General features: G+C 65.9%; 51 protein-coding genes (2 of these 51 cut by a window edge). 28 read left to right on the plus strand and 23 right to left on the minus strand.

Annotation, left to right across the window (positions count from 1 at the left end):
- Together SMA01S_RS05725 and SMA01S_RS05730 are read right to left on the minus strand one after the other, a co-directional pair.
- Window positions 1-64: the beginning of a M16 family metallopeptidase gene (locus SMA01S_RS05725; RefSeq protein ID WP_066819049.1), read on the minus strand. The gene continues 2,864 nt to the left of window position 1, outside the view; 64 of the gene's 2,928 nt are visible here — the first part of the coding sequence; its start codon is at window positions 62-64; its stop codon lies beyond the left edge, outside the window.
- Window positions 65-596: 532 nt separating this feature from the next.
- On the minus strand, window positions 597-911 hold the full coding sequence (locus tag SMA01S_RS05730) for a putative quinol monooxygenase (protein ID WP_066819052.1): 315 nt from the start codon (window positions 909-911) through the stop codon (window positions 597-599).
- Window positions 912-1,220: 309 nt separating this feature from the next.
- On the opposite strand from SMA01S_RS05730, the gene SMA01S_RS05735 reads away from it, so the two are divergent.
- The 3 genes from SMA01S_RS05735 (at window position 1,221) to SMA01S_RS05745 (ending at window position 3,246) form a co-directional block, all read left to right on the plus strand.
- Window positions 1,221-1,943, plus strand: a complete 723-nt coding sequence (locus tag SMA01S_RS05735; RefSeq protein WP_066819062.1) for a cytochrome c biogenesis CcdA family protein — start codon at window positions 1,221-1,223, stop codon at window positions 1,941-1,943.
- A 168-nt stretch (window positions 1,944-2,111) separates the two neighbouring features.
- Window positions 2,112-2,615: a sigma-70 family RNA polymerase sigma factor gene (locus SMA01S_RS05740; protein WP_066819278.1), complete on the plus strand. Its 504-nt coding sequence runs from the start codon at window positions 2,112-2,114 to the stop codon at window positions 2,613-2,615.
- On the plus strand, window positions 2,605-3,246 hold the full coding sequence (locus SMA01S_RS05745) for an NrsF family protein (protein ID WP_066819065.1): 642 nt from the start codon (window positions 2,605-2,607) through the stop codon (window positions 3,244-3,246). The genes SMA01S_RS05740 and SMA01S_RS05745 overlap by 11 nt, the downstream gene beginning before the upstream one ends.
- Window positions 3,247-3,455: 209 nt before the next feature.
- On the opposite strand, the gene bufA2 is transcribed toward SMA01S_RS05745, so the two are convergent.
- On the minus strand, window positions 3,456-3,731 hold the full coding sequence (gene bufA2, locus SMA01S_RS05750) for a BufA2 family periplasmic bufferin-type metallophore (protein WP_066819068.1): 276 nt from the start codon (window positions 3,729-3,731) through the stop codon (window positions 3,456-3,458).
- 237 nt (window positions 3,732-3,968) lie between these two features.
- On the opposite strand from bufA2, the gene SMA01S_RS05755 reads away from it, so the two are divergent.
- From SMA01S_RS05755 to SMA01S_RS05770, 4 genes are read left to right on the plus strand one after another with little or no spacing between them, the layout of a single operon-like run.
- Window positions 3,969-4,247, plus strand: a complete 279-nt coding sequence (locus SMA01S_RS05755) for a BufA1 family periplasmic bufferin-type metallophore (protein WP_066819071.1) — start codon at window positions 3,969-3,971, stop codon at window positions 4,245-4,247.
- Window positions 4,248-4,256: 9 nt separating this feature from the next.
- Window positions 4,257-5,093: an MNIO family bufferin maturase gene (gene bufB, locus SMA01S_RS05760; RefSeq protein ID WP_066819073.1), complete on the plus strand. Its 837-nt coding sequence runs from the start codon at window positions 4,257-4,259 to the stop codon at window positions 5,091-5,093.
- Window positions 5,086-5,820: an HvfC/BufC N-terminal domain-containing protein gene (locus SMA01S_RS05765; RefSeq protein WP_066819076.1), complete on the plus strand. Its 735-nt coding sequence runs from the start codon at window positions 5,086-5,088 to the stop codon at window positions 5,818-5,820. Before bufB (SMA01S_RS05760) ends, SMA01S_RS05765 begins: the two co-directional genes overlap by 8 nt.
- Window positions 5,817-6,281, plus strand: coding sequence for a DoxX family protein (locus SMA01S_RS05770; protein ID WP_066819078.1), 465 nt, complete (start codon window positions 5,817-5,819; stop codon window positions 6,279-6,281). Before SMA01S_RS05765 ends, SMA01S_RS05770 begins: the two co-directional genes overlap by 4 nt.
- A 103-nt stretch (window positions 6,282-6,384) precedes the next feature.
- Here the strand turns inward: SMA01S_RS05770 and SMA01S_RS05775 are convergent, their stop codons facing one another.
- The 5 genes from SMA01S_RS05775 to SMA01S_RS05790 form a co-directional block, all read right to left on the minus strand.
- Window positions 6,385-7,305, minus strand: coding sequence for a gluzincin family metallopeptidase (locus SMA01S_RS05775; protein ID WP_245649175.1), 921 nt, complete (start codon window positions 7,303-7,305; stop codon window positions 6,385-6,387).
- Between the two features lie 53 nt (window positions 7,306-7,358).
- A complete protein-coding gene (locus tag SMA01S_RS05780; RefSeq protein ID WP_084250111.1) occupies window positions 7,359-7,745 on the minus strand; it encodes a thioredoxin family protein in 387 nt (128 codons plus the stop codon).
- Between the two features lie 77 nt (window positions 7,746-7,822).
- Complete coding sequence (locus tag SMA01S_RS05785; RefSeq protein WP_066819084.1) at window positions 7,823-8,551, minus strand: DUF1223 domain-containing protein; 729 nt, start codon at window positions 8,549-8,551, stop codon at window positions 7,823-7,825.
- 14 nt (window positions 8,552-8,565) lie between these two features.
- A complete protein-coding gene (locus SMA01S_RS24485) occupies window positions 8,566-8,703 on the minus strand; it encodes a hypothetical protein (protein ID WP_157093823.1) in 138 nt (45 codons plus the stop codon).
- Window positions 8,704-8,803: 100 nt separating this feature from the next.
- Window positions 8,804-9,751, minus strand: a complete 948-nt coding sequence (locus tag SMA01S_RS05790) for a carbon-nitrogen hydrolase family protein (RefSeq protein ID WP_084250112.1) — start codon at window positions 9,749-9,751, stop codon at window positions 8,804-8,806.
- 155 nt (window positions 9,752-9,906) lie between these two features.
- Between SMA01S_RS05790 and SMA01S_RS05795 the strand changes: the two genes are divergently transcribed.
- From SMA01S_RS05795 to SMA01S_RS05830, 8 genes are all read left to right on the plus strand, one after another.
- Window positions 9,907-10,554, plus strand: coding sequence for an NrsF family protein (locus tag SMA01S_RS05795; RefSeq protein WP_066819087.1), 648 nt, complete (start codon window positions 9,907-9,909; stop codon window positions 10,552-10,554).
- 126 nt (window positions 10,555-10,680) lie between these two features.
- Complete coding sequence (gene bufB, locus SMA01S_RS05800; RefSeq protein WP_066819090.1) at window positions 10,681-11,523, plus strand: MNIO family bufferin maturase; 843 nt, start codon at window positions 10,681-10,683, stop codon at window positions 11,521-11,523.
- Window positions 11,520-12,266 carry an HvfC/BufC N-terminal domain-containing protein gene (locus SMA01S_RS05805; RefSeq protein ID WP_066819092.1) on the plus strand — a complete coding sequence of 249 codons (747 nt, stop codon included), beginning with the start codon at window positions 11,520-11,522 and terminating at the stop codon, window positions 12,264-12,266. The genes bufB (SMA01S_RS05800) and SMA01S_RS05805 overlap by 4 nt, the downstream gene beginning before the upstream one ends.
- 25 nt (window positions 12,267-12,291) lie before the next feature.
- Window positions 12,292-12,993, plus strand: coding sequence for a glutathione S-transferase family protein (locus SMA01S_RS05810; protein WP_066819103.1), 702 nt, complete (start codon window positions 12,292-12,294; stop codon window positions 12,991-12,993).
- Between the two features lie 10 nt (window positions 12,994-13,003).
- The gene (locus SMA01S_RS05815) at window positions 13,004-13,810 is read left to right on the plus strand and encodes an SDR family NAD(P)-dependent oxidoreductase (protein WP_066819105.1); all 807 of its coding nucleotides are present in this window, start codon (window positions 13,004-13,006) and stop codon (window positions 13,808-13,810) included.
- A 351-nt stretch (window positions 13,811-14,161) separates the two neighbouring features.
- Window positions 14,162-14,704: a sigma-70 family RNA polymerase sigma factor gene (locus tag SMA01S_RS05820; protein ID WP_066819107.1), complete on the plus strand. Its 543-nt coding sequence runs from the start codon at window positions 14,162-14,164 to the stop codon at window positions 14,702-14,704.
- Complete coding sequence (locus SMA01S_RS05825; RefSeq protein WP_066819110.1) at window positions 14,701-15,342, plus strand: DUF1109 domain-containing protein; 642 nt, start codon at window positions 14,701-14,703, stop codon at window positions 15,340-15,342. The genes SMA01S_RS05820 and SMA01S_RS05825 overlap by 4 nt, the downstream gene beginning before the upstream one ends.
- 240 nt (window positions 15,343-15,582) lie before the next feature.
- Window positions 15,583-16,062, plus strand: coding sequence for a DoxX family protein (locus tag SMA01S_RS05830; RefSeq protein WP_066819113.1), 480 nt, complete (start codon window positions 15,583-15,585; stop codon window positions 16,060-16,062).
- A gap of 255 nt (window positions 16,063-16,317) precedes the next feature.
- Here SMA01S_RS05830 and SMA01S_RS05835 read toward each other — a convergent pair whose 3' ends face one another.
- Window positions 16,318-17,973: a M28 family peptidase gene (locus SMA01S_RS05835; RefSeq protein ID WP_245649170.1), complete on the minus strand. Its 1,656-nt coding sequence runs from the start codon at window positions 17,971-17,973 to the stop codon at window positions 16,318-16,320.
- Between the two features lie 56 nt (window positions 17,974-18,029).
- A complete protein-coding gene (locus SMA01S_RS05840) occupies window positions 18,030-20,906 on the minus strand; it encodes a TonB-dependent receptor (RefSeq protein WP_169804195.1) in 2,877 nt (958 codons plus the stop codon).
- A 226-nt stretch (window positions 20,907-21,132) separates the two neighbouring features.
- On the opposite strand from SMA01S_RS05840, the gene SMA01S_RS05845 reads away from it, so the two are divergent.
- Window positions 21,133-22,602 (plus strand): peptide MFS transporter, encoded by a 1,470-nt coding sequence (locus tag SMA01S_RS05845; RefSeq protein ID WP_084250125.1) that lies wholly within the window; start codon window positions 21,133-21,135, stop codon window positions 22,600-22,602.
- Between the two features lies 1 nt (window position 22,603).
- On the opposite strand, the gene SMA01S_RS05850 is transcribed toward SMA01S_RS05845, so the two are convergent.
- From SMA01S_RS05850 to SMA01S_RS05910, 13 genes are all read right to left on the minus strand, one after another.
- Window positions 22,604-23,773 (minus strand): CaiB/BaiF CoA transferase family protein, encoded by a 1,170-nt coding sequence (locus SMA01S_RS05850; RefSeq protein WP_066819122.1) that lies wholly within the window; start codon window positions 23,771-23,773, stop codon window positions 22,604-22,606.
- Complete coding sequence (folD, locus tag SMA01S_RS05855) at window positions 23,770-24,651, minus strand: bifunctional methylenetetrahydrofolate dehydrogenase/methenyltetrahydrofolate cyclohydrolase FolD (RefSeq protein ID WP_066819131.1); 882 nt, start codon at window positions 24,649-24,651, stop codon at window positions 23,770-23,772. The genes SMA01S_RS05850 and folD overlap by 4 nt, the downstream gene beginning before the upstream one ends.
- A 6-nt stretch (window positions 24,652-24,657) precedes the next feature.
- A complete protein-coding gene (gene purU / locus SMA01S_RS05860; protein WP_066819133.1) occupies window positions 24,658-25,509 on the minus strand; it encodes a formyltetrahydrofolate deformylase in 852 nt (283 codons plus the stop codon).
- Between the two features lie 37 nt (window positions 25,510-25,546).
- A complete protein-coding gene (locus tag SMA01S_RS05865; protein WP_066819135.1) occupies window positions 25,547-26,257 on the minus strand; it encodes an SDR family oxidoreductase in 711 nt (236 codons plus the stop codon).
- Window positions 26,258-26,276: 19 nt separating this feature from the next.
- Window positions 26,277-26,780, minus strand: coding sequence for a sarcosine oxidase subunit gamma (locus SMA01S_RS05870; protein ID WP_066819137.1), 504 nt, complete (start codon window positions 26,778-26,780; stop codon window positions 26,277-26,279).
- Window positions 26,773-29,727: a sarcosine oxidase subunit alpha family protein gene (locus tag SMA01S_RS05875; RefSeq protein ID WP_066819148.1), complete on the minus strand. Its 2,955-nt coding sequence runs from the start codon at window positions 29,725-29,727 to the stop codon at window positions 26,773-26,775. The genes SMA01S_RS05870 and SMA01S_RS05875 overlap by 8 nt, the downstream gene beginning before the upstream one ends.
- On the minus strand, window positions 29,724-29,984 hold the full coding sequence (locus SMA01S_RS05880; RefSeq protein ID WP_066819151.1) for a sarcosine oxidase subunit delta: 261 nt from the start codon (window positions 29,982-29,984) through the stop codon (window positions 29,724-29,726). Before SMA01S_RS05880 ends, SMA01S_RS05875 begins: the two co-directional genes overlap by 4 nt.
- Before the next feature lie 12 nt (window positions 29,985-29,996).
- Window positions 29,997-31,253 carry a sarcosine oxidase subunit beta family protein gene (locus SMA01S_RS05885; RefSeq protein WP_066819154.1) on the minus strand — a complete coding sequence of 419 codons (1,257 nt, stop codon included), beginning with the start codon at window positions 31,251-31,253 and terminating at the stop codon, window positions 29,997-29,999.
- A gap of 116 nt (window positions 31,254-31,369) precedes the next feature.
- Window positions 31,370-32,401 (minus strand): dipeptidase, encoded by a 1,032-nt coding sequence (locus SMA01S_RS05890; protein WP_169804196.1) that lies wholly within the window; start codon window positions 32,399-32,401, stop codon window positions 31,370-31,372.
- A 37-nt stretch (window positions 32,402-32,438) separates the two neighbouring features.
- Window positions 32,439-36,275, minus strand: a complete 3,837-nt coding sequence (locus tag SMA01S_RS05895) for a hydantoinase B/oxoprolinase family protein (RefSeq protein WP_066819165.1) — start codon at window positions 36,273-36,275, stop codon at window positions 32,439-32,441.
- Window positions 36,272-37,537, minus strand: coding sequence for an MFS transporter (locus SMA01S_RS05900; protein ID WP_066819168.1), 1,266 nt, complete (start codon window positions 37,535-37,537; stop codon window positions 36,272-36,274). Before SMA01S_RS05900 ends, SMA01S_RS05895 begins: the two co-directional genes overlap by 4 nt.
- Window positions 37,538-37,673: 136 nt before the next feature.
- Complete coding sequence (locus SMA01S_RS05905) at window positions 37,674-39,908, minus strand: TonB-dependent receptor (RefSeq protein ID WP_066819171.1); 2,235 nt, start codon at window positions 39,906-39,908, stop codon at window positions 37,674-37,676.
- A gap of 142 nt (window positions 39,909-40,050) precedes the next feature.
- Window positions 40,051-41,079: a GlxA family transcriptional regulator gene (locus SMA01S_RS05910; protein WP_157093824.1), complete on the minus strand. Its 1,029-nt coding sequence runs from the start codon at window positions 41,077-41,079 to the stop codon at window positions 40,051-40,053.
- 205 nt (window positions 41,080-41,284) lie between these two features.
- Here SMA01S_RS05910 and SMA01S_RS05915 point away from each other — a divergent pair, with 205 nt between their 5' ends.
- From SMA01S_RS05915 to SMA01S_RS05970, 12 genes are all read left to right on the plus strand, one after another.
- Window positions 41,285-42,676, plus strand: a complete 1,392-nt coding sequence (locus SMA01S_RS05915) for an aspartate ammonia-lyase (RefSeq protein ID WP_066819176.1) — start codon at window positions 41,285-41,287, stop codon at window positions 42,674-42,676.
- Window positions 42,677-43,402: 726 nt separating this feature from the next.
- Window positions 43,403-44,743, plus strand: coding sequence for an ABC transporter substrate-binding protein (locus SMA01S_RS05920; protein WP_218016843.1), 1,341 nt, complete (start codon window positions 43,403-43,405; stop codon window positions 44,741-44,743).
- Complete coding sequence (locus tag SMA01S_RS05925) at window positions 44,740-45,660, plus strand: ABC transporter permease (RefSeq protein ID WP_084250117.1); 921 nt, start codon at window positions 44,740-44,742, stop codon at window positions 45,658-45,660. The genes SMA01S_RS05920 and SMA01S_RS05925 overlap by 4 nt, the downstream gene beginning before the upstream one ends.
- Window positions 45,657-46,556: an ABC transporter ATP-binding protein gene (locus tag SMA01S_RS05930; protein WP_218016844.1), complete on the plus strand. Its 900-nt coding sequence runs from the start codon at window positions 45,657-45,659 to the stop codon at window positions 46,554-46,556. Before SMA01S_RS05925 ends, SMA01S_RS05930 begins: the two co-directional genes overlap by 4 nt.
- A gap of 194 nt (window positions 46,557-46,750) precedes the next feature.
- Entirely contained in the window at window positions 46,751-48,352 is a 1,602-nt protein-coding gene (locus SMA01S_RS05935) for an ABC transporter C-terminal domain-containing protein (RefSeq protein ID WP_066819178.1), read from the plus strand.
- Window positions 48,353-48,620: 268 nt separating this feature from the next.
- Window positions 48,621-49,274: a Crp/Fnr family transcriptional regulator gene (locus SMA01S_RS05940; RefSeq protein WP_218016845.1), complete on the plus strand. Its 654-nt coding sequence runs from the start codon at window positions 48,621-48,623 to the stop codon at window positions 49,272-49,274.
- A gap of 59 nt (window positions 49,275-49,333) precedes the next feature.
- Window positions 49,334-50,080 (plus strand): GntR family transcriptional regulator, encoded by a 747-nt coding sequence (locus tag SMA01S_RS05945; protein ID WP_066819180.1) that lies wholly within the window; start codon window positions 49,334-49,336, stop codon window positions 50,078-50,080.
- Window positions 50,081-50,388: 308 nt separating this feature from the next.
- Window positions 50,389-51,756 (plus strand): arylsulfatase, encoded by a 1,368-nt coding sequence (locus SMA01S_RS05950; RefSeq protein ID WP_066819182.1) that lies wholly within the window; start codon window positions 50,389-50,391, stop codon window positions 51,754-51,756.
- Between the two features lie 12 nt (window positions 51,757-51,768).
- Complete coding sequence (locus SMA01S_RS05955) at window positions 51,769-52,728, plus strand: formylglycine-generating enzyme family protein (protein ID WP_066819185.1); 960 nt, start codon at window positions 51,769-51,771, stop codon at window positions 52,726-52,728.
- Between the two features lie 39 nt (window positions 52,729-52,767).
- Entirely contained in the window at window positions 52,768-54,273 is a 1,506-nt protein-coding gene (locus SMA01S_RS05960) for a SulP family inorganic anion transporter (RefSeq protein ID WP_066819188.1), read from the plus strand.
- Window positions 54,274-54,368: 95 nt separating this feature from the next.
- On the plus strand, window positions 54,369-56,138 hold the full coding sequence (locus SMA01S_RS05965; RefSeq protein WP_066819191.1) for a chloride channel protein: 1,770 nt from the start codon (window positions 54,369-54,371) through the stop codon (window positions 56,136-56,138).
- Between the two features lie 168 nt (window positions 56,139-56,306).
- Window positions 56,307-57,347 carry the 5' portion of an epoxide hydrolase family protein gene (locus tag SMA01S_RS05970; RefSeq protein ID WP_245649171.1) on the plus strand. Its footprint extends 267 nt past the window's final position, so the window shows 1,041 of its 1,308 coding nt (coding positions 1-1,041); the start codon lies at window positions 56,307-56,309; the stop codon falls past the right edge of the window.

The raw sequence follows: 57,347 nt of genomic DNA on the forward strand, positions 1-57,347 counted from the left end.
ACATGGCAAGGAAACCGGACGAGGAAACGGTAACCATCAACAGCAGTCGACGCGATAAAGTCATCAAAAAAGCCCTTCTGATCGGCTCGCCCTCTCAATTCGGATCGAGGTGCGCGCAGTCGGGGCAGTCCGCGACCACCCTCCCGTGACGAGAGACGTACGACCGGAATAAATCCTCCACCGCGCGATGAAGAGCGACGCGATGCGTCGTGATTTCGCCAATATCCAGGAAGCTGCCCTCACCTATGAAGACCTCCTTCACTGCCGCGTCACCCGATGGGGCATCGAGTCATGCCAGGGTGAATCCTCCTCATATGTCCGATCCCGAGATGCGAGATTGGAACCGTGGACCGACCTATCCGTGGAACCAGTCGGGAATGCGCCACGGCCCTTCGAGCAGCGCGACACTCCCCCCCCTTCAACAGGCACGGGCTAGCGTCCCGGCACCGTCCAAGGGCATGATTACTTTTGTCGCGCTCCATCCGATGATCGGATGTCCGCCTCTGTGTCCCGGCTGCGCAACATGCGCCTACGCCTTTGACCTTTCGGCGTGGAAGTGACGCCGAACGCCCGACCGAAAGCCGGCGGGCGCAGCCTCAATCCCGCGTCGCCGCCCTAATCAGGTCGGCCAGGACATCCACCTGCCGGATCGTCGGCGGCTCAGCGAGCAAAGCCTCGGCATGGTCCATAAGCGCGGCCGCGATCGGACCGTTCAGATGCGCCGCTCGACCGGTTTCGTCGGCAAAGCTATCGAAGATGCCGAACCGCTCCTCGTCGAAGCGCAACGCGAACCACACTAGGGTTTCGGGCTCGGCGGCGGCCGCCTCGCGTGCGCCTGCGAGGAAAGCAGCCACCTCCCCGCCCTTGCCCGGTCTGGCCTTCAACTCGACGAACAATCCGACACGATTCATACGCTATCTCCTCACCATCACGGTTCCCGCACCGCGGCCAACGCGATGACGACCAACGGGCGGCCATGACTGGCACCGGAACCGACCACGCAGAATACGCGGCACATGTAGTTCGTCCGCGATGTCGTGCCGGTTACATCGCGAGGGCTAGGAAAAGCCTCAGGCAGGAACGCGCTGTAACCACGCCGCCCGTTGCGGCGAAGACACCGTCACTACGGCCTTTTGCCGTCCCTGATAAAGATCGGTCCTCCTCGCCATGTCCCGTTCCTGTGCTTGCCCTTCTCCAGCCGCCGCCCGGCGTATCGGGCGATGAGCGCGCTCAATCCGGTACTCGCCTTCGCAGCCGGCGCCCTCACCATCCTGTCGCCGTGCGTGCTGCCCCTGGTTCCGATCGTCCTGGCGAGCGCGGCCCAGAAACACCGTCTGGCACCGCTCGCGCTGTCCGTCGGTCTCGTGGCATCGTTCACGCTCACCGGGGTCCTGATCGCGGCGCTTGGCGCGACACTTGGCATCGACAGCGACCTGGTACGGCTGGCCGGGGCGGTCCTGCTCATCGTGATCGGCCTCGTGCTCCTGGTGCCGCTTCTGCGTCGGCTCGGCGAGAGGGGGGCGGCACCGATCGCACGGTGGGCGGGCGAGCGTCAGGCGGCCCTCGAGCGGTTCGGTCTGGCAGGCCAGGCCGCGATCGGCGCGCTGCTCGGGCTCGTCTGGAGCCCCTGTGTCGGCCCGACCCTTGGCGCCGCGACCGTGCTCGCCGCCCAAGGGCGTGATCTTGGCGGCGTCCTCTTGGTCATGGCGTCCTTCGGACTCGGCATCGCCTCCGTCCTGCTCGCGCTGGCGCTCAGCGCGCGGACGCTCCTCAACCGCTGGCGCGGCCGTTTGATGGAGGCTGGCGACCGCGGCCGGAAGACACTCGGCGTCCTGGTCCTGCTCGTCGGGCTTATGATCGTCACCGGTGCCGACCATTGGGTCGAAGGCGTCGTCCTCGATACGGCACCGCCCTGGCTGACGAGCATCGCGACCTCCGTATGATCGCGCCAAGCCGAGATTTCCATGCGCATGTGTAACCAAGCGCGCCGACCGCACGAATGGATGGGCGTGTCGCCAACTCCCCGCCCCCATCCGCCACGCCCGGCCGCCGAGATCGTGAGGCTGCACACGACGCCCGCGGACGGGACCGAGGATGAATGGGGGGCGCTGATGGCGGCTGCGCACGCCGGCCATGCCGCCGCGTATCGACGCCTGCTCGACGACCTGCGCAAATGGCTCGGTCGCTTCTATGCCCGCCGCCTGCCCCCGAGCATGGTCGAAGACGCGGTCCAGGATACGCTTGTCGCGATCCATGAGAAGCGCCACACCTATGATCCGCAGCGCCCTTTCAAACCGTGGCTGATGGCGGTCGCGCGTTACAAATGGATCGATCGGCTGCGCGCGATGGGCCGGCATGGCACCGAGGCGTTGCCTGACGACATCGCGGTCGACGACCATGAGAGTAGCGTGACCAGCCAGGTCGTGCTGCAGCATCTCATGGCCGAGCTCAAGCCTGCCCAGGCCGAGGCGATCCGGCTCGTCAAGATCGAAGGCTATTCCGTCGCCGAGGCGTCCGCGCGGACTGGACAGTCGGACTCGCTGATCAAGGTCAACATCCATCGCGGCCTCGCCCGGCTCGCGGCCATCGTCCAGAGTCGGCCCGATGCCGAGTGATCTCCTGATTGACCGGCTGGTCGACGGCCTTCGCCCGACGCGCCGTCCCGCAACGCTGCGTCAGGGCGCGGTGCTTCTGGCGCTGGCGGGCGTCGAGCTGGCCGGCTTCCTGTCGCTCGGCACCCTTCGCCCCGATATCGCCACCGCGGCGGGGCTGTCCGTATTCTGGTGGAAGATGGGCGGCCTCGCGTCGCTGGCGCTCGCCGCCACGACCGTCGCACTACGCTCGTTCGACCCGCTGTCCTCGCCCAGGAGTGAGCTTCGGCGCTGGATGGCGGTGCTCGCCGGCGTGTTCGTGCTTGGCTGGGTCCTTGACGCCGGGAGCCAACCGGGACTGGGGCTCGGCGCGCGGCTGATGTGGCAGATGGGGATCGAGTGCCTGACGGTCATGACGATCCTGTCGACCCCGCTCGTGCTCGCGCTGCTGCTGATGATGCGGCGGGGCGCCCCGACCGACCTCGGCGCGAGCGCGACCGCGGCCGGCGCGGCGGCGGCAACCGCCGGCGCCTTCATCTTCGCCTTCCATTGCCCGAGTGACGACCCCTTCTACATCGTCTTCTGGTACACGCTTGGCTGCGGCGCGATCACGATGCTCTCGCGCGCGCTGCTCCCGCGTCTCGCGCGCTGGTAGCACGACCCTCGCCCCAACAGCCCGGCCAGGGGAACGGCCGCACGGGTCAGCGGCGCTGACCCGTCCTCCGCCGGTTATCTTGCCTTTTTCGCTCCCCTGTCCGCCGTGTAGCAGGCAGGGGATGGCGCATGAAAAACCGCCCGCCGGCACAAGGCCGACGGGCGGTTCGTATGCCTGGTCCGGCCGTCCCGGATCGAACGGCCCGACGCTCAGCCGGCCTTCGGGGTCAGGCTGCCGCCCTGCGCCTTGCAGGCCTTGGCGGAGAGGTCCTTGAAGCCCTGGCCCTTGCAGTCATTCTGGCCCTTGCAGTCGTGCGTGCCCGACTTGCAGTCCGACTCGCCCTTGCACGAATTCACGCCGTAGCAGGGCTGGACCTTGGCCGCCTTGGCGCCGGCCGCATGCGCCGGCGCGGTCGTAGCGAGGCCCGACAGGGCGAGCATGGCGGCGGCGGAGGCGATAGCGGCACCGGTCTTGAAGGTCTTCATGGAAATGCTCCTGAGAAAAGGATGGGTTTTGCCAAGTGGCACGGACCTTTTCGTCAGCCTCTCGCCCCCGGTTACAGCAGGCCGGGAAAACTCTTTTCGATGGTCACCCTGTAACCCGATCGGGCGCTCGAGCGGACCTGCTCTCGTGGTCCGATTTCATCTGCCTCCCGGATCACCGTGCGACGGCCGGCATGCCGGACCGTCGCACGTGAGGTGGAACGTGAAAGGAGATGTCCCATGAGCAACCGTGCAACCACCGCGCTCAGCACCCTGCTGCTCGCCTCGCTTGCCGCCGGCGCCGCCACTGCGGCCCATGCCCAGGCGAGCAAGCCGATGGAAAAATGCTACGGCATCGCCAAGGCCGGCAAGAACGACTGCAAGGCCGGGGCCGGCACGACCTGCGCCGGAACCTCGAAGGTCGATTATCAGAAGGACGCCTGGAAGCTCGTGCCGGCCGGCACCTGCGCCAAGATCAAAACACCCAAGGGCTATGGCTCCCTCACGCCCGGGGCGTGAGAGGCGGCCATGACCATGATGACCGCAGGCCTGGGCTTCAAGCTCGAGCATCTCGACGAGGCGCTGACGGCGCGGGACCCGGGCCTGTGGTTCGAGGTCCATGCCGAGAACTACATGGTGGACGGAGGTCCGCGGCTCAGGGCGCTCCAGGCGCTGGCCGAGCGCTTTCCGCTCTCTCTGCACGGCGTCGGCCTGTCGCTGGCGTCGGTCGAGCCGCCGCCGCACGAGCACCTGCAGCGGCTGCGGCAGCTCGCCGACCTGATCGGCCCGGCGGCGATGTCGGACCATCTGGCCTGGCAGCGATGGGAGGGCGCCCATCACGCAGACTTCCTCCCGTTTCCGCGGACGCGCGAGGCGCTGGACATCACCGCCGGCAATGTCGCACGCGTGCAGGACGCGCTGGGCCGCCCGTTGATGGTCGAGAACCCGTCGCTTTATGTCGACCTGCCGGGCCATGAGCTCGACGAGGCCGACTTCCTGGCGGAACTCACCAGGCGCACCGGCTGCGGCCTGCTCGTCGACGTCAACAACATCTTCGTCAGCGCGTCTAACCTCCGCTTTTCGGCGGAAGCGCGGATCGACGCGATCCCCGGGTCGCTGGTCGGCGAAATCCACCTCGCCGGCCACCGCCCCGACCCTGATCCGGCCAGCGGCCTCCTCATCGACAGTCACGATGCGCCGGTATCCGATCCGGTATGGAGCCTCTACCGCCGGCTGATCGCGCGGATCGGCGCGCGCCCGACCCTGATCGAGCGCGATGACGACATCCCGGCTTTTGCCGAGTTGATGCTCGAGCGCGACCGCGCGCATCGCCTCTTAGACGAGCCGGTCAGCGCCGATGCTTGACGCCCAGTCCTTCCAGCGGGCTTTCGCGGGCCTGCTCGCGGCGCCCGACAAGGCGCCTGACCCGGCGATCCGGCGAGCGCTGACGATCCACCGCAACACCGCGAGCAAGGCGGCGCGTGACGCGCTGCTCGCCAATTATCCGGTCACGGCGGCGCTGGTCGGCGAGGCGCCGTTCGCTGCCTGCGCCGCCTCCTATGTCGAGATGGCGCCCCCGCGCGAGGCGCGGCTGTGCTGCTATGGCGATCGCTTCGCGCCCTTCGTGGAGGCCTGGGTGCCGTTCGCCGAGGCGCCGTATCTCGGCGCCGTGGCGGCGCTCGAACGCCTGGTCACCGAAGCGCTGTTCGCGAAAGACATGGCGACGCTCGACCCGGCGGCGCTGACGGAAGGCATCGATACGGATGCGCGACTGCAGCGCCATCCGGCGACCCGCACCCTGCGAGCGGCAAGCCCGGCCGCGAGCCTGTGGCTCGCCCATCAGTCGGATGCTCATCCGGACGCGCTCGAGACCGTGCATTGGCGACCGGAGATCATCCTCGTCACCCGCCCGGCCGACGCGGTTGAGATCCGGGTGATCGACCAGCCGACATACGCATTCCTCGCCGGTGCGACCCTCGCACGCGCCGCGGGGCATGCCGCCGCGGCCGGCGGCGACGTCGCGACCATCTTCGCCTCCCTCCTCATCGCCGGCGCCTTCGCCGCGCGCGCCTCCCAAGGAGCACGTCCATGAATCCTTATGCTCGCCTGACCGCCCGGCTCGACCGCCTGCCCGGCTCGCTCCTCCTCCTGGTCGCCCGTCTCGGGGCGGCCGGGGTGTTCTTCATGTCGGGTCGGACCAAGGTCGATGGCATACTGCACATCACCGACAGCACCTATACGCTGTTCGAGACGGACTATCGGCTTCCGCTCATCCCGCCGCACCTCGCCGCCCATCTGGCGACCTATCAGGAGCACCTCTTCCCCATCCTCCTCGCGGTCGGTCTGTTCAACCGCGTGGCGGCCCTGGGCCTGCTGGGCATGACCGCGGTGATCGAGATCTTCGTCTATCCCGATGCCTGGCCCACGCATCTGAGCTGGGCCGGCCTGTTGCTGCCGATCATCCTGCGGGGTGGTGGGCGCTTCTCGCTCGACCATCTGCTCGGCCTCGACCCCGCCCATGGGGCAGGAGAGCGAGACTATGCAGCCGACTGAACACTCGAGCACATCGTTCGCAGCGCGGCTGGCGCCCTCTGCTCCTCACCCGACGGCTTCCCTGTCTTGTCCGGAAAGCAGGGGAGCGAGTGGGCATGCCCGACTATGGGGTGGTGATGCTGGCCCGCAGCCCGGCCAGCGGTGCCCTATCATCGAGCAGGACGCCGCCGCCTGCCCCCCGGACGCCGAGTTCCCCGACGAGCGCGGCCAGATCCGGGGCGACGCGCTCGGTGGCGAAACAGGCATAGAGACGGCCAACCGATCCGGTGCCGTTCGCGGCATCGGCCGTGGCTACGAGCCGCTCGGGGGACCAGGTCACCGCATTCCCGCCACTCGCGCGATTGACGTGCCGCAGCGCATTACGGAGCGATCCTTTGCCATTGGTCTCGCGGTAGATGGCGATCTCAACGAGCAGCCAGAAAAGGGCGCCGCCCCAATATAGCCGGCCCCACGCACGCGTTCCGTCCATGCCGACCTCACCGCCGTCGGGCAGGCCCTTGGGTATGCCGTCGACCGCTTCGCGCCACATCTCGGCCGGGGCGAGACGACCGACCAGCGCCCTGGCGATCGGCTCGACATAGGTCGCGTTGCCTTCCTGCAGCCAAAGCGCTCGTCGCGGGAGGTCGGGAAGCGCGATGTGGACCATCTCGTGGACGAGCACCCAGTCGAGGTCGAACGCGGCTCGGTCGGCCTCGGTGCCGACGCGGATCCGTGTCACGGCGCCGCCCTCGCCGAAGGTGGTCGCGTGGCCGACATGGCGGCCAGGCTCGGCGACCACGAGCAGGGCGTGATCGGGCACTGGATAGCGGCCGAAATAGGTGCTGACTGCGCGCGCCGACGCGTGAATCCAGGCCTGGACCAGCGCCCGGTCGAGGCCCGGCGCGCCATCGGCTATCACCAGCCTGATATACCCTCCATCGACCGCCAGCCTCTCCACTGGCTGGCGGTCGAATGCCGCGCGGATATCGTCCAGCGCCTCATAAAGGGGCGCGACCCCGGATGCGCCGAGCGACGCGCCGGCCACGGCCAATGCGCCGACCCCTGCGAGGACGGCGCGGCGATCCGGTCCCGCGCGGCTCACCGCAGCGGGGCGGCCGCAAAGGTCTTGAGCTGGGCAGGATCGGTCACGCCGACGCTGCGGCCGACCTCGCGGTTGCCCTTGAAGGCGATGAGGGTGCTCTGCTGGGTAATGCCCAGAGCCTTTTTCTCGGCTTTCTGATGGTCATAGTCGAGCCGCAGGATCACCAGCTTGCGATAGTCAGGATCGGTCGCGAGCCGGTCGATCGTCGGCGCCTGCGCGCGGCACGTCGGGCACCAGGGTGCAAAGGCGTCGACCAGCACGGGCTGGCCGGCGGCCTGGGCGGCCTTGAGCGCGGCGAGGCTGAATGGTCGCACAGGCTGGGCCTGGACCGGAGCTGCGAGGAACGCGAGCGCGGTGAGCGGCAGGAGGCGGAAAGGAGACATGATGAAGATCCTTGATGAGGCGGCGTTCACGAAGCGGGGGTGCGGCTATTCGGGCGGGTGCCGCGCCCGATTGCGACTCAGCTGAGGCGCGTGACGGCGAGCACCGGTCCGCCCCGCCCGGCCTGGAGAAAGGCGGCGCCGCGCAGGCCCGGGGGCAAAGGCGGCAGCGCGACACTCGTCGACGGCCCGTCCCAATGGCCGATCCGGACGAGCTGACGCACGATGTTCCGATGGGGCAACGTCCGACCGCCATTCTCGCCGGCGCGGATCGCCACCTGGATGGTGCGTGGATCATAGGCGGCGAGCCAGATGTCGGCGCCATGCGCAGGCGCCCTGCCGGCGCCGACGCCAAGCTTGCCGTCCCGGACCGCGAGCACGGGTCCCGCGCCCGGCGCCGCGGCGATCGCCGCTGTCAGTTCGGCACGATCATTGCCGACGATCGTCCGGCGGCCATTGATCCACACCTGCGGTGTCGCGACATTGGCCTGGCGATTATAATGGGCGTAATCCCATTGGCGCTCGGTGAACTGGGGCTTGGCGAAGCTGTCGCGCCACCCGAGATAATCCCAATAGGTGACACCGAACGACAGGGCGACGACGTCCGGCCGGTCGGCGAGCGCATTGAGGTTCGCCTCCGCCGGTGGACAGCTCGAGCACCCCTGGCTTTGATAGAGTTCGACCAGCACGGGCTTGGCTGCGCCGGTCGGGGCCGACGCCGACTGGGCCAATCCGCGGCCGCTCTCGGCCAGTGCCAAGGCACCGGCGATCAGGGCAAGCGACCCGAGAATGAGCGGGGGAGCACGCATCGATCGTCTCCCCGTCAAGCGCCGGTGACCGCGGCCGACACCGCGCCAGCCAGCGAGAACGTACCGATCGCCAGCATGACAAGGAGCGCGCCGCCGGCCCCCAGGAAGGGGAGCGCCGCGGTGAGACCGGAGCCTCTGGGTGAATGGGGCATGGTGGATACCTTCGCGTTAGAGGAAGCCATGCCCGTAGTTCGCCCCGCCCCCGCTCCGGGTTACAGCGCAAGCCGTTGCGCCGTTCACCGGACCCAACCGCTAGGTGCGGTGGCGCATATCGATCTGCAGATCGAAAATGTCCGGCCGTGCATAATGGCCTGCGGTGTCGAGATAGAGGCGGCCCTCCGGCAGCAGCGCAAGGTCGACCTCCGCGGTGAGGTTGGCGGCGTCGCCTGGCTCGGCGATCACGATCAGGCCGGTGTCCGGCCCGACGATCGCGCTCCCGCCAGCTTTGAGCTGGTGTGGGTCCACCGGAATGGCCTCGAGCATCTCGCGCGCAACCCGAGCCTCTATGCCGAGGCTGTCAAAGCCCTCGAGCACGTCCGTCCGCGACAGCACGGTGCCCGCCGCCGCGACGTAGCATTGGCCCTCAAAGGCATAATGCCGGCTGGCCAGGAGATGCAGATCGGTGACCGCCGGCCAGAGCGCGAAATGGATCACCTCCCCGAGTCTGTGCCGCGCCGCCCGGGCGAGCGGCATCCAATGCTCCCAGCAGATCAGCGCGCCCATCGGCCCGTGCGGTGTCTGCCAGGCGCCGAGCGTGCTGCCGTCGGCCGCCGCCCAGATCAGGCGCTCATTATGGGTCGGCATGAGCTTGCGATGCACGTCGCGCTGGCCGTCCGCGCCCAGCCGGACCACGCTGTTGAACAGGCTGGCGGATCGCCGCTCCTGTAGGCCCATGACCACATCGACCGACAGCTCCTGCGCGACCTGCCCGAGGCGGGCGATCTCCGGGCCGTCAAGCTCGGGGCAATTCTCGAACAGCACGCGAAACAGGCGTTCGGCGGGCTTGTGCCCCCAGAGTGCCGCGCCGGGCGCCGCGTCGAGCCATACCGGATAGCCGGGAAGCCATGTCTCCGGGAAGACGATGATCCGCGCACCGTCGCCCGCGGCCTCGCGGATCAGATCCTCCGCGCGCGCGACGCTCGCGGCCAGATTGAGGAAGACCGGCGGGCGCTGCACGATCGTGATCACCATCTTCGACATGCGCTCGTCTCCTGCAAACCCTGTTCGGCGCGGCCATGCCCGCAGTTACAGGCTCACCGCGTTTTTTGAGCGTAACCAAATGCCTTCCGGGCGCGAATAGCAGCCGAGACCCGCGGCGTGGAGGCCCGTCGAGCGAGTGGTCGACGGAGCGTTCGATGAAGACCGAGGTATTGATTTCGCAATTGTCGCAGGATGTGCAGCCGGTTCCCAGGGAAACGCTGCCCCGCTTGCTGCGTGCAGGGCTGGTCGCCGGTGGCGGCGCCGCCCTGTTTTTTGTCCTGGTCGCACCCGCGCTCGGCGTGCGCGCCGATCTCGGCGTGGCGGCGATGACGGCCTCCTTCTGGATCAAGCTTCTCTATACCGTGTCAATCGCCGGCCTGGCCTTCACGGCGCTCGAGCGGTTGAGCCGCCCCGGCGGGCCGGCCTTCTCCTGGATGGGCTTGTTATGGCCCCCGGTCACAGCCCTTGCGGCGATCGCGGCCATGACCTGGCGGCTGCTTCCCGGGGCCGAGGCCGAGACATTCTGGATGGGGTCGAGCTCCTGGCAATGCCTGGTTTTCGTGACGGCCCTGGCAGTACCCGTGTTCGCCGGCCTTGTCTGGGCGCTGTCGCAACTCGCGCCGACCCGGCTGCGTGCAGCGGGCGCCGCTGCCGGGCTCGTTGCCGGGGCGACGAGCGCCAGTGTTTATGCGCTACACTGCGCCGAAACATCGCCTGGGTTCGTCCTGCTCTGGTATTCGCTCGCGCTGGCCGTCGCCGCGCTGTTGGGGGCAGCGCTCGGACCCCGGCTTCTGCGCTGGTGAGCTGCGCCCGGCCAAGATGGATCGCGTCGGCCTTGTAACCGCACCGCCCTTTCCTGCGAACAGGGTTATGTGCCGGGCCTTTCCCCTCCCCCTTGTCCGGGCCCGGCACAACTGAAGGAGTTCCTCGTGCCGCCCAAGACGATCACGCCGTTCCAGGGCTTCGGGCTCGGCCTCCGGATCCCACACTTCCAGCAGTATCTGAGCGAGCCCGTGCCCGTCGATTTCGTTGAGATCATCTCGGAGAACTTCATGGTCGCCGGCGGCCGGCCGCTTCATGTCCTCGACCAGGTCCGCGAGCGCTGGCCCATCGCCATGCACGGCGTGTCCATGTCGATCGGATCCGCTGACGGCGTCCGGGCCGATTATCTCGTTCGCCTGAAGGCGCTCGCCGACCGGGTCCGTCCCTTGTGGATCTCTGATCATTTGAGCTGGTCGCGGCTGGAGCATGTGAACTCGCACGACCTGCTTCCCTTGCCGCTCACCGACGAGGCGCTCGACACGGTCTGCCGCAACATCCTTCACGTGCAGGATGTGCTCGAGCGGCCGCTGGTGCTCGAGAATCCCTCAACCTATCTCACCTTCGTCGATGACCAGATGACCGAATGGGCGTTCCTTGCCGAGATGACGCGGCGCACCGGCTGCTATCTGCTTCTCGACGTCAACAACATCTATGTGAGCGGCGCCAATAACGGCTTCGACCCCTATGACTATCTCGCCGGCGTGCCCGCCGACCGCGTGCGCCAAATCCATCTCGCCGGGCACAGCCAGGGGCGCGACCGATTGATCGACACCCATGACCAGCCCGTATCCGACCCCGTATGGGACCTGTTCGCCCGGATCTACCCTCGGCTCGGGCCGGTGGCGGCGATGATCGAGCGCGACGACAATATCCCGGCACTCGACGCGCTGCTCGAAGAACTCGCCATCGCCCGCCGCATCGCCGCCAACGTGACGGCCGCCGCCGCATGACGCTGGCCGAACTGCAGCGCGGCTTTCTCGACCTTCTGCTCGATCCGTCGCGCGACCCGGGGACCGCATTCGACGCCGATGGCGCGGCCGGGCTCGCCGTCTATCGCAACGCCTATGGCGCGCAGCTGGTCGCCTGCCTCAAGGACAGTTACGAGCGGCTATGGGCCTGGCTCGGCGACGAGCGTTTCGAGGCCGCCGCGTACCATCATGTCGCCGGGCATCCGCCGGCGAGCTGGACCCTGGGCGAGTACGGCATCGGTTTCGCCGAGACGATCGCCGGCCTTTACCCGGACGATCCGGAGGTTGCCGAGATCGCCGCGCTCGACTGGGCGCTGCGGCGGGCGTTCGACGGGCCGGACGCGTCGGTGCTGGATCCGGCCTCGCTTGTAGCGATCGACTGGGACGAGGCCGTGCTGCGCTTCGTGCCTACGCTCGACCTGCTCCCGGTCCATACGAATTGCGGCGCAATCTGGACCGCGATCGCCGGCGGCGAGACGGTGCCGGCCGCCGAGCATCTTCCTCAGCCCGGCTGGATCCGGGTCTGGCGCGTCGGCCTTCAGCCGCATTTCGCGACGATCGAGACCGAGGAGTTGGCCGCGCTGCAGCTCGCCACCTCCGGCATGAGTTTTGCCCGGCTCTGCGACCGCCTGGCCGGAGAGATCGGGGTCGAGGCGGCGGTCGAGAAAGCGGGCCAATATCTGGCCGTCTGGCTGCAGGACCAGATGATCGCCGAAATCGCATGACCATCACCTCGAGGAGAGCAGAACCATGATCCGCTTCTACTTCCACCCCACCCCCAATCCGCTCAAGGTTGCCTTGCTTCTGGAAGAGCTCGGTCTCGATTATGAGGTCGTGCCGGTCGATACGAGCAAGGGCGAGCAGCATCTGCCGTCCTTTCGTGCGGTGAACCCCAATGGCAAGGTGCCCGCGATCGTCGACACCGACGGCCCGGGCGGCGAAACGCGTGTGTTCGATTCCACCGCGATCCTCCTGTACCTCGCCGAGAAGCACGGCGCCTTTCTCGGCGCGGAGGCCGATCGCGGTGAGCTTGTGTCGTGGCTGTTCTTCATCGCGTCGGGGCTCGGCCCTTTCTCGGGGCAGGCGGTGCATTTCCAGCGGATGGCGCCGGCAGGGCTCGATTACGCGGTCAATCGCTATCGCCGCGAAGCGGAGCGGCACTATCAGGTCCTCGAAGATCATCTCGCCGGCCGCGCTTTCCTCGTCGGCGAAACCTACAGCATCGCCGACATGGCGGCCTGGGGATGGATCGAGCGGGCGCGATTCGTCCTGCCGGGCGCCGACGATCCACTCGCCGCCTACCCCAACATCAAGCGCTGGCACGCCGAGGTCAGCGCACGGCCGGCGGTCGAGCGGGCGCGACGCGTGGGTAGCGACCATGCATTCAAGCGCGAGATCGACGAGGAGACCAAGCGAGCCCTTTTCCCCTCCAACTATCCGGCGCAGGCCTGAGGAGGCGTTCATGGAGATCAAAGGCAAACGGATCCTGATCACCGGTGGCTCCAGCGGGATCGGACTGGCGATGGCACACGTCCTCGCCGCGCGCGGCGCACAGCTCTTCCTGACCGGGCGCAGGGCGGACGCAGTCAGGGCTGCGGTCGCCGAGCTCGGCCGGGTCACCACCCACGTCGCCGGCACGGCCGCCGATGTCGGCACCGAGGAGGGCCGTGCCACCACGCTGGCGAGCGCGATCGCTGCGATGGGAGGGCTCGACATCCTCGTCAACAACGCGGGCGCCGTCCGCGCGGGCCGGCTCGAGCACATCGCGGAGGATGAGATCCGGACCATGATCGAGGTCGATCTGGTCGCCCCGATCCTGCTGACGCGCGCGGCGCTGCCTGCGCTGCGCGCCGATGGTGGAGGGATGGTCGTCAATGTCACGTCGGCGATCGCACTCGTCGCCATGCCCTTCTACGCGACCTATGCGGCGGCCAAGGCGGGGCTCGCGAGTTTTGGCGAAGCGCTGCGCCGCGAACTCAAGGGCGAAGGCGTGCATGTGCTGACGGCGTATCCGAGCGGCACCGACACACCGATGATGGCCACGAGCCGGGCTGGTCCCGAGATCGGCTTCTCGCTGGAGCCGGCCGCAGCGGTCGCGGAGGCCATTGTCGACGGCATCGCCGCGGACGCGATCTCGGTGGTGCGAGGCGGTCCCGAGCGTCAAGCGATGATCGGGCTCAACCGTGACGACCCGGCGGCGCTGGACGACCGCTTCCTGGCGATCAAGCCCGCTTTCGAAAAGGGTGTATCCTCCCACCGCGCGCTATGATCCGGCGCCGGGATGCGCCCCGAAGGCCAGGAAGCAGCACTCGTGGGCAACGACATCGGACCGATCGACGGCCTCCTCGGAACACCGAGCGCACCATGACGCCCCTCCTCGGCAAGAACGCTCGTCTTCAGGGTGCCTGGATTGCCTTCGCCGCGCGCTCCTGACAGGGGTGCGCGGCCCGGATGAGGACGGCCGGGCCGCGCAGTGACCGGGAGAAGGAGGGCAAGTCCCGCATCACAGTCGTGATTTCGGTCGGCATCCGCTTCAGGTTACAGGGACGATCAGGAATATTTCGATCGTGGGTGTAACCGCGGCGGTGGCCATGCCGAACTCCGGATGCGAGGAGTGCAGATGCGGGCGGACGAGGATGAGTTGCGCAGCTTGATGATCGGTGGGCTGGACGGCGATGCCGCCGCCCACGCCGCTCTACTGCGCCTGCTCGTGCCGCTGCTGCGCGGCTTCTACCGTCGCAGGGCGCGCGGTGACGACGACGATATTGAGGATCTGGTGCAGGAAACGCTGATGGCGGTGCATGGACGCCGCGCCACCTATGACCGCGACCGCCCGTTCACCGGCTGGCTGTTCGCGATCGCCCGCTACAAGATGATCGATCATTTCCGCCGTAAACGCCGGCTCCAGCCGATCGATGGACTGGAGGACGAGCTCGTCGCGCGCGACTTCGAGGCGCCAATCAGCGCGGAGATGGACGTCGCCGCCTTGCTCGGCACCCTGCCGCCGAAACAGGCGCACGTGATCCGCGCGACGCGGATCGATGGCCTGAGTGTCGCCGAGGCAGCGGCGGCCGCAGGCGGGCTTGGCGAGTCCGATGTGAAGGTCTCGGTCCATCGCGGCCTCAAAGCGCTGATCGCGCGCGTGCAGGGGGAGGTTCGATGACCACGGACGACCTGATCGCGCAGCTCTCGGGCACCGTCGCTCCCGTATCGCGCCGGGCTGTCGGCGAACGTCTCGCCCGGGGCCTTCTCCTGGGCGCGATCGTCTCGGCCGCCGTGATGGCCGCAGGCCTCGGCCTGCGTCCCGATCTCGGCGCGGCTATCCACGGCTCCATCTTCTGGATGAAGGCCGCTTACACGATGTCGCTCGCGGCACTCGCCTTGACCGCGACCCGCCAGCTCGCGCGGCCGGACGCCGGGTCGATCCGCTGGCTATGGCTGGCGACCCTGCCCGTCCTCCTCCTCGCCGTGGTCGGCGTGGCCGACCTGAGCGGCGCGCCGTCGTCCGCCTGGCTCGCACTTTGGCTGGGCAAGAGCTGGCGGATCTGCCCCTGGCTGATCCTCGCCCTTTCCGTGCCGGTGTTTCTCGGCCTGCTCTGGTCGTTCCGCTCGCTGGCACCGACTCGGCTGAGGGCGACGGGCGCCACCGCCGGCCTGGCATCGGGCGCATTCGCTGCCACGATCTATTGCCTGCACTGCCCGGAGGCGTCCGCGATGTTCGTGCTCACCTGGTATTCGCTCGGCATCCTGCTGGCTACGGCGATCGGCGCCCTTCTCGGACCACGCCTGCTGCGCTGGTGATTTTTTTGCGGCGGAACGTAACGTCCGCCGCTCGATCCGCGAACTGGGGAAGCCAATAAGGCTCAACCCCGATCGGAAGACCACGCCGCCCGCCACAATGTCCGTCATGTCCGAGGGATCGGGGCGAGGTCGCCTCGCCCCGCTCTCGTGACGGGGCATGGGCAGCGGCAGTTGTCGCCTGAAGACGGATGACGCTGGCGACACCGGGCGGAGCTTCCCGATTTCCGAAAAAGAGGATCAATGATGACCAATCTCACCTTTCCCACCAGCCCAGCGATCGCTCGCTGGGCGGGAATCCCGCTGCGCCTGATCGTCGGCTATGGCTTCTTCGCGCACGGCCTCGCCAAGCTCGAGAAAGGACCGGACAATTTCGTGCGGATCGTCGAGGCGATCGGCACGCCGATGCCGCATCTGATGGCGTGGCTCACGATCCTCGTGGAGATCGTCGGCGGCCTGTCCGTCCTGGCCGGCGCCTTCGTCGCCTTGTGGAGCATTCCCATGATCGCGGTGCTGCTGGTGGCAATGCTCACCGTCCACATCCAGTTCGGGTTTACGTCGATCAAGCTGATAGCGGTGACGGCGGACGGACCCAAGTTCGGGCCGCCGGGCACGGAGACCGACCTTCTCTATATCGCCTGTATCGCGGCACTCATACTGCTCGGGCCCGGCCCGTTCTCGATCGACCGCTGGATCACCGCGCGCAAAGCAGTCAAGGCCTGAGGTCCCACAGCCGGCGGCGCCTCAGCCGCCGCCGGCCCTGCTACAGGCGGCGGCGCCAAGCCGGGTGTAAGAAGCATGCTGGAGGCATGCGCCGAAGCCTTTAGCCCCTAAGGGCCTGGACATCCGCCTCGGCCACCCGGCCGGCGCGCGAGCCGACACCGCTCAGGGCAGCGGCGTCGGGCATCGGATTCGAGAGCGCTGATTTGCGCCACGTCACGGCGTCGCGCGCCGGGACATTCAGGGGATAGGGCGCCATCAGCGTAACCCTCGAAATTCGGAGGTTGGCCGCCAGTGCGGCCAGCGCCGCGAATTGGCGATCGTGAGCCCCATCCGGTAGACCAGCGCGACATCGCTCGCCGCGCCGCGCAGGTCCCAGTCGGGCGACCAGGCGTCGCATGGCTGGTGGTAACAGCGCCCCGTATAGTCGGCGACCCAGGCATTGCCGGCAGCCCTTCCCCCCTTCACCAGGTCCTGGCCACCGGCCAGGCTCATCAGCAACAGGGTCGGCACGCCGCGCTTGGCGAAGGAAAAATGGTCGGCGCGGTAGAACAGGCCGCGCTGCGGTTCGCTGTCCGGCGTGACCACCCGGCCCTGGCTGGCCGCCGCACGCGTAAGATCGTCCTCGAGGTCGTTCTGCCCGGCGCCCACCAGTACCACGTCGCGCGCGAGCCCGGCGGTCTGCAGGACGTCGAGCGTGAAGTTCGCGACGACCGTGCCGAGCGGCTGGACCGGATGGAGCGCATAGGTCTCCGAGCCCAGCAATCCGCGCTCCTCGGCGGTCCAGGCCGCGAAGATCAGCGAGCGCTCGGGCCGCGGCCCCGCCGCAAAGGTGCGGGCGAGTTCCAGCACACCGGCGACGCCAAGCGCATCGTCGCTGGCACCCGGGCGGATCGTCCGCCCCTGCGCGTCGGGCGCTCCGATCCCGAAGGCGTCCCAATGCGCCGCGAACATCAGGGCTTCGCGCGGGTATTTGCGCCCGTCGAGCCTGGCCAGGACGTTGCGGCTCTCGATCCGCTCGCTGCGCTCAGGGGCATCGATCGTGAAGCGTGCATCGCCGATCGCGACCGGGCGGAAATCCGGGCTGCGCGCCTGCCGCTCGAGCGCGGCCAGATCGAGGCCGGCACGCGAAAACAGGGTCCTGGCGAGATCAGCGCTGATCCAGGATTGCAGCTCGAGCGCCTGCCGCGCCCCCGGCGCGCGCACCACGTCATAGGTGCCCCCGGCGAGATTGCTGGCGACGTTCCAGCCATAGCCGGCAGCGGCCGTATCGTGGATGATGAGCGCGCCGACCGCACCGCGGCGCTCGGCTTCCTCATATTTGTAGGACCAGCGCCCGTAATAGGTCATCGCCCGGCCGCCGAAGCGACCGGCTACAGGCTCGCCGGGTTCCGCTGCGAAATCAGGATCGTTGACCAGGAAGACCGCGATCTTCCCCCGGAGATCGACGCCCTTGTAATCGTCCCAGCCGCGTTCCTTGGCGGCGACGCCATAGCCGACGAACACCATAGGCGCTGCGTCGATCGCCACACGGGTGCCCGGGCGCGCGGTCTTGGGCGCGATTTCCCGGCCCACGGCGAGTGGGAGCACCTGGCCGCCCACAGTGATCGCCAATCTGGAGGGCGTCCCGATCTCGTTGCGGACCAGCGGGACCTTCTGCGTCCAGCCACCTTTCTCGCCGGCGGGTTTCAGCCCGAGCGCCTTGAAGCGCGCGATGATATAGTCGACGCTCCGTTCGCCCGCTGGCGTTCCCGGCGCGCGGCCCGCATAGGCGTCGGACGCCAGGACGCGCGTGATCGCGGAGAGCCGCGCCGGATCGATCGGCGCCCAGGCGTGGCGCGATCGCGCGGCGACCCCGACGGATGATCCCAGCCCCGCCACGGCCAGACCCAGCAATAGCATGTCCCGTCGCATGTGCCGCCCCCAAAAAGGAGCCGCCCCGCGTCTCGAAGGAGGCGGGGCGGCAATCATCAGAATTTGACGTTCACGCCGGCGTAGAAATACCGCCCGATCACATCGTAGACGGCGGATGCCGTGTTGGTGCCGGTCGAGGTCCCGACATAGGGCGTCGGGAACAAGGGCGGCTGTTTGTCGGTGAGGTTCCGCGCCCCGATATAGAAGGCGTACGCCTTGCCCACCGAATAGCGCATCTGAAGATCGGTGTACCAATAAGCGGGTACCGTATTGCCCGCGAAGCTTGCACCGACGACCCGGTAGACCTTGCCGATATAGCGTTCGGTCACCGAGAGATCGAAAGCGCCATTCTTGTAGGTCACATTGGCCGATGCCTTGTCGGAAGGATAATAAGGCTGGCCGCGTAGCAGGATCGGCGGTGCTCCGGCATAGGGGCTCTGCTCGTATCGGATCAGATGGGTGTAATTGACCGTCGCCCCGATCGTGTCGCCGAGCCGGCCACCCAGGACGTTGGCCAGAGAATGGTTGTAGTTCAGCTCGACGTCGATCCCCTCGAGCTTCTGGCTCGCCGCGTTGAGCGGCACCGTGTTGTTCTGGACGATGACGCCGGTCGAGGGGTCGCGGATGACGGTCGAGCAATAGAGCGGGTCATTGGTCGCCGCGCATTGGTTGATCACCGTCTGGGTATCGAGCGTCGTGATCGCCTGATCGATCTTGATCCGGAAATAGTCGGCGGTGAGCGTCAGCCCGGGAAGGAAGCCCGGCTGGATCACCGCACCCGCCGTCAGCGTCCGAGCGAGCTCGGGCTTCAGGTTGGGATTGCCGACGGTGATCTGCTGCACCGGCGTCGGCGATGGCGGCGCGAAGCCTGGGCCAACCCCAGGCTGGGTGGAGCAATAGGCATGGTTTGCGGTCGTTCCGCCGCCCGCGCAGGGATCGATCACATTCGCACGGTTGAGAAGTGCCCCGCTGAACAGATCGAGGATCTGCGGCGCGCGGACGTCCTTCGAATAGACACCCCGCAGTTTCAGCCCACGGAAAGGCTCGTAGGTGCCGCCGAACTTCCAGGCGGTGACGCTCCCGGTGCTCGAATAATCCGCGTAGCGCACCGCCCCTTCGATCTCCAGCTTCCGGATCAGCGGCAGGTCGGCGAGCAGCGGCGCGCTCAGTTCGGCATAGACCTCCTTCACATCGAAGGCGCCGATCGTAGGTTGGCTGAACTGGAGCGAGCTCGTGCCGCGCCGCAGATTGTCGTCGGGCTGATAGGCCGATTTTTCACGGCGATATTCGGCGCCGGCGGCAAAACCGAGCGGCCCGCCCGGGAGGCGAAGCAGATTGCCGGTGATCGATCCCGAGATGACCTGCTGCTCGTTATACGAGTGGATTCGGGCGTCCTGATAGAGGGAGGCACGCTCAGCCGGCGTCAGCGCTTGGCCGGTGAACAGATTGACCGGGATGCAGCCGGTCGCCCGCGCCGCGGCATCGGCGCACATATAGCCGCCAGCGCCGTTGGACACGACGTTGAGCGCGTTGACCATCCGGACGGTGTTATAGCCGTTGAGCATCGTCTCATCGAGCTGGGCACGGCCATATTCGTAATAGGCATTCGCCTTCCAGCTATCGCCGAGGAATGGCAGCTTGGCGTCGATCCCGCCGACGAAGCGATAGAGCTGGCGGCCGTAGGTGATCCGCCGCCCGCCGAATTCGGGCAGATCGCGCGCGACGGAAATCACCGTCTGGCCGGCCGGGATCAGCGCGCGCATGGCGGCCGGGATGAACGGATTGCTGACGGGTATGGTGATCGGCAGGCCGGTCGGACCGCCGATGTTCATCCGGCCCGTCGCGACATAGGTCTGGTCGAGCTGCTGGATCGAATCGTTCTTGGAATAGGTTCCTTCCGCGAACAGCGAGATCGTGTCGCTGACGTCGAAATGGCCGCGCAGATCGGCGAGATAGCGCTTCATCGGCAGCGACATGATGACGAACTTGTTCGGGTTGACGCCATCGCGCGCGGCGTTGACCGTGGCGACCGTCCCATCGGGAAGAACGGTGCGCCGGATGGTCGATCCTGCGATCGTCGTCCCATTGAGGCCGAACACGCCCTGCGCGGTCTGTGCCGACGTATAGGAAGCCGGCCCGAAGACAGCGAGATCGGGTCGCTGCGGATTGGAGACGAGGACACCATCCGCCGAGAAGGGGCGATCCACCGCATCGACCTCATTTGTCTGGTCGTAGCTCAGATCGAGAGTGACATTGCCGCGTCCCCCAGCGAAATTGGTGCCCGCGAGCAACCCCAATTTGGCTTGGCCGCCGTCGCCACGCTGGCTGATGCCCCCCTGGGCGCGGAATTCGACGCCCTGGAAATTACGCTTGAGCACGAAGTTGACGACGCCCGCGACCGCGTCGGACCCATAGACGGCCGACGCGCCGCCGGTGGTCACATCGACACGCTCGATCAGGTCGGTCGGGATGGTGCTGACATCGACCGCCGAGCCGCCTTGCAGGCTCGAGACATAGCGACGGCCATCGACGAGCACGAGGGTGCGATAATTGCCGAGGCCGCGCAGGTCGATCGTGTAGAGGCCGGCGAGGAATTGATCGCGCGGCGCCCCGGAGGCCGAGAAGCGGCTCGAGGCGACCGCCGGAACGGTGGACAGCGCCTCGGCGATGTTGACGGTACCCCGGCTGGCGATCGCATCGCTGGAAACGGTCGTGATCGGGGTCGCCTGGGTCTCGTTGGGACGCTGGATACGCGAACCGGTGACCACGATCTCCTGGGATGCGGGGTCGGCGGCGGCCGGTTCGGGAGCCGCCGGCGGCTCGGCGGGCGGCGGCGCCGTTTGCGCCTGCACCGCGGTCGCGGCGACCAGCGCGATCACCGATGCCGCGACGGCATATCGACGAGTCCGTCCGGCGTGAAATCCCTGTCTCATACTTCCTACCCCTTCGTGGCTTTTTGCACTTTCGTTACAGGCTAGGGATCGCCGCCCAGGTCGCTTGCTCCAGGCAGACACAATCTTTCCGCCCGGGATCGCCCGCGCCTGCTGGGGCGCGGTACGCCAAGCGCGTGTCCGGCCCGGGCAAGCTTCAGCCCCGCGCCGAGGCGACCATGGCTGTGACCGGCGAAGAGCAGCGGCCCGGCCACGCGAGGGAGACGCGATGAGAAGCGATACGACGTCAAACGCCGCCCGGACCCTGTTCGACCATCCCAAGGGCTTAGGCTCGCTGATCATCTCCGAACTCTGGGAACGGTTCGGCTTTTACGGGATGCGGTCGCTGCTCGTCCTCTATCTGATTGACCGCCTGCATATGCCGAGTGGCGACGCCACCACGCTTTATGGCGCCTTCGCGGCCATGGCATTCGGCATGTCGATCCCCGGCGGCATCCTTGCGGACCGGATATTCGGAACCCGCCGCCTAGCCTTTCTAGGCGGCGCGATCGTTCTGCTCGGCCATGGGTTGATGGTGGTTCAGGATGTGGCGGGCAGCGCGACGGCCGAAGACATCGGTTTGCCGCTCGCGCTCGCCTGCATCGCGACCGGCACCGGGCTGTTCAAGCCATCGATCTCGGCTCGGGTGGGCAATCTCTACGCCCGCGATGACCAGCGCCGCGAGGCGGGTTTCTATCTGTTCTATATCGGCATCAACGCCGGTGCCGCGCTGGCACCGCTGATTTGCGGATATCTCGGCCATGCTTATGGATGGCGTTATGGGTTCGCCGCCGCGGGCGCGGCGATGGCTCTTGGCCTCGTCACCATGGCGCTAGCCGGGCGGGCGTCGGACGCCGCGCCGCCTTGCTCGGGCGCAACCTTGCTCGCGGCGACGTTGGCCGTGCCGATTGCTTTGGCCGGGACCGCCTTCCTTCTGCTGCGCAATCCCGACTCGGTCGGCTGGTTGCTGGCGGCCATCCTCCTGGTCGGGCTTGCCGCGCTGTTGCGTCACGTCCGCCATGCCGCTGACGCCGATGAGCGGCGCCGCCTGCTCGTCGCCTTGCTCCTCATCTTCGCAGCCGCGACCTTTTGGAGCCTGCACGAACAAGGCGGCAGCACGCTCAATGTGCTCGCGGCGAAGGCAGTCGACCTTAGATTGGGCTGGGTAACCTTGCAGCCCGCGCAGACCCAATTCTTCAACGCGCTCTTCATCCTGATGGGCGCGCCCTTGTTCGCAATCCTGTGGCGACGCTTGCGGCTGGTCGGCGCCGACCCCGCGCCTCCCTATAAATTCGCGGCCGGCCTGATGCTCGCAGCAGCGGCCTTCGCATTGTTGGCGATGACCACCGCCAACGTCGCGCACGGTGGCAAGCTGTCGCTTCTCTGGCTCGCCCTCGCCTATCTGCTCGAGACCATGGGCGAACTCTGTCTCGCGACGCCTGGGTACGCGACCATGTCGCGGCTCGCACCGGTCAAGGCCTCCGGACTGATCATGGGGCTGTGGCTGTTCAGCCTGTCGGCCGGGAACTATATCGGCGGACGGATCGCCGCCGCCACGTTCACGGGCGGCGCGAATCCGTCACTCCCGGCGACCTATAGCGCGACCTTCCTACAGGTCGCCGGTTATGGCGCGCTGGTCGCGGTATTGTTGCTGATCCTGGCGCCGCGCCTCGGCCGGATCATTGCTACCGCCCGCTAGCTCAGGAGACGATCCCCGCCGCGCACAAGCGCTCGATCTCGGCGCTGTCGATCCCAAGCTCGCCCAGCACCGCCATGGTGTCGGCGCCAGCATCGCGGGTCGCCGAGCGAATGCAGCGCGGGAGGTCAGCAAAGCCGATCGGCGAGGCGACCAGCCATTCCACGCCGTGGCGCGGATGGTCGACGGGAGTCGCCATCGCTAGGTGGCGGACCTGCGGATCGGCAAAGGCTTCCGCGATCGAGTTGATCGGGCCGCAAGGAATGCCGGCGGCGGTCAGCCGTTCGATCCAGTGACGGGCAGGCTCCGCAATGGTGACCTTGGCGATCGCCGCGTTGATCGCCAGTCGCGCCGCGCTGCGTCCGGCGAGCGTCGCCCAGTCCGGCCGCTCGATCCAGTCGGCGCGGGCCATGGCCTCGCAGAAGCGCGGCCAGAGTCGTGGCGAGCTTGCCGCGATGGTGATGTGGCCGTCGCTCGCCGGATAGACGCCGGCGGGAATATGGATGGGGTGATCGTTACCTGCCTGGTCGGGAAGATCGCCCTGCATCAGCCAGCGCGCGGCCTGGAAGTCGAGCATGAAAAGCGCGCCTTCGAGCAGACTGGTCTGGACCCAACGCCCCTCCCCGGTCCGCGCGCGCTCGTGCAGCCCCATCATGATGCCGAGCGCCAGCAGATTGCCCGCCGTCAGATCGGCGATATCGATCCCGACCCGCATCGGCCCGCCGCCCGGCGTCCCCGTGATCGACATGAGCCCGCTCATGCCCTGAGCGATCTGGTCGAGGGCGGGACGGTCGGCATAGGGGCCGGTCTGCCCGAACCCGCTGATGCTGCCATAGACCAACCGCGGATTGATCGCCCGGACGTCCTCCCAGGCAATGCCAAGTCGATGCTTGACCGAGGAACGCATATTCTCGACCAGCACGTCGGCGGTCTCGATCAGCCTCCTGAACAGGGCGAGGCCATCGGGCGCCTTGAGGTCGAGCCTGATCGTCCGCTTGTTGCGATGGAGATTCTGGAAGTCCGGCATATCGCGGTGCTCGTCGCCGTCGCGCGTCACCGGCTCGATCCGGACCACTGCGGCGCCCCAATCGGCCAGATGGCGGACCGCCGTCGGACCGGCACGGGCAAGGGTCAGGTCGAGGACGACAAGGTCCGAGAGCGGGAGGCCGGTCAACGGACGTGTCCGGTGGCTGGGCCGATCGCGCGGCGCGCCGCCTCGAGTGTATTGCTGAGCAGACAGGCAATGGTCATCGGCCCCACTCCACCGGGAACAGGCGTGATCGCGGCGGCATGACCCAGCTCATCGAAGACGGTATCGCCGACCAGGCGGCTGCTTCCGTCCACGGCGGTGATGCGATTGATGCCGACATCGACCACCACTGCACCGGCCTTTACCCAATCGCCCCTGACCAGCGCCGGATGTCCCGCTGCGACCACGACGATGTCGGCGCCGCGCACGATCTCGGGCAGGTCACGAGTGAAGATGTGACAGACCGTGACCGTACATTCGCGCTCGAGCAGCAGCATCGCAACCGGCTTGCCGACGATGTTGGACTTGCCGATGACGACGGCCTTCAAGCCGCGATAGTCGGTGATCACGGTGTCGAGCAGGCGCATGCAGCCGAGGGGCGTGCAGGGAACGAGCCCTCCCGTCCCCGTCGACAGGCGTCCGACATTGACGGGATGAAAGCCATCGACGTCCTTCCGAGGGTCGATCGCGTCGAGCACGCGGGCACTGTCGATATGCGCTGGCAACGGGAGCTGGACGAGAATGCCATGGACCACGGGATCGCGGTTGAGCCGTCCGATCAATCCGAGAAGCTCGCGCTCGCTGGCGTCGGCCGCGAGCCGGTGCTCGATCGAGCGCATGCCGAGCGCCCGGGTCTTGCGCGACTTGCGACCGACATAGACCAGGCTCGCTGGGTCCTCTCCGACCAGCACCACGGCAAGGCCCGGCACATAGCCCTGCTCGCGTGCCAGCCTGCCGACGCCCTCGGCGACGTCGGTTTCGATCCGCGCGGCGATCGCCTTACCGTCGATGAGTTCGGCCATCGCCGCTCAACCCGCGAAGACGACCGTCTTGGTACCGTTTATCAGCACCCGGTCCTCGAGATGGTTGCGCACCGCGCGTGCCAACACCCGCCGCTCAATGTCGCGCCCCTTGCGGATCAGGGCCTGGGGGGAATCGGCATGGCTGATCTGTTCCACGTCCTGGGCGATGATCGGCCCTTCATCCAAGTCGGTGGTCACGTAATGCGCGGTCGCACCGATCATCTTCACGCCGCGTGCATGGGCCTGGTGATACGGTTTGGCGCCTTTGAAGCCGGGCAGGAAGCTGTGATGGATGTTGATGCAGCGCCCAGAGAGGAAAGCGGCGAGGTCGTCGGAGAGGATTTGCATGTAGCGGGCGAGCACGACCAGGTGCGCGCCACTCGCCTCGACGAGCGTTTTTATCCGCGCTTCCTGCTGCGCCTTGGTGTCGCGCGTCACCGGCAGATAGTGGAAGGGGATGTCGCCGAGTTCTCCATAGGTCTCGCGTGGATGGTTGGAGCAGATTCCGACCACGTCCATCGGTAGCTCGCCGATCCGCACCCGGTAGAGCAGGTCGACCAGGCAATGGTCGAATTTCGAGGCGAGCAGCAGCACCTTGCGGCGCTCATCGACGGGACGAAGGCTCCAGGTCATACCGTAATGATCGGCGACACCGACAAAGCTCTGGCTGACCGGCGCGGCATCAATGCCGCCCGGCAGCGTGAACATCACGCGCATGAAGAAGCGGCCGGTCTCGGTGTCCTCGAACTGTGCCGCCTCGACGATGTTCGCCAGATAGCCATAGAGATGAGCGGTCACGCTGGTCACGATACCCGGCCGGTCGGGACAGGACAGGGTCAGGATATAGGCGGGGTCCATATCGCTCTCGTTCAAAAAAGGGGGCGCTCTTCGCAGGTCAGCGGAACGTCCAGCCGCCATCGAGATAGATGGTCGAACCGGTGATGTTGCCGTTATCGAGCAGGAAGGCCGCGGCGCCCGCAGCTTCCGCCACTGTGCCGGGTCGGCCCGTCAGCGTCCGTTCGCGCCATAACGCGACCATCGGGTCACGTATCTCGTCAGGTCTGTTGCGCCATAGCTCGCTGTCGATCATGCCCGGTGAAAGGGTGTTGACGCGGAGCGGCGCCAACTCGCGCGCCAAGGCGCGGCCGAGCCCCTCGATCGCGGCGTTGCAGGCGGCATAAGCAGACGAACCGGTCGGCCGGATCGACGCGGTCCCCGCCATCAGCACGACGCCGGCGTCAGGTGCGAGCGCGGAGAGCGCGGCATGGACGGTCCAATATTGGCCCCAGAATTTCGCGTCGAACAGTGCCTTCACTGCCCCGGCCTCGCCATCGCGGAACATCGGCGTCGAATAACTCGCGCCCGGCGTGAACAGGCCCGCAAGATCGGACAGGCCGTCGAAAAAGGCCTCGCGCGAACTCTCCCGCCCGCTATCCACGACACGAGCCTCGGCGCGATCACCCAGCCGTGCGGCCGCCTCCGCGAGCCGGGCCTGGTCGCGCCCGCCGATCACCACCCTGTCCCCACGCTCGACGAGCAACCGCGCGAGCGCAAAGCCCATGCCCGACGTACCGCCGACAACCGCATAGCGCCGCACCTTGCCCATGAGCGTCTCCCGATTCCGATCAGCGTGCCGCAACCGCGCCCGTGAGCCAGTGCTCGAGGCTCGCGCGATAACTGCGGTAGAAAGCGAGGTCGAAACCCGATCCGTCGGCAGCCTGCCACAACAGGACACCGATATGGGCGATCTGGGTGGCGACCGAGGCAGCGGCACCAAAACGGTCCGGATGGAGGTCGATCGCGACGCCGGCTTGCAGCACCGTGCGCGCACCTGCGCCCGAGAGTCTCACCACGGCATAGCCCGACGACTGGTCGAACAGCGCGGCCCGGCCGTCAAGCGCGCTGGCGAGCGCCTCCGCCCAGCCGTCGCCTGCATCCTCGCTCACCAGGAACCAGCTCCCGGGGCCGGTGCCGATCGCGGCGAGGCGGTGGTCGCCATTGCATCCGGGACCATCGGGCAGATCCAGGCCCAGCGCGGCGCCGATCGCGGCGCGATCAACGCTCTTGCGGGCCTGGATGATCGCGAGGCCGAGTCCGGTCCGCTCGGTGATGGTGACGGTCTCAACCACGGACACGGCTCCCTTCCGGATCGACGAACACGGGGCTGCAGATCTCGACCAATCCTTCGGCGCCGCGCAGCGGGTCGTAGAGACGCAGGCGTTCTCCGATGCGCGTCGGACCGTTGCGGACGAAAGCGATTGCGATCCAGTGCCCGAGGCTCGGCGAGAATGTCGACGAGCTGATCCAGCCCTGGTCATCGGCAGCCCGCGGCGTGCCGAATTCCGGCATGAGATGGGCGCCCGCCGGGAGCCGGTCGGTCGAGCGGACCGGCTTGAGACCGACGAGCGTCGGGCGGTCGGGATCGGCCATGCCGGGCCGCTCGGAGAGCGCGCGTCCGATGAAGTCCTTCTTCTTCGACATCATACGCCCGAGGCCGAGGTCGGCGGCCGAGGTCTGGCCATTGAGCTCCGGGCCGGCCGCATGGCCCTTCTCGATGCGCATGAGCGTCTGCGCCTCGGTGCCATAAGGGACGATGCCATAGGGAAGACCAGCCTCGAACAGCGCTTCCATCAATGCCTTGCCGAGCAGCGCCGGCACGGCGACCTCATAGGCGCGCTCGCCCGAAAAGGAGACGCGGAAGATCCGCGCCGCCTTGCCCTGCCAGCGGAATTCGTGCGCGCCCATGAACGGCAGCGCGCTGTCGTCGAGCGACAGGTCGGAGAAGACCGTCCGAAGCACATCGCGCGAGCGCGGCCCCGCCACCGCGTAGGTCGACCATTGCTCGCTGACCGAGGCGGCCTGGACATCGAGTTCGGGCCAGATCACCTGCCGCGCGAAGTCGATATGCTGCATCACCTTGGCCGCATTGGCGGTGGTCGTCGTCAGATAGAAGCGTTCGGGGCCGAACCGCGTGACCGTGCCGTCGTCGAGCACGATACCGTCCTCGCGCAGCATCACGCCGTAACGGGCCTTGCCGAGCGGCAGCGTCGACATCGTGTTGATATAGAGACGGTCGAGCAGCAGGCCCGCGTCGGGTCCGTGCACCTCGATCTTGCCCAAGGTCGACACGTCGCAAACCCCGACCCCGCTGCGCACCGCGACCGCCTCGCGTCGCACGGTCTCGCTCCAATCGTGCTCGCCAGGCCGGGCGAACCAGCGTGGGCGTCGCCACAAACCCGCATCGACGAAGGTGGCCCCACGCGCGACTGCCCAATCATGTGCGGCAGTGAGACGGACCGGACGGTAATCGGCTTCGCGGTGGTGCCCGGCCAACGCACCGATGGCAACCGGCAGATAGGGCGGTCGCGCCATGATCGTACCGGCCTGCGCGATGCTCTTGCCAGTCGCGGCAGCGAGCAGGGCATGGCCGTTCACCTGGCTGGTCTTCCCCTGATCCGTCGCCATCCCGAGCGTCGTGTAGCGCTTGAGATGCTCGACCGAGACAAAACCCTCCCGCGCTGCCAGACCGATATCGGCGTCAGTGACATCGTGCTGGAAGTCGACGAACGCCTTCGCCTTGCCACCCGGCACATGCCACAGCGGCGCCGCCCCGGTATCCTCCTCGGTGCTTCGCCAGACAGGAGGCGTCGGCGTGGTGCGGCCAAGTGCGGTGACGGCGGCGATACCGGCGTCCGCGCCATCGCGCAGGGCATCGGCAAGGCCGAACCGACCGGCGGCAGCGCCCGCGGCACGCAATCCTGGAGGAGCTCGATCGATCAGGAAGGTCGCGAGCGCATCGGACCAGACCGGCCTTGCCCCGAGATTGCTGGCGATGCCGATCGACGGATTCCAGCCGCCGCTCACACCGAGCAGATCGACCTCGATGCGGCGGGTGCGGCCATCGGCGCGCACGACCGTGATCGCCTTTAGGTTACGACCATGCGTTTCGCGCACCATCGCACCGCCAAGGCAGTCGACCCCGGCCCGCATCAAGGTTTCGGCACCCGCCGGCAGATCCGGCCGCGGATCGATCACCGCGGCGAGATCGACGCCGGCCGCGACGAGGTCGGCAGCGGCCTGCCAGCCGCTATCGGTTGTGGTGAAAATCGCAGCGCGCCGGCCCGGAGCGGCAGCGAAACGGTTCACATAGGTGGAAATGGCCGACGCCATCATCACGCCGGGCCGATCGTTGCCGGCAAAGACCAGCGGCCGCTCGATGGCGCCTGCGGTGAGCACCGCCTGCCGTGCCTCGATCTTCCATAACCGCTGACGGGGCTTTGCGCCGCCAGCGACGGGCTGATCGGCGAGCCGCTCGACCGCGCCATATTCGCAGCCGTCATAGACACCGAAGACCAGCGTGCGCGCCAGCAGCGTCACATTGGGAAGTGCTCGCAACTCTTCTTCCACCGCCCCGGCCCATTCGGGACCGGACTGGCCATCGATCCGCTGCCGTTCGGAAAGAAGCCGCCCCCCGAACCGCGCGTCCTCATTCGCCAGGATGACGCGCAGCCCCGCCCGGCCTGCGACCAATGCTGCCGCGAGCCCCGCCGGACCACCGCCGATCACCAGCAGATCGCAAAAGCCATGCATCCGGTCATAGCTGTCCGGATCGGGGCGTCCGCTCAACGCGCCAAGCCCTGCCGCGCGGCGGATCGCTGGTTCGTAGAGCTTCTCCCAGAAGCTCTTCGGCCACATGAAGGTCTTGTAGTAGAAGCCCGCGACAAAGATCGGCGCAAACAGCTGGTTAACCGACAGGACGTCGAGCGCGAGGCTGGGCCAGCGGTTCTGGCTAACCGCTTCCATGCCCTCGTGGAGCCAAGCCGTCGTTGCACGCGTGTTCGGTTCGGCATAGGCGCCGGCGCCGATCGTCACGATCCCGTTGGGTTCCTCGCCACCGGCAGTGAGCAAGCCGCGTCTGCGGTGATATTTGAACGAGCGGCCAACCAGCCGAACATCGTTCGCCACCAAGGCCGATGCGAGCGTGTCACCCTCGAACCCTTGATAGGCACGGCCATCGAAAGTGAAGCCGAGTGGGCGGCCGCGGTCGATCAGGCCGCCTTTTGCCAACCGGCTCATCGCACGAACTCCTGCGCGATCGCGGCAGCGCTGATCTCATGGGTCCGGGTGTCGCGCGTCACCACCAGCCAGGCGCGACACCCCGCGGCGTGATACCAATGCTCGCTAATCGGCCCGGCGGGGTTGTCGCGCAGATAGACATAATCATGGAAGGCGGCCACCGGCGCGTCGGCTGCCGGCCGCACGGGCGCGGCATCGCTCCGATACGAGAATTCGCTCGAGTCGCGGTTGCCGCAATAGGGACAGGGAATACGCATCCTCAGGCGTCCTCAATGCAAATTGGGTTGAGGGCCCTGGCCCTTTTCGTCGATGATGCGGCCGGTGGCGAACCGGTCGAGGCGATAGGCTGTCGCCACCTCGTGCGGGCGGTCGGTGGCCAGCAGATGGGCGAAGCACCAGCCCGAGGCGGGGGTCGCCTTGAACCCGCCGTAACACCAGCCGGCATTGACATAGAGGCCGTCGACCGGTGCGCGGTCGATGATCGGCGAACCGTCCATCGACATATCCATGATGCCGCCCCAGCTACGTAGCAGGCGCGCGCGACCGATCATCGGCATGAGCGCCATCGCGCTCTCGCAGGTATCCTCCACGATCGGGAGATTCCCGCGCTGGGCATAGCTGTTATAGCCGTCGACATCGCCGCCGAAGACGAGCCCGCCCTTGTCCGACTGGCTGATGTAGAAATGCGCGGCGCCGAAGGTGATGACGCCAGGAATGACCGGCTTGAGTGCCTCGGAGACGAACGCCTGCAGGACGTGGCTCTCGATCGGGAGTCGGAGCCCGGCCATTCCGGCGACCCTGGACGAGTTGCCCGCGACCGCGATCCCGACCTTCCCCGCGCGAATGGCCCCTCGCGTCGTCTCGACGCCGGTGACAGCACCGCGCGCATCGCGCAGGAAGCCCAACACCTCGCAATTCTGGATGATGTCGACGCCACGCCCCGATGCCGCGCGGGCATAGCCCCAGGCGACCGCGTCGTGCCGCGCCGAACCACCTCGGCGCTGGAGGAGCCCTCCTTCGATCGGAAAGCGCGCGCTATCGAAATTGAGGAACGGTGCCAGTTTGCGCACGGCGTCCCGATCGAGCAGTTCGGCATCCGAACCATGGAGCAGCATGGCATTGCCGCGCCGCGCCGCAGCGTCGCGCTGCGCATCGGAATGGAAGAGGTTGAGCACCCCCCGCTGGCTCATCATGGCGTTGTAGTTGAGGTCCTGCTCAAGCCCCTCCCAGAGCCGGAGCGACCATTCGTAGAAGGGCTCGTTACCCTCGAGCAGATAGTTGGCCCGGACGATCGTCGTATTGCGGCCGACATTGCCGCCGCCGATCCAGCCCTTCTCGATCACGGCGACGTTGGTGATCCCATGGACGCTGGCGAGATAATGCGCCGTCGCAAGACCATGTCCGCCACCGCCGACGATGATGATGTCATACGCCTCGCGCGGCGCGGCATCACGCCAGGCCGGCTGCCATTTCTTGTGCCCTGACAAGGCATTACGCATCAAGCTCGCGATAGAATATCGGGTCATGCTGATTGATGGATCCCCCGCTCGGCAACTGCCTGCGGGTCATAGTGACGGTGAGAATGGTGGCCGTTTGGTCCTGGCGGACGTCGGCGTGGCGTGCGCCGACGTTCTTGCGCGATTCACGCGGCGCCGGATTGGGCGTCCCAGGTCTGCTCGGCGATACGCAGGAAGTTGGTCCCGTAGACCGCGCGGATATCGGCTTCCGAATAGCCCCTGCGCAGCAGCAACTCGGTGATCTCCGGCAACTGGTCGGGACTCATATAGGCGAAGGTGCCCGTATAATGTTGCGCCGGCCATGTCTCGGGCGAGCGCGAATAGGCCCCCGGCTTGAAGGTGTAGTCGATCCCCATGCCGACATGATCGATGCCGACCCGTTCGACGGCCATATCGATCGCGCGCACGAAGCTCTCCGACCTCGCGGCGGGGTCGCCCATGAAGCGACCGACCCCGGTCACGCCAACGAGGCCGCCCCTGGCCGCGACGGCGATCATTTGCCCGTCGGTGATGTTGCGGGGATGATCGGTGTGCGCCTTGGGGTTGGAATGCGAGAAGACCACGGGAAGCGATGAGGCCTCCATGATCTCCATCGTCGTGCGCTCGCCGGTATGAGAGAGGTCGAGCAGAACCCCGAGGCGATTGCATTCGCGGACCAGGTCCCGTCCGAAATCGGTCAGTCCCTGATCGTCATCCTGGCAACCGCCGCCCGCCTCGTTGTTGAGATTGTAGACGAAATGCATCTGCCGCACGCCCATGCGGCGGTAGAGCTGCAGCATCGACAATTGTCCGCCCAGCGCCACCGCTCCTTCAAGGTCGAACGCGATCGCCATCTTCCCGTCGTTTTTGGCGCGCAGGATGTCGGCAGTGTTCTCGACCAGCACGAAACGCTCCGGACGGGCCGCGAACCAGTGACGATAGGCCGCGACGGTCCGGATCGCGAATTCCCAGGGATGGATGTCGAAGCCGACATTGACCGACAGGAAGTCGACGTGATTGCGTTCCCAGATGCGCAATTCGTCGAGCGTCTGGTCGGGCTTGCTGGTGAAGCCGCCATGGGCGTCCCACACCAGGGCATCCTCGAGCAGGGCCCGCGCGCGCGCGGGAATATCGTCGCCATCGTCCCGCAGGCTGGGCGCCGTCTGTGTCTCGGCCATCATTTGCTCCTTCGCTTTGCGGTCAGATCGTTGAGGGTCACGCGGCCTGCCGCGACGGCGCATCCGTCGCCCCATAGTCGCGCATCGCCCCTTCCCGGGTGACGAGGCCCAGCCGGATGTCCTCTTCGATCGCGTCGCGCGACCGGGCGGCGGGGTCGCCATAGCCCGACCCGCCCGATAGCGTGACCTCGACCACGTGATCGGCCTCGGTCAGGATGAGGAGGTTGCCGGTGCCGCAGTCGCGCAATGTCGCGCCCTGTGCATCTAGCACGCGGCCGGCGCCCGGCGCGCCGGGCCGCCCGCCGAACAGGCCTTCCTGTTCGACCGTATCGGGGAAGAACGACACCTGCGTCTCGAGCCCGTCGCCGTGGAGCTTGCGAAAGCGCATGCGCTGGCCGAGGCCACCGCGATATTCGCCGGCACCGCCCGAATCCGCGACATAGTTCTTCTCGAGCACGAGCACCGGCACCCGGGCCTCGAACAGCTCGGTCGACGTGTTGGCCGCCGACGTCGGATAGAGGAGCCCCGATTTGCCGTCGCCATGCGCGGAAGCGCCCTGCCCGCCGCCGGCAAAGAAGATCTCGGCATAGATCTGACCCTGCGCGTCCAGACCATAGAGCCGCGGATTGACGGCCACCCCGGTAAAGGCCTGAACGCCATCGGGAACCGCGCCGGCCAGGGCACGAAACATCGCCGGCGCGATATACCAGCCGGTGCGCGTGCGCTGGCTCACCGGCGCCGGCCGGGTGCAGTTGAGGATCGATCCCTCCGGCGCCTTCACGCGGATCGGACGATAGTCGCCGGCGTTGCCGCGCACGTCCGGCGTGAGCAGGCATTTGAGCGGGTAGGTTGCCTGGGCAGCGGTGTAGTTCAGCGTCGAATTGAATGCGCCCTGCTTGAGCTGCGGTGGTGCGCCTTCGAAGTCCACCTCGATCGTGTCGCCCGATACTTCGAGGCGAACCGGGATGCGCAGCGGCCCGTCGACCGGGTTGGTGTAGGCGTCGGCCTCATAGACACCGTCCGGCAGTCGGCGGATCGCATCCCGCATCGCGCGCTCCGAGCGACCCTGAACGACTGCCGTCAGCGCGCGCAAGTCGGCCATGCCGTAATCCTGCATGAACGCGAGAAGGCGTTTCGCACCGATCTCGTTGGCCGCGAGCAGCGCATGGATATCGCCGATCACCTCGTCGGGATTGCGGACGTTCTCGCCCAGCAACCGGAACAGGGTTTCGTTAGGACGTCCTCCCTCGATGAGCTTCATCGGCGGGATCTGGAACCCCTCCTCGAAGATCTCGCGCGTCGCACGGACATTCTTGGTGCCGCCGATATCGGAGACATGCGCAACGGTCGCCGCGAGACCGACCACGACATCGTCGCGGAACACCGGGGTGACCACGGCAATATCGAACAGGTGCCCGGCGCACAGCCAGGGATCGTTGGTGATCAGGACGTCACCCGGCTTGAGGGTGTGCGACGGATAGACATCGAGCAGCGCCTTGACGCCACGCGGCAATGCCAAGTTGAACAAGGGCATGGCGCGGGGTGAATGGGCGATGGGCTCGCCCTCGGGATCAAGCAGCTCGCAGGCGAAATCCTGTGCGTCCGAGATGACCAGCGAGAAGGCGGTGCGACAGACCGTCGACCACATCTCCTCGGCCACCGTGACCAAGCGGCTCCACATGATTTCGAGCGCAATCGGATCGGCTTCGATCCGCTCCATCGCTTCGGCAAGCGGCATGTCGGCCGTGATCAATGCGCGAGCCGCGCTGCTCGCCGCCACCGTGATCCGAAGGTCGAGGCCCTCGTCGACGGTGAAGCGGTCGCCGGGCGCGATCACGGTGGTCGCCTCGCGCTCCTCGATGATCGCGGGGCCGGCAAAGCTGTCGCCGGCGGCAAGCGCGTAGCGATCGTACACCTCGGTCTCGACATAGCCATCGCCGAAATAGGCAGGCCGACGCCCCTTGGTCTTGTGGCGGATATCGCCCCCGCCCGCCGCGCCGCTCAGCGACAAGGCCGGCGTCGGGCCTATTACGCGAACGCGGAAATTGATCGCTTCGATACGGGCTTCCTCGAACACCGCTGTGTACCGCGCCGAATAGACCCGGGTGAAAGCTGCACGGATAGCCCCGAGGTCAGCCTCGGCGATGATCCCGCCCGGCAGCGGCACTGAGATGTCATGGGTCTGACCGATCAATCGCATGTCGGCTGATCGCTCGACAAGGAGCGCGGCATCCTCGACGCCCGCCTCGTGCAATCGCTGGCGCCCCTCCTTTTCCATCTCGGCCAGAACGGCATTGGCGGCCGCAGCATCGAAGCCCGGCGCGAATTCGATCGGGCGCGAGCGCACCATCTCATAGGAGAGCGGCGCGGTAAGAAAACCGAGCGCCGATGCGGCACCTGAGGCCGGCGGCACGATGACCTCGGTCACGCCGAGCACCCGCGCGACATCGCAGACATGGGCCGGTCCGGCGCCGCCGAACCCGACCATCGCATAATGGCGCGGATCGAGCCCCTTCTCGACAAGATGGACGCGGGCCGCGGCCGCCATGCTTTCGACCACCACCTTGTGGATGCCCCAGGCTGCCTCTGCAGGGGCGAGGCCGAGCGGGGCCGCAAGCGACGCCACCGCGGTCTCGGCGGCATCGCGGTCGAGGGCCATCCGGCCACCCAGGAAGAAGCCGGGATCGTAATAGCCGAGCACAAGGTTTGCGTCGGTGACGGTCGGTTGCGTGCCGCCCAGCCCGTAACAGGCCGGCCCCGGATCCGACGCCGCCGAATGCGGGCCGACCTTGAGCAGCCCGACCTCGTCGATCGCTGCGATCGAGCCGCCGCCCGCTCCAATCTCGATCAGGTCCACGGTCGGCGTCTTGATCGGCAGGCCCGATCCCTTGGCGAAACGATGGACGCGACCGGCCTCGAGCATCGGCGCGATATCGACCCGCCCCGCCCCGATCAGCGCGGCTTTGGCGGTGGTCCCGCCCATGTCGAAGGCGATCACTTCCTGCTTGCCGGCAAGCTGGCCGAACAGGGCGGTGGCGAGCGCGCCGCCGGCCGGCCCGGATTCGAGCAGGCGGATCGGGAAGGCCTTGGCGGTCTCGAGAGACACCAACCCGCCAGCCGAATGCATGAGGTAGAGCGATCCGGCGAACCCCCGGGCGGCGAGCGTGCCCTGCAGCTTGTCCAGATAGCGCGCCATCAACGGCTGGACATAGGCGTTGGCGCAGGTGGTGACCCCACGCTCATATTCGCCGATCTCGGACACGACCTCGCTCGATAGCGACACCGCAAGGTCCGGGAATTCAGCACGCGCGATCTCCCCGATGATCCGCTCGTGCTCGGCATTACGATAGGCATGCAGCAAGACGACCGCGACCGCTTCGGCACCCGCTGCGGCCAGTTCACCAAGGCAGGCCCGCACCGCGTCTCGATCGAGCGGCTGCACGATGGCGCCGTCGCGGTCGATCCGTTCGTCGACCTCGAGCCTGAGATCGCGCGACGCCATCGGCTCGGGAAACCGGAGGAACAGATCATAGATGTCGTACCGCTGCTCCCGCCCCATTTCGAGCGAATCGCGAAAGCCCCGCGTCGTGATCAGGCCGAGCTTGGCCCCCTTGCGCTCGATCACCGCATTGGTGACGAGCGTCGTGCCGTGGACGATCTCGCCGACGTCCTCGAGGCCGATCTCTGCCATCGCCACCAGCTCGCCGAGCCCCGCGAGCGCAGCCTCTGACGGGTCATGCGGGGTGGTCAGCCGCTTGTGCAGACGCACGCTACCCGCGTCGCCGTCGTAGAGCACGAAATCGGTAAAGGTGCCGCCGATGTCGAAACCGATGCGCCAGCGATTGTTCTCGCGGGCGGCGGGGCTGCTGGTCACGAAATCTCTCCTCTGAGAATGGTGCGCCCGTCAGGCGCTGTAGCGGGAGGTTGGGGAATGGTGCGGCCGATCAGGCCGCGCTGCCGATCGATCCTGAAGGCGAGCGAGACGATCATCGCCCCGCTCAAGATCAAGAGGGCGAAGCCGAGATATTGGAGCCAGTCGAGTCCTGTACCCTGGTCGGGGGCCGAGCGGAGCAAGAGCCCGACACCGGCCGGCCCGATCGCATAGGCGATGTTGCCCATGACATAGGACAGGGCATTGAGCCGACCGGTCGGGTCGAGACGCGAGAGCAGGCCGAGCTGATTGGGGAAGCCACCGAGCCAGGCGAAGACGTAGAGCCATGCCGCGACCATGAAGGCGATCGGGTTGCCGGTCCACGTCATCAGGATGGCCACGGCGACCACCTGGAGCGACACGAAGCAGGCGAGCGGGCGGAATGAGCCGAAACGATTGCCGATCACGAGAGAGATGCTGGCACCCGCAAGCCCGAAGAGGTTGGCGCTCCCCAGCACCCGCGTGCGGTCATCGAACGCGAGACCTGCGTGCTCGCCGAACTGCCCCATGAAGGGCCAGAACCCGCCGATGCCGAGATACCAGAGCAGGAAGGCCAGCATCACGAAGGCAGTGAGCGCGACGCCGACGGCCGCAGTTCCTTTCTCCACGCGATGTGCGCCTCGCGGATCCACATCCGGAAACCAGCGCAAGCCAAGCAGCGCGAGCGGTCCGGTGACGGCGAGCGTCAGGAACAGGGCATGCGGACCGAGCAGCGCTTTGGTGTCGGGCAGAAAATAGGCGTTGAGCGATGACAGCAGCAGGTAGCTGACCGTGTAGAAGCCTGTCGCGCGCTGCGGATTGGTCATTGCCGCAACGCCCTGCCCCATCCGGCCAAGGGTGAAGCCATGGCCCAGCCCGGCGACGATCTGCCAGGCGAACAGCGCAGGCGCCGTGTTCGACATCGCCGTCCCGACATCGCCGATAAAGATCGCAGCCAACGCCGCGGCGAGCGGTAGGCGCCCACCCACCAGCGTCGATAGGATGACACCGAGGGTGGCGGCGATCATCTCGACGCTCAGCAGATAGCCAGCGACCGGCGCCGACATGCCGAAATCGTGGACGTAGGTGCCGATGATGATCGCCTTGACCGACGAGATCGCGATCCCGGCGATTCCAACCAGGACGATCGCGAGATAGGCAAGCGCCTGTCGCCGGCCGCCAGGCGCGCTCGTTGCCGTGCCGTGCATCATGATGACCGTCTCCATCGCCAGGGCGACGCTCGACGGCGACGATAGCCCTGGGCATCGAGGTAAGCGAGCCGGCGGGCGTTACCCCGCCCGCCGGTCGCGGGTGCCAGCGGCCGCCCGGGTCGAATCTCGACGACCGCCGCCACCTTGGACATCAGAAGTTGAACCGTACTTCGACGCCGTAGCTGCGCGGATCGGTGGGATAGATCACGCGGTACGGGGTCGTTGCCGATGCCTGGAGCTGCGGCTCCTGGGTGTTGGTCAGGTTCGAGCCCACGAAATAGACGCCGAACTGGGGTTTCTCCACGCCGATGCGCAGGTTGAGATATTGCTTGGCCGGCACGCGCTGCGTGTTGAAGGTGAAGAGATATTGGGCCGAGTGAAAGGAGAAATCTCCGCGGGCATTGAGCGACCAATCGCCCACGAGCGACTGATTGAACTGTGCGCCGATCGCACCGCTCCAGCGCGGCGACTTCGGAGACTCCGTCCCTCCGGCAACTTTGGCATCAAGATATGCGAGATTGCCGTTGAGCGTGAAGCCCGGCAGCACACGGACGGTCGTCTCGAGCTCGGCGCCGTTGATCGTCGTCTTGGGGATGGTGACCGGCACGCGGAACGGCGGCGTATTGGTGGTCGCGGACAATTGCTGGTCCGAATAGTCGATATGGAAGCCGGCCAGATTGACCAGCAGGTGCCGATCGAACCATTCGGTCTTGAGGCCGCCTTCATAATTGGTCGTGTGCTCGGGGATCGCATATTGTCCGGCGTTGAAATAGCCGGCGCGGAAGCCCCGCGAGACGGTCGCATAAACCATCTTGGTGTCGTCGATCCGATAGCTGATCTGCGCCTTTGGCTGGAACGCGCGCGTGTCCTCGCGCTGGGTGTTCTCGAGCGTCCCGGTCGGGCTCGTCACCTGAAGGATTTGCGTGAACGCCGCATCCTTATAGGACGTGTTGCGATAGATCTGGCGGTCGTAGCGCGCGTTCACCGTCAGCTCGAACCGGCCGAACTTGCCGGACAATTGGCCATAGACTCCCCACCAATCGTCCTTCTTACGATTGACGGTGAGATTGGTCGGCACCTGGCCGACCGTACCGGCGACCTGATTGTAGCCGCCCGAGATGCTGTCGACGCTGCGCCAGAAGCCCGACCCGCCAACCATCCAGCTGATCGGTCCGCTGCCGCGCGAGGACAGGCGGAGGTCCTGATAATAGGAGTCGATGTTGTCCGAGCCATATTGGAAGCGCTCGATTACCTGCCCGGTCTTGGCGGCATCGCCAAAGGCTCGGGTATTGCCCAGGCAGATCTCGCCACCAAGGCCATCGGGCGCTGGGAAGCCGGGATTGTTGACGTCGTCATAGCAGGCGCTGCCGAAGCCCGTTTGCCGGGTCTGGCTGTAGGCGGAAATCGACGTCAGCGAGACGCCGCCGATGTCCCAGTTGAGCCGTCCGGAGAACCGGGCGAAGTTGCGTGTCTGCACGCCGGGAACACGGCGGGCGATGACCGGATCGTCGGTGTTGATGACGCTGCTGATGTTGCCGGTGACCGAACCGCGCCCCTGGAAAGCGTATCCACCCTTCTGGTCGTCATAGCTCGCCTTCAGGTCGGCCTCGAAATTAGAAGTCGGGTCGAGGATCAACCGACCCTCGATCTGCTTGCGATTGTGGAAGTCCAGGTGGAGGCCGTTGGTCTGGCTGTCGATGCGGCCGTTATCGTCGCGGAAATTGCCCGAGACGCGGAGCAGGACTTTATCGGGCACCAGCGCGCCGGCGACCGCGGCCTGGGCCTGAAGATCGCTGCCATTGCCGAAATACAGCCTGCCCGAGGTCGTCCAATCGTCGGTCGGGCGCTTGGTGATGACATTGATCGCGCCTGCGATCGCGCCCGAGCCGTAGAGCGCGCTCTGCGGTCCGCGCAGCACTTCGATACGCTCGACGTCGCCGAGCGAGCCCGAGGTGAGCGCGTCGCCGGAATCGTTGGGAACACCATCGACAATGATCGACACCGAGGGGAAACCTCCCTGAGCCGAGCCGATGCCGCGGGTGCGGATGTCGAAATAATTGCCCGAGAAAGCGCCGCCGTTGCGGAAATTCAACCCCGGGGTGAGCCGGGCGACATCGGCGATGGTGCGAACGTTGGCATTGGCGATCATCTGCGCGGGCAATGCGCTGATCGAATCCGGGACCACCTGAAGGCTCTCGCTGCGGCGGCGCGCCGTCACGGTAATATCGGGAATGGCATCCTGCGGCGTCGCCTCCTGGGACGATGCTGCCTGCGGATCGCTGGCCGGCACCGGAGCGGGCGCGCTTTGCGCAAGGACGGGCGTCGCACCGCAGCAGAGCGCCGCGCCTAGCGCAATCTGTGACGCTCGCATCAATGTGGGATTCATGGCTTTCCCCCTGAACGATGTTGTTATGGCATCGTCAGGCTAGGTCGCTCGGAGAGAATGATTTGTCCCCAGCCGACACAAATTTGCAAGATTCGCTCAAGCTCACCGGTCCTGGGCCATGGCTGGAACCGGCCCCCCACGGTCAGGCGCTTCCCCGCTTGCGCCGCAGCCAGGCGAGCCGATGAGCGCTGGGCGGGCTCCCGAACTGTCCGCGATAGGATTTGGAGAAGGTGCTGGCGCTGTTGAAGCCGGTGGCGATCGCGACCTCGGTTAAGGTGAGCGAGGTCTGGAGGACCAATTGGCGTGCACGCTCGAGTCGGAGCTTGAGATAATAAGCGCTGAGCGGCAACCCGACCTGGGCGAGGAAGAGCCGGTCGAGCTGGCGTTCCGACACACCGGCCACCTGTGCCAGTTCGGCGCGTGACAGTGGGTCCTCGAGTGCCGCCTCCATCCGTTCAAGCGCACGAATGAGGCCGGGATGGTTGACCCCCATCCGGATCTGGAACGACAGACGCTGGGGTTTCTGCCCCTCACGGATATCGGTGTGAAGGAACCATTCGCTGACGCCGACGGCGAGCTGTTCGCCATGCACATCCCGAATGATCGCGTGCATCATGTCGAGCGGTGACATGCCTCCCGCCGACGTCATGATCGGGCCATCGATCTCGTAGAGCGAGCGATGCACGTCGACCTCGGGAAATTCCTCGCGGAACGCCGAAGCATAGGCCCAGTGCAGGGTCACCCGCCGCCGCTGTAGCAACCCGGCACGCGCCAGGAGGAAGGCGCCGCCGCCCATCGCGCCCATCCGCGCGCCCCGCGCGGCCTGGCTGCGGAGCCAGGCCAGGACATGGCTGTCGCGGAACTCACCGCCCTCGTCGCTCGCGCAGACGAAGACATAGTCATGGCCGGCCGGGCCAAGTTCGCCATCGCAGCGAATCTCGACAAGATTGGAGGCCGCCGCAGAACCGGCCGCCGGGCTCATATGCTCCCAGCGGTAGAGCTGGCGGCCCGCGATCTGATTGGCGGCACGAAGCGATTCGATGGCAGTCACATACGCCAGCATCGAGAAACCCGGGATCAGCAGGAATGCGACACTCGCAGCCTGAACGTCTTCCTCTACCCGCTGTTCGGATGGCGCGCTGCGATCGTGCCCCTCGTCCATCTCAGTCATCGTCCACGCCTGCACACGATAAATAATGTGTCACGAATCCCCCCGAATTCAATCATCCGTCCCACGCGCTTCCTGGTCGCATCGTCACGCGATGGGACGGCCCCCATCCTCGCGTGCGACGCGCATGGTCCGCTGGATGTCTGCCTGCTGCAAGCGGCAACGCCGACGCTTGGGCAAAGCGGCGTCATTGCAGACGAGGAAAATCATGAACGACGTTCGTACCGATATCGACAGCATGGGGCCCGTGGCCCTCCCCGCAACCGCGCTCTACGGCCCCGGTGCCGCCAGAGCGCGCCAGAATTTCGCCATCTCCGGACGCACCATCGGGGACTTCCCGGCATTCGTTCTCGGCCTTGCGACGGTCAAGGCGGCCTCCGCGCTCGCCAATCGTGACATCGGTCAGATCGCTCCAGATGTCGCCGACGCAATCGTTCGGGCGACCGACGAACTGGCCGCGCAGCGGCTCAACAGCGATCTCGTGGTGGACATGTTCGAAGGGTCTGGCGGGACCTCGATCAACATGAACATCAACGAAGTGCTGGCCAACCGTGCCGCGCAACTCCTCGGCGGAGAGATCGGAATCTATGACCGCGTCCATCCCAATGATCATGTCAATCGCTGCCAGTCGACCAACGATGTGATCCCGAGCGCGATCAAGGTGGGCTGCCGGCAATCGCTCAGCGAGTTGGTTACTGAGCTCGTCGCGCTCGAAGCCGCCTTTGTCGAACGCGCGCAGACCTTCCGGTCGGTGCTGCGGGTCGGCCGCACCTGCCTGCAGGACGCGCAGCCGATGACGCTTGGCCAGTCGTTCGGCGCGCATGCCGTGCTGACGCGACGGTTGGTGGAGGCGTTGCGCGCGCGCGCCGACGAGCTTTTGACATTGCCTATCGGCGCGACCGCGATCGGAACCGGGTTTGGATCCGCGCCGGGCTACAAACGCGCTTTCTTTCATCACTTGTCTCAGCGCACGGGAGACAATTTCGCAAAAGCCGACAACCTGTTCGACGCGCTCGCGAACGCCGATGTCTTCACGCGGCTGTCGGGCGAACTGCGCACAGCAGCGACCTCGATCGCCAAGATCGCGAACGACTTGATCCTGTTGTCCTCCGGACCGGCGGCGGGTTTCGCCGAACTGGCGCTGCCGATGCTCCAGCCGGGATCCTCGATCATGCCCGGGAAGGTGAATCCCGTCGTACCGATGGCTATCTGCCAGTTGGGCTTCACGCTTGCCGGCTATGACGTGGTGATCGCCGCCGCAGCGCAACAGGGCCAACTCGAAATCAATCCCTATGAACCGATCATCGCCTTTCACCTGTTTGAAGGCATGCGGATCCTGACCAACGGGTTGAGGCTGTTCAGAGAGCGTTGCATCACCGGGATCGAGCCGAACATAAGCCGTATGGAGCAGCTCCTCCACCAATCGAGCGCGATCGCGACGGCCTTGTTGCCCAGCATCGGTTATGACGAGACGTCCCACCTCGTACAGCGGGCGGCTGCCGAAGGCCGGACGTTCACCGAGTTGGCCATTGCCGAGGGCCATTTGCGCAAGGAGCAGGTTGACGTATTGATCGGGATGGCGATCAACCCGCACGATTGATCGGCGCGGGCGGCGGACTTCTCGCGGTGCGACCTCGGGCAGGGCATGTCTTTTCCGACGAGCCATCCCCGCAGGTTGCGCGCCCGAGATGGGATTGTCCCATGCGCTTTGCGCATGCTCGATCGGCGATTTTATCATGGCGCCGCTTTTTTTGGCACGGCGCGCGTCGAACCGCCGCGCCGGCACCGTTCGCGCCGCGCATACCCACCACCACGCGGCGGAGACTGGCTCCGGCCATATCTCAACCGACTTGTCCCGACCTGCGTGGCCCGACCTTGAGGACATGACTCGAATATTGCGATATTTCAGGGGGATGCCAGTGCGCCCTGATGCCGCCTCCGCTCGTGTCGCGATCGTATGCCACGAAGCACGACCATCTCAATCCCCTTTCATGCTGCATCGCAGCACTCCCATTCGGGCAAATATGCAATCACAAATCAAACTGCCAATAAAGTAGGCAATTCCGTCGGAACTGCCTACAAAAATGGCAAATGCCGAGGCATGATTTCTACTTAGCAGGTGCACAATCTGAAATCGACCAAAACGGCAACTAATTGCTTTCCGGGCTATGGCTGGCTGGTTACGTTTCCATGACATCGAAGGATGCGCATGATTTGGGGAAACGCCGTGCCCAACAGATCGCCGTACCGATTTATTCGAAACACTATTGCGCTGACCGCGCTTGCCGCATCTTTAGCCAGTTGTGGTCAACAGTCCGATTCCGCGATGATCTCCATCGGTATCGGAACCCAGGACGCGACGACGAACACCGCAATCGCCGGGATCGTGATCCGAAAACTGGGCCTCCTCGAAAAATATCTGCCTCATGACGGCAAATATGCCGGCAAGAAAATTACCGTTTCATGGGAGAACTTCACGTCGGGGCCGCCGATCACCAACGGTATGATCGCCGGCAAGCTCCAACTCGGTGTGATGGGCGACTATCCGCTGATCGTGAACGGTTACACATTTGCCCAGTCGCGCGAAGGACAGTCGCGGCTGATAGCCGTCGCCGCGTATAATCTGGCCGGGTCTGGCAACGGCGTAGTCGTGAACAGCCGCTCGGCTTATTACGCACTGGCCGATCTAAAAGGTCAGGTCGTCAGCGTGCCGTTCGGCTCGGCCGCCCACGGCATGCTGTTGCGCGCGCTCAAACGCAACGGCTTGCCCGCCGACTATCTGCAGGTCGTCAACCAGGCACCCGAGGTTGGTTCCACCAACCTGGAACAACAGAAGATCGGCGGCCATGCAGATTTCGTCCCCTACCCCGAACTGCTGCCGCATCGCGGATTTGCCCGTAAGATCTTCGATGGCGCGCAAATCGGCGTCCCGACATTCCACGGCGTCGTCGTCCGCGACGATTTCGCTAAAGCCTATCCCGAAATCGTCGATGCCTATCTGAAGGCGATGATGGACGCCGCGGACTGGGTACGCGCCGATCCGAAGCGCGCCGCCGAAAAGATCTCGGAATGGACCGGGGTCGATAAGGAAGTGGTCTATATCTATCTCGGGCCCGGCGGCATCATGACGATGGACCCGACGATCAAGCCGCAGTTGGTCGCGGCCGCCCGCGAGGACGTGAAGACCTTGCAGGAGATCGGGAAGGTGACGACCTTCGATGTCGGCGCCTGGCTCGACGACAGCTATTTGCGGAAGGTCTTCGCCGCCCGCGGCCGCTCCTATGAGCAACAGACAGGGACGACGGCCAATTACGAGGTCGGCGGCTACGATCGCTTCTGCAACAAGCCGGTGACCGTGCCGCGCGAGGCCGGCGAGATCTGGCTGACCGGCGGCGCGATCACACCCCATGCGGATACGCGATGCACGATCGATGCCTATAACGCGCTTCGCAAGCGCGGACAGGCGATCGACGTGGCATATGTCTTCGACAAGGTGCGCGGTATCAAGCTCTTCGCCGATCAGGCCTTTTATGCCCAGGCAGCCAATGGTGATCTGGCCGCATTCATGCTGAAGCCCGATGCCGATGCCTTCGCGCGGCGCGTTGGAGGCCAAAGCCTCACCTTCGCCGCCTTGACCACGCAGGGTCAGCCCGGAGCGGGACGATGAAGCCGGCAGGATTGCCTCGCGACTGGCAGGCGGACGTCGTTGTCCTCGCCAATCGCACGCCAGCGGAGCCGCTGACCATCGAGACGCCACCACCCCCTCCACCGGGACCGACCCTCGCTGTGCGCGCGCGCCGCTGGCTCGACCTCAACCGCCAGCGTCTGATCGATACTGTCATCGGTGCGGGCGCGGTGCTCGTGGCTCTCATCGGCTGGCATTTGCTCAGCGCCAACCATGTCGATCTCTATGTGCGTTTCGAGAATGTCCCCTCGCCGGGCCAGGTGCTCGACGCGACGAGCCGTCAGTTCTCGAGCGGCGCGTTCCTGGTCCACGTCCTGGCGAGTTGCCGCCGTATCTTCATCGGGTTCGCGCTCGCCGCGCTCGTTGCGATCCCGACCGGTCTGGTCATGGGCCGGTATCGGCTCGCACGCGCGATCGTCTTTCCGCTAGCCGAGATATTCCGGCCGATACCCGCCATCGCCTGGGTGCCGATCTCCATCATGCTATGGCCGACAAGCGAGGAATCGATCCTGTTCATCACCTTCATCGGGTCTTTCTTCCCGATCCTCGTCAACACGTTGCATGGCGTCGATGCGATCGATCCGGTCCTGGTTCGCGCGGCGCGTTGTCTCGGGGCGGGCGAGATCACCATCTTCAGGGAAGTGTATCTGCAAAGCGCATTGCCACAGATCTTCACCGGCCTGACGGTCGGCATGGGGGTTGCCTGGATTTCGCTGATCGCCGCCGAGATGATCTCGGGCCAATATGGCATCGGCTATTTCACCTGGCAGGCTTATTCGCTGGTCGACTATCCCAATATCGTTCTCGGAATGATCAGCATCGGCGCGCTGGGGCTGTTTTCAAGCGGCCTCATCCGCTTCCTCGGCAAACTCCTCATGCCCTGGAGGGCCGGGCGATGATCGATGATCCGGTATCGATGAGCGTGGATCAGACCCCCACCGAACAGCCGCGAGGCCATATCCGGGTGGAAGGTTTCGGCCTGCGTTATCCGACCCTCGAGGGGGAGGTCGAAGCTGTCCACAATGTCTCGCTCCACGTCCGGCCTGGGGAATTCGTCTCGATCCTCGGTCCCTCGGGATGCGGCAAATCGACCCTCCTCAATGCCCTTGCCGGCTTCCTCACACCGAGCAGCGGATCGGTCACCGTCGATGACGAACCGATCCGCGGGCCCGGTGCCGACCGGGGCATGATCTTCCAGCATTATTCGCTTTTCCCCTGGATGACGGTCCGCCAGAATGTGGAATTCGGCCTCAAGATGAAGGGCAAGGACCGGAGCACGCGCGCGCTCGCTGCGCGCACCCTGCTCGGATTGACGGGCCTTTCGGACTTCGAGGATCAATATCCCGACCGCCTGTCGGGCGGCATGAAGCAGCGTGTCGGCATCGTCCGCGCTCTGGCCACGGGGCCCCGCATCCTCCTCCTCGACGAACCGTTCGGGGCCCTCGATGCGCAGACCCGGTTGATCATGCAGCAGATCCTCACGAACATCTGGCAGCAGCTCAAGATCTCCGTGCTGTTCGTCACCCATGATATCGACGAGGCGATTTTCCTTTCCGACCGGGTCTATGTCATGTCGGCCAAGCCGGGCGGCATCAAGGCGGAGGTCAGGATCGAACTCGATCGTCCGCGCGAACCATCGATAAGCAACACAGCAGAGTTCGTCGCCCTGAGGGCGAGACTCATGCAATTGATACGGGAAGAGAGTCTGAAGGCCTTGGGCGGCGAGCTGAACGCAGACGCGCTCAAGGGAGTATCCATCAATCTAGCTGGACGGGACTTTTCTCAGATCGTCTGACCCCATCGCGGGCGGCCGGTCGCCCGCGAACGTCGGATCGAGGCCCAGGACATGTGCACCGCGCCGGTTCGCGCGCGGCGGACGGCATCTCATGCCGACCGCCGTCCGACCCACCATGCCTGCCCGAAAACGGAAGTTCCGTCCCCTAGGCGACCGACGCCGGACGGCGTCATCACGTCGAGAAAGGGATCGAGATGAGACACTGCATCTTCCTGTTCCTCGCGAGCACCGCCCTGGTGCCGCTCGCCTGCCAGCCCGCTGTTGCGCAAAGCAGTACCAGCGCGCAGGAAAATGCGCTCGAGGCCAAGATCGAGGCCCTCAACGCCCGCATCGCCGCGCTCGAAGCGCAATTGGCCCCGCAGCAGGGCGAACCCTCTCGAGCGCAGCCCCTATCCATTGCCACGAGCTCGGCCGCACCGACCATACCCACCGCCGCCTCCGCACCAGCCGCGAACCGACGGAAGCTCACCGTGAGCTTCAGCGGCTTCTTCGAAGCCGCGACCATCTACCGTTCGCACAATGTGGCCGCCGACATCGCGTCCAACTACGCACGCATCCCGTTTGCCAATGATCGCGCGGCGCACACCGGCGAAATGCGCTTTTCAGGACGGCAGAGCAGGCTTGGCATTCTGGTATCGGGCGATGTCGACACCAAGACGCACGGCTTCATCTTCGGCGACTTCGATCTGCAAGGGGCCGCGGTCAACGCCAATTCGGTGCAGGCGAACGGCTATAACCCAAGGCTGCGGCAACTCTACATCCAGCTCCATCTCGATCGGCCTGGGCTGGATATCATGGCCGGCCAGGCCTGGTCGCTGATCACGCCCAATGCGACCGGCATCGCGTTACGCAGCGAAGTCGTGCCGCCGAGCATCGATGCCCAATTCATCCCAGGCTATGCTTGGGCGCGCCAGCCCCAGATCCGCGTCACCAAACGGATCACGCCGGAACTATGGGGCGCGATCTCTCTTGAAAATCCACAGACCGTGAGCGCGGTGCCGTTCCTGCCGGGTGGTGTGACGCTCAGCAACAGCCAGGCTCCGACCAGCGGCTTCGGCACGAACAGCTATTCCCTGAACAAATATCCCGATGTTATCGGCAAGCTCGCTTGGGATGGCCGACCCCACGGCCGCTCGTTCCATATCGAAGCGATCGCCGTTCTTCGAGCGGCCAACGCGCGCGCTACCGTGACTTCTGCGCCCGGATCACAGGCGCAACTGCTCGGACTGGTTCCCGGCAGCTCGAACACCGTCTCCTGGATGGCCGGTGGCGGCGGCAACCTTTCCGTCCAGCTGATCCCGAAGCGGCTCGACCTCTATGGTTCGCTTCTGTTTGGGAACGGCATTGGCCGGTACGGGACCACGGGAATGCCCGACGTCACCGTGCGGCCGGACGGCCGCCTCGTCGGTCTGCCCGCGACCATGTGGCTCGCCGGAGCGACGCTTCACCTTACGACGCGGTTCGACCTGTATGGGTTCATGGGCAAGGAAACAGTGCGCGGCAGGGTGTTCCGCTCCGCAGCATTGCCATCCGCCGACTTCGGTTATGGCGTCCTCGGCCAGATCGACAATAGTGGCTGCACCATCGAAGGCGGGGCGTGTGCCGCCTTGACCCGCTCGATCGAGCAGGTCGCCTTGGGTGGCTGGTTCAAGGCGTTCAAAGGCGACTTCGGCCGCGTCCAGTTCGGTGTCGAATATTCGACCACATTGCGCAGGACATTTGCCGACGGCGCCGGTGTCGCGCCGCGCGGCGCCCAACAGACCGTCCTCACCAGTATTCGTTACCTGCCGTTCTGATCGTGGCATACCGGCTCCTCCGCCCGGCTCCGATCCCATGCGGCGCACGCCCGTGCGAGCGCTCGCACGGGCATTGCCGTACGGGAAAGAATATGACAGTCTCGCTGCAATGCAGCATAGCGCGCCTGTGATCGCCGGGTCGCGATCCGCCGCCGGGGCTTCGAGCGTGCCTCCCCCGCCCTATGTGCGCGCAGGCATTTCCGACCGCGTGGGCGCGCTCTTGTCGACCCACGACAGCCCGCCGTCAGGTGGCCCACCGCCTCTCCTGATGGGATTGAGCAAGGCCGAGATTGCTCAAGTCGTCGCAAAGGGTATCGAACGCGAGTTCGGCCCGGGATCGATCCTCTTCACGCAAGACAGCGCGAACGATGGCGTCTACCTGATCGCCAGCGGACGCGTCCGGGTCTATTATACCGCCCCATCGGGCCGCGAAATCACCTTGGCGCTCTGGCACGCCGGCAATTTCGTCGGAGGGCCCGAAATCTTCGGCGGCGGTCTCAACGTATGGTCTGGCATGGCGTCGACGCGGGTCAGCGCCCTTCATCTGCCCGGCGCTGCGCTGCGCGAACTCGCGCTTGGGATACCCCATCTTGCCATCGGCATCATCGAGGGACTGACGTTCAAGGGCAAATGCTATTCGGCCATGGCGCAGATGCTCGGCACGCGTTCGGTAACCGAACGGCTGGCGCATATGCTCCTGCATCTGTCCGATCTCTATGGTCTACGGCAGCCCGGCGGGACGCTGATCAGCACGAAATTCACGCATGAGGAAATCGCGCATATGGTCGGAGCAACCCGGCAATGGGTGACGGCCAGCCTCAAGCGCTTCCATGCCCAAGGAATCCTGTCCGTGAAGCGTGGCAATATCACCGTCGTCCGCGCGGACATTCTGGATCGGATTCGCACGGGCGCAGGAAGCTAATCGTCAGCGCGGCCGAGGACATGATGACATCATGATGTTGCTCTGATAGCGTCATCTCCATGACGATAGAACATTCCTCCGCCGTTCCTCTCTATGCCCAGCTCGAAAGCGAGATCACGACCCGCATTCAGAACGGTGACTTTCCGCCAAACAGCAGGCTTCCTTCTGAAGACGAGCTCGTCGAGGAATATAGCGTCAGCCGGACCACTGTGCGCAACGCGGTGCAGAATCTGCTGAAGAAGGGTCTGGTCGAAATCCGCCGTGGCAAGGGCACCTTCGTCACCAGCCCGCGGATCGTACAAGAACTCACCGGGCTTACGGGCTTCGTCGAGGATATGGCGGCACTCGGCCGCAAAGCCTCCGCGAAATGGCTCGATCACGAACTCCTCGCTGCCGATGAGACGGTTGCCGAACAACTCGCCTGTCCGATTGGCACCGAGGTGATGTGCATCCGCCGGATTCGGCTCTCGGACGGCGTGCCGCTGTCGTTTGACATCACCTACCTGCCCTACGAGCTCGGGCGGCAGATCGTCTCGCACGACCTTGAGGTCGAGCCGATCTTCACCCTGCTGGAGACCCGGTACGATACACCGCTCATCGAGGCGGAATATCGACTCCAGGCGATATCAGCGGACCAGGCCATCGCAGACGCGCTGTCGGTGAGCGCCGGCAGTCCGGTCTTCCTCATCGAGCGGACATCCTATTCGCGCGATCACCAGCCGGTCGATTTCGAGCGGCTCTATTACCGTGGTGATCATATCCGCTTCACGACACGCCTCGCGCGTCGCGTTCCCGGCGCGGCCTGACACGGGCCAACCACCGCCCAAAAAGCTGTGGCGCCGACCCGCATCCCGTTCTGACCGGCGCCGGCTCAAAAGGGCCTCACGCATACACATCATTGTCTTTTTCCAGCGCGGGCGCATCCCGCGATCAGCCCGTTTTGGCTTGACGTAACGACATAATGATGTCACTACATCGTTATGGGTTGAGAGCCGTCTAACCCCACTCAATCCAAGAGCAAAACCCGGTTTTGCGACACTGCCCAAGGCATCCCCTTGGGCGGTGGCGGGGAAGCTCAGCCCAAGGATCACGCAACAGAAAGGGATCTCATCGAATGTCAAAGAAACCCAATATCCTGTTCTTCCATGTCGATAATCTCGGCATGGGTGAATTGGGCTGCTACGGCGGCGGCATCCTTCGCGGCGCCGACACGCGGCGGATGGACCAGTTCGCGACGGAAGGGGTGAAGCTCACCCATTATGTCGTCGAACCCCAGTGCACCCCAACGCGCTCCGCGCTCATGACCGGGCGCTTTCCGATCCGTTCGGGCAACCACACGATCGCCTTGGGCGGCAATGGCGGCGGCATCGTCGCCTGGGAGCGCACCATCGCATCAATCCTCGGCGACGCCGGCTATACCAGCGCCATCTACGGCAAATGGCATATCGGTGCCGAAGACGGCCGGTTCCCGACGGATCACGGCTTCGACGAATGGTATGGCCCCTTGCGCACCTATGACGAGTGCATGTGGCTCGAGGATCCCCACTATGTGCCTGAGCGCGACGGCTTTTCGCACATGCATGAAGGGGTCAAGGGCAAAGGCGCCTGGCCGCTGCTCGACGAACAGCTCTGCATGGAGACCAAGAAGACCTGCGACCTGGAATATCAGAAGCGTGCGCTCAAGTTCATGGAAAAAGCGGTCGCCGACGACAAGCCGTTCTACTGCTATTTCAACCATTCACTGATGCATTTCCCGATGCTGCCGCGCGACGAGTTCGTCGGGAAGAGCACCAATGGCGACTGGGGCGACTGCCTCCTCATGCTCGATCACGACTTCGGCGTCCTGCTCGACAAGCTCGACGAGCTCGGCGTCCGCGACAACACGATCGTCGTCATATGCGGCGACAATGGCGCCGAGGATCATCTCGCCGGGCGTGGTACCGGCGGTTTCTTCGACGGCTCCTATTTTAGCTCGGCCGAGGGCGGCATCCGTACGCCGTTAATGATCCGCTGGCCCGACCATATTCCGGCGGGAATCGAGAGCAACGAGATGGTCCATGTCACCGACATGTTCACCACGTTGCTGAGCTTCGCCGGCTGCGAAGCCCCGTCCGACCGCTTGATCGATGGCGTCGACCAGACGGCCTTCTTCCGCGGCGAGCAGGATGTGTCCAATCGCGAATCCTGCATCGTGTGGCTCAAGGACGAACTCCACGCGGTGAAATGGAAGGACTTCAAGATCAACTTCAAGCGCCAGCAACATTTCCACGATCCGGAACTGCCGCTGGGGTTCGCGCGCATCACCCATCTCAAGGAAGACCCCAAGGAACGAGAAGCAGTGAACCAGCGCTATGTCCGCTGGTGGGTGATGCAGCATGCGCATCGCGTCGTGCGGGACTTCGAGGAGAGCGTGAAGCGGGAAGAGCTCATCCCGCCAGGCTCGCCGCTGGATTTCGTGCCGGCATCGCATCCGGCGCAGTGAAGGCGACGGCGCATGTCTTGCCTTGGCAATCATGACGGCGGAGGGAAGGCAACTTCCCTCCGCTCGCCGGCCACTCTGGTCCCTACCGCCGAACAGGTCGACCGCAGCGCGATGATCCTGATCGGCGGCGGCGCGTTCCAGATGGGCTCGGCGACCTTCTACCGCGAGGAGCGGCCGCTCCGTGAAGCGATGGTCGGCGACTTCTGGATCGATCGCGCGCCGGTCACGAACCGGGAGTTCTCACAATTCGTCGCCGCGACCGGCTATGTCTCACTGGCCGAGCGCCAACCCTTGCCCGAACACTATCCGGATGCCGATCCCGCCTTGCTGGTTCCGGGAGCAGCGGTCTTTCGCAAGCCGCCGGGGCCGGTCGGCTTGCGCGATCCGCGTGCCTGGTGGGCTTATGTACCAAATGCGTCGTGGCGCGATCCGCTTGGTGACGGGGCCGGTATCGCCGCCCTTGCTGATCATCCCGTCGTGCAGGTCGCGCACGAAGACGCGTTGGCCTATGCCAATTGGTGCGGAAAAACGCTGCCCGGCGAAGCCGAATGGGAGTTCGCAGCCCGCGGCGGCCTCGACGGCGCGATCTATCCCTGGGGCGACGACCCTCAGCCCGAGGGACGCCACATGGCCAACACCTGGCAAGGCCGGTTTCCTTGGGAAAACCTGGCCGAGGACGGCTATGACCGCACGTCTCCCGTCGGCTCCTTTCCTGCCAATGGCTATGGACTAGTCGATGTCGTCGGCAACGTCTGGGAATGGACGGCCACGCCGTTCGACGACGAGGTCACGGAGCGATCCTGTTGTCAGGCGCCCGATGCTGCCCGACCGGATCGCCGTTTCGTGGTGAAGGGGGGCTCGCACCTTTGTGCTCCCAATTACTGCCTGCGCTACCGCCCCGCCGCCCGCCAGGGTGAAGCGCGGGATACAGCCACGTCACATATCGGATTCCGCTGCATCGCGCGCTGCTGAAGCCGCCCGCAAGGCTTCGTCCCGCACAAGGATCGAATAATGAACACCCTTCCTCCCCCGCGCGCGCCTGCGCCGCAATCGCGCGTGTCCCCTAGCGTCGGCGTGATCCTGCAATCGCCGCGCCTCTTCACGACCGAAGTCCTGGCAGGGGTCGTGACCGCCCTCGCGCTGATCCCCGAGGTGATCTCCTTTTCCTTCATCTCCGGCGTCGATCCCAAGGTCGCGCTGATCTCTTCCGTTGTGCTGTGCTTCGTGATGTCCGTGCTGGGTGGGCGGCCCGCGATGGTTACCGCGGCCGCGGGATCGATCGCATTGGTGATCGGTCCGATGGTGAAGGCCCACGGTGTCGGATACATTCTGCCTACCGTCCTGCTTGCCGGGTCCATCCAGATTCTCTTCGGAGCGACGGGGCTCGCCCGCCTGACCCGGTTCATTCCGCGTTCGGTAATGATCGGCTTCGTTAATGCCCTGGGCATCCTCATCTTCGCGGCCCAAGTGCCGCATGTGCTGGGCGGCTCGCCGGCGGTCTATGCGCTTTTCGCCGCGACCATCGTCATCGTCCTGGCCTTTCCTCGCATCTCGGGCGCGGTGCCGGCACCTCTGGTGGCGATCGTCGCGGTAACCGCAGTCGCAATCCTCTGGCATCTGGATGTACCGAGCGTCGGTGGCGCAGGCTCGATGGCTCCGGGTCTACCCGGGGCCACCGCGCTTCTCGTGCCCTTCGATGCCGCGACGCTCGCCGTCATCTGGCCCTCGGCACTCAGCGTGGCCTTCGTCGGCCTGCTCGAAACCTTGCTGACCGCCAAACTGGTCGACGAATTGACGAACACCCGCTCCGACAAGGGGCGCGAATCCTGGGCGCTCGGCATCGCCAACATCGCCGCGGGTTTCTATGGCGGGATGGCCGGCTGCGCGATGATCGGGCAGACCGTGGTGAACGTGAAGATCGGCGGGGGACGATCACGGGTTTCGACCATGGCGGCAGCGGTCGTTCTGCTGCTTCTCGTCACCGTCCTTGCCGGATTGATGGCGCAAATCCCGATGGTCGCGCTCGCGGCGGTCATGATGATCGTCGCGCTGAAGACCGTGAACTGGCAGAGCATTCGCCCCGCGACCTTGCGACGGATGCCTGTTCCGGAAACGCTCGTGATGTTGGTGAGCGTCGTGGTGACGGTCATGACCGGCAATCTCGCCCTCGGGGTCGTCGCGGGCGTGCTTCTCGCCATGATCCTGTTCGCCCGGCGCGTCGCGCACGTCATCGACGTCGAGCGCATTGCCTCGCCCGATGGCCGCCGCGTGCGTTACTGCGTCCATGGCCCGCTCTTCTTCGGCAGCAGCAACGAGCTTGTCGACCGCTTCGCCTATGCGTCGGATCCGGCGGAGGTCACGATCGACTTCTCCCGGTCGCAAATCTGGGACGCCTCGAGCGTCGCCGCACTCGACGCCGTCAAGACGCGATATCACAGCCGGGGAACCAAGGTCGCTTTTGCCGGGCTCGACCACCGCAGTTCGCAATTCCACCTCAGGCTCAGCGGGCATCTGTGATGGACTTCGGGGGGGAGCGGAATACCCAGGTTACAGAGGGCGAGGACCGGGGCGGGTATTGCGCATCGACATGGCGAACGCCGCCGGACGTTTCGGTGCCCGCGCCCGCCGGTACGCCCTTGCGGCTGCCCAAGCTCAGGGCGCTCGTGCGCACCAAGGAGATTCTTCTCCTGCCGCTCGCGCTCTTGATCGGCGTGGCGACGGGAACCGCGGTGGTCGCGATGAGCCTGGCTGCCCAGGCCGCCCATGCGGTGCTTTACGGCATCCCCCTCGACGTGAGGCTCAGCGCGAGCGCGGCGGTCGATCCCGTCGCGGCGATGGCCGGCCCCGCGGTTGGCGGCCTCCTGCTTGGGCTCATGGAATATTGCCGGCAGCGATGGAAATTGTCCCCGGTCGTGGATCCTGTGGAGGCGAATGCGCTGCGCGGCGGGAAACTGTCGCTCCGCGACAGCCTGATCGTGAGCGGCCAGACGCTCGTCTCGAACGGTGCCGGCGCATCGGTCGGGCTCGAGGCCGGCTACACGCAAATCGGCGCTGGCTTCGCCTCTTGGCTGGGAACCCGGCTCAATCTCCGGCGCAACGACCTTCGGCTGATGGTTGGCTGCGGCACTGCCGCGGCGATCAGCGCGGCTTTCAATGCGCCGCTGACCGGTACCTTCTATGCCTGCGAACTCATCATCGGCACCTATTCGGTCGCCAGCGCAGTGCCCATCCTGGCAGCGGCACTATCGGCCTCCTTTGTCGCCGGCCACCTGGGCGGTCATCCCTATTCGATCGATGCCACCACGCTGAATGGTGACGCGCTGGCGCAGTTGCCGGCGCTTCTCATCCTCGCCCTGATCGCCGGCCTGTTCGGGATCGCGATGATGAGGGCCGTCGCCCGATGCGAAAATCTGCTCGACCGGCTCGCCCTTCCCTTTTGGTGCCGCCCGCTCGCCGGAGGATTGCTGGTCGGCGCGCTCGCAATGGTCACGCCCCAAGTCCTGGCGGCAGGACACGGCGCGATGATTCTCGACCTCGGCCAGAAGATGGGGGCGTCGCTCATCGTCACGATCATCGTGCTGAAAGCCATGGCGTGCATTCTGTCACTTGCCTCGGGTTTTCGCGGTGGCCTCTTTTTCGCCTCGCTCTTCCTTGGTGCATTGCTGGGAAAATGGTTCGCTCTTCAGGTTGGCGCGACACCTCTTGCCACCAGCCTCCCACTCGATCCGCAAACCAGCGCGTTTGCCGGTATGGCGGCGCTGGGCGTGGCAATCGTCGGCGGTCCATTGACGATGACGTTCCTAGTCCTCGAGATCACCCGCAGCTTCGCCGTCACCGCGACCTCGTTGATCGTCAGCGTGATCACCAGTGCGTTCGTGCGCAGCATTTTCGGGCACTCCTTCTCGACCTGGCGTCTCCATCTACGTGGGGAGAGCATCCGCGGCGCCGAGGACATCGGCTGGATCAGAAGTCTGTCCGTCGGCGCCATGATGCGCACCGATGTCGCGCTCGGCGACGGATCGACCACGGTAGCCGCATGTCGCGCCAGTTTCAGGCTCGGCTCGACACCGGCCATCTTTCTGACCGACCGCCAGGATCGCTATATCGGTACGCTGCTGATGCCCGATCTCTTCTCGCCCGATCTCGACGCGCGCGCGCATGCCACGGAGGTCGCCACGCTCTCGCGCTACGCTACGATCTTCTTGCGAGCGGAGATGAATGTGAAAACCGCGATGCAATGCTTCGAAAACGCCGAAGCCGACATTCTTCCGGTCCTCGATGCCGCCGGCGAGGTGATCGGTTTCCTGAACGAGGCCTATGCCAGACGACGGTATATGCAGACCTTCGACCAGGCGCGCGCAAGCGTGACAGCGCTCGCCTGACGTCGAGCCAGTGTCGTTATACTGGGGATAGCCCTTCGCCGACCGCGAGACCGACATGTCGGAGCCCGGATATCAGCAAGGTTGATCGCCCACACAAGAATTGATCATGACACCGCCCCTCGTTGTCGCTGATACTCAAACGCGAAAGATCGAGAGAGGAGCGCCACGTTGACGGACACCCCCAGCCTGTCGCCGCTCTACGGTCGCCGCGCGGTGCTGCAGGGCGCAGCAGCTTTGGCGCCAGCGCTTGCCTCGACAGGCGCCGCCGCGATGCCCCTGGCGGCGGACACGGTCGAGCCGTTCCGCGTCGCGATTCCGGAGCGGGACCTCGCCGATCTGCGCCGCCGCCTGGCCGCCACCCGCTGGCCCGACGATCCCGGCAACGACGACTGGGGCTATGGCACCAACGCGCGCTACCTGCGCGGGCTGGTCGACTATTGGCGCACCGGCTACGACTGGCGGGCGGCGGAGCGGGCGATCAACGCGCTGCCGGCCTATCGGACGCGCATCGATGGCATTCCGATCCACTTCATCCGCGTTCCCGGCAAGGGCCCGAAGCCCGTTCCGATCATCATCACGCATGGCTGGCCATGGACCTTCTGGGACATCGAAAAGGTGATCCGTCCGCTCGCTGATCCGGCGGCGCATGGCGGCGACCCCGGCGACGCGTTCGACGTGATCGTGCCGTCGCTGCCTGGCTATGGGTTCTCCGGGCCCGAGCCCGTGGCCGGCGTCAATTTCTGGCGGACCGCCGACCTCTGGCACAAGCTCATGACCGAGCGGCTGGGCTATCCGCGCTATGCGGCAAGCGGCGGCGACTGGGGAGCACTCGTCTCCTCGCAGCTCGGGCACAAATATGCCGACAGCCTCATCGGGGTGCACCTCATGCATGCGATGCTGCTCGACCAGTTCAACAACGCCCGCCCCTGGGACGTGACCGCGCGCAGCTGGGACACGCTGACCCCGGTTCCCGCCGCGACGATGAAGTTCGTTGCTCATTTCGCGGTGCAGGTGGTCGATCCCCAGTCGCTCGCTTACGCTATGAACGATTCCCCGGTCGGGCTCCTCGCCTGGCTCCTCGAGCGCTGGCGCTCCTGGGGCGATGGCGGCGGCGATCCCGAGCGCGTCTTCACGCGCGAGCATATGATCACCACGGCGATGATCTACTGGCTGACGGGAACGGCGGGTTCATCGATGCGCGCCTATGCC

The sequence above is a fragment of the Sphingomonas mali NBRC 15500 genome, from assembly GCF_001598415.1.
Classification (GTDB): domain Bacteria; phylum Pseudomonadota; class Alphaproteobacteria; order Sphingomonadales; family Sphingomonadaceae; genus Sphingomonas; species Sphingomonas mali.

What these genes read in the sequence shown, in the direction of transcription:
- SMA01S_RS05730 (WP_066819052.1), bottom strand. Translation starts at nt 911, where the DNA reads ATGAATCGTGTCGGATTGTTCGTCGAGTTGAAGGCCAGACCGGGCAAG.
- SMA01S_RS05735 (WP_066819062.1), top strand. Translation starts at nt 1,221, where the DNA reads ATGAGCGCGCTCAATCCGGTACTCGCCTTCGCAGCCGGCGCCCTCACC.
- SMA01S_RS05740 (WP_066819278.1), top strand. Translation starts at nt 2,112, where the DNA reads ATGGCGGCTGCGCACGCCGGCCATGCCGCCGCGTATCGACGCCTGCTC.
- SMA01S_RS05745 (WP_066819065.1), top strand. Translation starts at nt 2,605, where the DNA reads ATGCCGAGTGATCTCCTGATTGACCGGCTGGTCGACGGCCTTCGCCCG.
- bufA2 (WP_066819068.1), bottom strand. Translation starts at nt 3,731, where the DNA reads ATGAAGACCTTCAAGACCGGTGCCGCTATCGCCTCCGCCGCCGCCATG.
- SMA01S_RS05755 (WP_066819071.1), top strand. Translation starts at nt 3,969, where the DNA reads ATGAGCAACCGTGCAACCACCGCGCTCAGCACCCTGCTGCTCGCCTCG.
- bufB (WP_066819073.1), top strand. Translation starts at nt 4,257, where the DNA reads ATGACCATGATGACCGCAGGCCTGGGCTTCAAGCTCGAGCATCTCGAC.
- SMA01S_RS05765 (WP_066819076.1), top strand. Translation starts at nt 5,086, where the DNA reads ATGCTTGACGCCCAGTCCTTCCAGCGGGCTTTCGCGGGCCTGCTCGCG.
- SMA01S_RS05770 (WP_066819078.1), top strand. Translation starts at nt 5,817, where the DNA reads ATGAATCCTTATGCTCGCCTGACCGCCCGGCTCGACCGCCTGCCCGGC.
- SMA01S_RS05780 (WP_084250111.1), bottom strand. Translation starts at nt 7,745, where the DNA reads ATGTCTCCTTTCCGCCTCCTGCCGCTCACCGCGCTCGCGTTCCTCGCA.
- SMA01S_RS05785 (WP_066819084.1), bottom strand. Translation starts at nt 8,551, where the DNA reads ATGCGTGCTCCCCCGCTCATTCTCGGGTCGCTTGCCCTGATCGCCGGT.
- SMA01S_RS24485 (WP_157093823.1), bottom strand. Translation starts at nt 8,703, where the DNA reads ATGCCCCATTCACCCAGAGGCTCCGGTCTCACCGCGGCGCTCCCCTTC.
- SMA01S_RS05790 (WP_084250112.1), bottom strand. Translation starts at nt 9,751, where the DNA reads ATGTCGAAGATGGTGATCACGATCGTGCAGCGCCCGCCGGTCTTCCTC.
- SMA01S_RS05795 (WP_066819087.1), top strand. Translation starts at nt 9,907, where the DNA reads ATGAAGACCGAGGTATTGATTTCGCAATTGTCGCAGGATGTGCAGCCG.
- SMA01S_RS05805 (WP_066819092.1), top strand. Translation starts at nt 11,520, where the DNA reads ATGACGCTGGCCGAACTGCAGCGCGGCTTTCTCGACCTTCTGCTCGAT.
- SMA01S_RS05810 (WP_066819103.1), top strand. Translation starts at nt 12,292, where the DNA reads ATGATCCGCTTCTACTTCCACCCCACCCCCAATCCGCTCAAGGTTGCC.
- SMA01S_RS05815 (WP_066819105.1), top strand. Translation starts at nt 13,004, where the DNA reads ATGGAGATCAAAGGCAAACGGATCCTGATCACCGGTGGCTCCAGCGGG.
- SMA01S_RS05820 (WP_066819107.1), top strand. Translation starts at nt 14,162, where the DNA reads ATGCGGGCGGACGAGGATGAGTTGCGCAGCTTGATGATCGGTGGGCTG.
- SMA01S_RS05825 (WP_066819110.1), top strand. Translation starts at nt 14,701, where the DNA reads ATGACCACGGACGACCTGATCGCGCAGCTCTCGGGCACCGTCGCTCCC.
- SMA01S_RS05830 (WP_066819113.1), top strand. Translation starts at nt 15,583, where the DNA reads ATGATGACCAATCTCACCTTTCCCACCAGCCCAGCGATCGCTCGCTGG.
- SMA01S_RS05835 (WP_245649170.1), bottom strand. Translation starts at nt 17,973, where the DNA reads ATGCGACGGGACATGCTATTGCTGGGTCTGGCCGTGGCGGGGCTGGGA.
- SMA01S_RS05840 (WP_169804195.1), bottom strand. Translation starts at nt 20,906, where the DNA reads ATGAGACAGGGATTTCACGCCGGACGGACTCGTCGATATGCCGTCGCG.
- SMA01S_RS05845 (WP_084250125.1), top strand. Translation starts at nt 21,133, where the DNA reads ATGAGAAGCGATACGACGTCAAACGCCGCCCGGACCCTGTTCGACCAT.
- folD (WP_066819131.1), bottom strand. Translation starts at nt 24,651, where the DNA reads ATGGCCGAACTCATCGACGGTAAGGCGATCGCCGCGCGGATCGAAACC.
- purU (WP_066819133.1), bottom strand. Translation starts at nt 25,509, where the DNA reads ATGGACCCCGCCTATATCCTGACCCTGTCCTGTCCCGACCGGCCGGGT.
- SMA01S_RS05865 (WP_066819135.1), bottom strand. Translation starts at nt 26,257, where the DNA reads ATGGGCAAGGTGCGGCGCTATGCGGTTGTCGGCGGTACGTCGGGCATG.
- SMA01S_RS05875 (WP_066819148.1), bottom strand. Translation starts at nt 29,727, where the DNA reads ATGAGCCGGTTGGCAAAAGGCGGCCTGATCGACCGCGGCCGCCCACTC.
- SMA01S_RS05880 (WP_066819151.1), bottom strand. Translation starts at nt 29,984, where the DNA reads ATGCGTATTCCCTGTCCCTATTGCGGCAACCGCGACTCGAGCGAATTC.
- SMA01S_RS05885 (WP_066819154.1), bottom strand. Translation starts at nt 31,253, where the DNA reads ATGACCCGATATTCTATCGCGAGCTTGATGCGTAATGCCTTGTCAGGG.
- SMA01S_RS05890 (WP_169804196.1), bottom strand. Translation starts at nt 32,401, where the DNA reads ATGGCCGAGACACAGACGGCGCCCAGCCTGCGGGACGATGGCGACGAT.
- SMA01S_RS05900 (WP_066819168.1), bottom strand. Translation starts at nt 37,537, where the DNA reads ATGGAGACGGTCATCATGATGCACGGCACGGCAACGAGCGCGCCTGGC.
- SMA01S_RS05905 (WP_066819171.1), bottom strand. Translation starts at nt 39,908, where the DNA reads ATGAATCCCACATTGATGCGAGCGTCACAGATTGCGCTAGGCGCGGCG.
- SMA01S_RS05910 (WP_157093824.1), bottom strand. Translation starts at nt 41,079, where the DNA reads ATGACTGAGATGGACGAGGGGCACGATCGCAGCGCGCCATCCGAACAG.
- SMA01S_RS05915 (WP_066819176.1), top strand. Translation starts at nt 41,285, where the DNA reads ATGAACGACGTTCGTACCGATATCGACAGCATGGGGCCCGTGGCCCTC.
- SMA01S_RS05920 (WP_218016843.1), top strand. Translation starts at nt 43,403, where the DNA reads ATGATCTCCATCGGTATCGGAACCCAGGACGCGACGACGAACACCGCA.
- SMA01S_RS05925 (WP_084250117.1), top strand. Translation starts at nt 44,740, where the DNA reads ATGAAGCCGGCAGGATTGCCTCGCGACTGGCAGGCGGACGTCGTTGTC.
- SMA01S_RS05930 (WP_218016844.1), top strand. Translation starts at nt 45,657, where the DNA reads ATGATCGATGATCCGGTATCGATGAGCGTGGATCAGACCCCCACCGAA.
- SMA01S_RS05935 (WP_066819178.1), top strand. Translation starts at nt 46,751, where the DNA reads ATGAGACACTGCATCTTCCTGTTCCTCGCGAGCACCGCCCTGGTGCCG.
- SMA01S_RS05940 (WP_218016845.1), top strand. Translation starts at nt 48,621, where the DNA reads ATGGGATTGAGCAAGGCCGAGATTGCTCAAGTCGTCGCAAAGGGTATC.
- SMA01S_RS05945 (WP_066819180.1), top strand. Translation starts at nt 49,334, where the DNA reads ATGACGATAGAACATTCCTCCGCCGTTCCTCTCTATGCCCAGCTCGAA.
- SMA01S_RS05950 (WP_066819182.1), top strand. Translation starts at nt 50,389, where the DNA reads ATGTCAAAGAAACCCAATATCCTGTTCTTCCATGTCGATAATCTCGGC.
- SMA01S_RS05955 (WP_066819185.1), top strand. Translation starts at nt 51,769, where the DNA reads ATGTCTTGCCTTGGCAATCATGACGGCGGAGGGAAGGCAACTTCCCTC.
- SMA01S_RS05960 (WP_066819188.1), top strand. Translation starts at nt 52,768, where the DNA reads ATGAACACCCTTCCTCCCCCGCGCGCGCCTGCGCCGCAATCGCGCGTG.